At 60.0% G+C, this 56907-nt stretch carries 50 protein-coding genes, 2 rRNA genes and 1 riboswitch (1 of these 53 only partly in view); of the genes, 29 read left to right on the plus strand and 23 right to left on the minus strand.

All coding sequences use genetic code 11. From position 1 onward, the window contains the following. Positions 1-89 (plus strand): 23S ribosomal RNA (locus tag E1573_RS17630); the annotation flags it as partial. A 135-nt stretch (positions 90-224) separates the two neighbouring features. Beyond that, positions 225-340: ribosomal RNA gene (rrf, locus tag E1573_RS17635) — 5S ribosomal RNA — on the plus strand. A 231-nt stretch (positions 341-571) separates the two neighbouring features. Here the strand turns inward: rrf and E1573_RS17640 are convergent. Further along, a complete protein-coding gene (locus E1573_RS17640; protein ID WP_133215864.1) occupies positions 572-877 on the minus strand; it encodes a hypothetical protein in 306 nt (101 codons plus the stop codon). A gap of 72 nt (positions 878-949) precedes the next feature. Then, complete coding sequence (locus E1573_RS17645; protein WP_133215865.1) at positions 950-3817, minus strand: HD domain-containing phosphohydrolase; 2868 nt, start codon at positions 3815-3817, stop codon at positions 950-952. Between the two features lie 224 nt (positions 3818-4041). On the opposite strand from E1573_RS17645, the gene E1573_RS17650 reads away from it, so the two are divergent. Both E1573_RS17650 and E1573_RS17655 read left to right on the plus strand, forming a co-directional pair. After that, entirely contained in the window at positions 4042-4548 is a 507-nt protein-coding gene (locus E1573_RS17650) for a sigma-70 family RNA polymerase sigma factor (protein WP_218568386.1), read from the plus strand. Continuing rightward, entirely contained in the window at positions 4545-5492 is a 948-nt protein-coding gene (locus tag E1573_RS17655) for a FecR domain-containing protein (RefSeq protein WP_133215867.1), read from the plus strand. The genes E1573_RS17650 and E1573_RS17655 overlap by 4 nt, the downstream gene beginning before the upstream one ends. On the opposite strand, the gene E1573_RS17660 is transcribed toward E1573_RS17655, so the two are convergent. From E1573_RS17660 to E1573_RS17670, 3 genes are all read right to left on the minus strand, one after another. Beyond that, positions 5462-8305: a pitrilysin family protein gene (locus E1573_RS17660; protein ID WP_133215868.1), complete on the minus strand. Its 2844-nt coding sequence runs from the start codon at positions 8303-8305 to the stop codon at positions 5462-5464. The genes E1573_RS17655 and E1573_RS17660 overlap by 31 nt on opposite strands. Then, positions 8295-9998 (minus strand): ABC transporter ATP-binding protein/permease, encoded by a 1704-nt coding sequence (locus E1573_RS17665; protein ID WP_133215869.1) that lies wholly within the window; start codon positions 9996-9998, stop codon positions 8295-8297. Before E1573_RS17665 ends, E1573_RS17660 begins: the two co-directional genes overlap by 11 nt. A 67-nt stretch (positions 9999-10065) precedes the next feature. Next, on the minus strand, positions 10066-12819 hold the full coding sequence (locus E1573_RS17670; protein WP_165957352.1) for a TonB-dependent receptor: 2754 nt from the start codon (positions 12817-12819) through the stop codon (positions 10066-10068). 307 nt (positions 12820-13126) lie between these two features. Here E1573_RS17670 and E1573_RS17675 point away from each other — a divergent pair, with 307 nt between their 5' ends. Next, on the plus strand, positions 13127-14050 hold the full coding sequence (locus E1573_RS17675) for a hypothetical protein (RefSeq protein ID WP_133215871.1): 924 nt from the start codon (positions 13127-13129) through the stop codon (positions 14048-14050). Between the two features lie 120 nt (positions 14051-14170). On the opposite strand, the gene E1573_RS17680 is transcribed toward E1573_RS17675, so the two are convergent. The 4 genes from E1573_RS17680 to E1573_RS17695 all read right to left on the minus strand — a co-directional run bounded on the left by E1573_RS17680 (position 14171) and on the right by E1573_RS17695 (position 20065). Continuing rightward, positions 14171-14701 (minus strand): Bro-N domain-containing protein, encoded by a 531-nt coding sequence (locus E1573_RS17680; RefSeq protein ID WP_133215872.1) that lies wholly within the window; start codon positions 14699-14701, stop codon positions 14171-14173. Between the two features lie 283 nt (positions 14702-14984). After that, positions 14985-15608, minus strand: coding sequence for a trans-aconitate 2-methyltransferase (locus E1573_RS17685; RefSeq protein ID WP_133215873.1), 624 nt, complete (start codon positions 15606-15608; stop codon positions 14985-14987). A gap of 120 nt (positions 15609-15728) precedes the next feature. Continuing rightward, entirely contained in the window at positions 15729-16976 is a 1248-nt protein-coding gene (locus tag E1573_RS17690; protein WP_133215874.1) for a ribonucleotide-diphosphate reductase subunit beta, read from the minus strand. Positions 16977-17185: 209 nt separating this feature from the next. After that, positions 17186-20065 (minus strand): ribonucleoside-diphosphate reductase subunit alpha, encoded by a 2880-nt coding sequence (locus E1573_RS17695; protein WP_133215875.1) that lies wholly within the window; start codon positions 20063-20065, stop codon positions 17186-17188. A 780-nt stretch (positions 20066-20845) separates the two neighbouring features. On the opposite strand from E1573_RS17695, the gene E1573_RS17700 reads away from it, so the two are divergent. From E1573_RS17700 to fhuF, 3 genes are read left to right on the plus strand one after another with little or no spacing between them, the layout of a single operon-like run. Next, positions 20846-21568, plus strand: a complete 723-nt coding sequence (locus E1573_RS17700) for a response regulator transcription factor (RefSeq protein WP_133215876.1) — start codon at positions 20846-20848, stop codon at positions 21566-21568. Then, positions 21565-23181: an ATP-binding protein gene (locus E1573_RS17705; protein ID WP_133215877.1), complete on the plus strand. Its 1617-nt coding sequence runs from the start codon at positions 21565-21567 to the stop codon at positions 23179-23181. The genes E1573_RS17700 and E1573_RS17705 overlap by 4 nt, the downstream gene beginning before the upstream one ends. Next, positions 23178-23726, plus strand: coding sequence for a siderophore-iron reductase FhuF (fhuF, locus tag E1573_RS17710; protein ID WP_133215878.1), 549 nt, complete (start codon positions 23178-23180; stop codon positions 23724-23726). The genes E1573_RS17705 and fhuF overlap by 4 nt, the downstream gene beginning before the upstream one ends. A 3-nt stretch (positions 23727-23729) precedes the next feature. Here the strand turns inward: fhuF and E1573_RS17715 are convergent, their stop codons facing one another. After that, on the minus strand, positions 23730-24431 hold the full coding sequence (locus E1573_RS17715; protein WP_133215879.1) for a 4'-phosphopantetheinyl transferase: 702 nt from the start codon (positions 24429-24431) through the stop codon (positions 23730-23732). Positions 24432-24666: 235 nt separating this feature from the next. Between E1573_RS17715 and E1573_RS17720 the strand changes: the two genes are divergently transcribed. The 4 genes from E1573_RS17720 to E1573_RS17735 all read left to right on the plus strand — a co-directional run bounded on the left by E1573_RS17720 (position 24667) and on the right by E1573_RS17735 (position 29007). Continuing rightward, entirely contained in the window at positions 24667-25269 is a 603-nt protein-coding gene (locus tag E1573_RS17720) for an outer membrane beta-barrel protein (RefSeq protein ID WP_133215880.1), read from the plus strand. A gap of 105 nt (positions 25270-25374) precedes the next feature. Further along, positions 25375-26052, plus strand: coding sequence for a response regulator (locus tag E1573_RS17725; RefSeq protein WP_133215881.1), 678 nt, complete (start codon positions 25375-25377; stop codon positions 26050-26052). Next, positions 26049-27395, plus strand: coding sequence for an ATP-binding protein (locus tag E1573_RS17730; RefSeq protein WP_133215882.1), 1347 nt, complete (start codon positions 26049-26051; stop codon positions 27393-27395). The genes E1573_RS17725 and E1573_RS17730 overlap by 4 nt, the downstream gene beginning before the upstream one ends. Before the next feature lie 289 nt (positions 27396-27684). Continuing rightward, a complete protein-coding gene (locus tag E1573_RS17735; protein ID WP_133215883.1) occupies positions 27685-29007 on the plus strand; it encodes a dicarboxylate/amino acid:cation symporter in 1323 nt (440 codons plus the stop codon). A 90-nt stretch (positions 29008-29097) separates the two neighbouring features. Here the strand turns inward: E1573_RS17735 and E1573_RS17740 are convergent, their stop codons facing one another. Continuing rightward, positions 29098-29592 carry a SprT family zinc-dependent metalloprotease gene (locus tag E1573_RS17740; protein WP_133215884.1) on the minus strand — a complete coding sequence of 165 codons (495 nt, stop codon included), beginning with the start codon at positions 29590-29592 and terminating at the stop codon, positions 29098-29100. Positions 29593-29811: 219 nt separating this feature from the next. Continuing rightward, positions 29812-30411 (minus strand): Yip1 family protein, encoded by a 600-nt coding sequence (locus tag E1573_RS17745; protein WP_133215885.1) that lies wholly within the window; start codon positions 30409-30411, stop codon positions 29812-29814. A gap of 271 nt (positions 30412-30682) precedes the next feature. Here E1573_RS17745 and ttcA point away from each other — a divergent pair, with 271 nt between their 5' ends. Then, positions 30683-31507 (plus strand): tRNA 2-thiocytidine(32) synthetase TtcA, encoded by an 825-nt coding sequence (gene ttcA, locus E1573_RS17750; RefSeq protein WP_133215886.1) that lies wholly within the window; start codon positions 30683-30685, stop codon positions 31505-31507. A gap of 5 nt (positions 31508-31512) precedes the next feature. Beyond that, positions 31513-32184 carry a DNA-3-methyladenine glycosylase I gene (locus tag E1573_RS17755; protein ID WP_133215887.1) on the plus strand — a complete coding sequence of 224 codons (672 nt, stop codon included), beginning with the start codon at positions 31513-31515 and terminating at the stop codon, positions 32182-32184. A 59-nt stretch (positions 32185-32243) separates the two neighbouring features. Here E1573_RS17755 and E1573_RS17760 read toward each other — a convergent pair whose 3' ends face one another. From E1573_RS17760 to arsC, 3 genes are read right to left on the minus strand one after another with little or no spacing between them, the layout of a single operon-like run. Beyond that, positions 32244-32654 carry a DUF2069 domain-containing protein gene (locus tag E1573_RS17760; protein WP_133215888.1) on the minus strand — a complete coding sequence of 137 codons (411 nt, stop codon included), beginning with the start codon at positions 32652-32654 and terminating at the stop codon, positions 32244-32246. After that, positions 32647-33252, minus strand: coding sequence for an NAD(P)H:quinone oxidoreductase (wrbA, locus tag E1573_RS17765; protein WP_133215889.1), 606 nt, complete (start codon positions 33250-33252; stop codon positions 32647-32649). The genes E1573_RS17760 and wrbA overlap by 8 nt, the downstream gene beginning before the upstream one ends. Continuing rightward, on the minus strand, positions 33249-33602 hold the full coding sequence (arsC, locus tag E1573_RS17770; RefSeq protein WP_133215890.1) for an arsenate reductase (glutaredoxin): 354 nt from the start codon (positions 33600-33602) through the stop codon (positions 33249-33251). The genes wrbA and arsC overlap by 4 nt, the downstream gene beginning before the upstream one ends. Before the next feature lie 86 nt (positions 33603-33688). Here arsC and E1573_RS17775 point away from each other — a divergent pair, with 86 nt between their 5' ends. After that, the gene (locus E1573_RS17775; protein ID WP_133215891.1) at positions 33689-34153 is read left to right on the plus strand and encodes a TlpA disulfide reductase family protein; all 465 of its coding nucleotides are present in this window, start codon (positions 33689-33691) and stop codon (positions 34151-34153) included. Positions 34154-34209: 56 nt separating this feature from the next. Here the strand turns inward: E1573_RS17775 and E1573_RS17780 are convergent, their stop codons facing one another. From E1573_RS17780 to E1573_RS17795, 4 genes are all read right to left on the minus strand, one after another. After that, positions 34210-34614, minus strand: coding sequence for an META domain-containing protein (locus E1573_RS17780; RefSeq protein WP_371925188.1), 405 nt, complete (start codon positions 34612-34614; stop codon positions 34210-34212). Further along, positions 34611-35048: a hypothetical protein gene (locus tag E1573_RS17785; RefSeq protein WP_133215893.1), complete on the minus strand. Its 438-nt coding sequence runs from the start codon at positions 35046-35048 to the stop codon at positions 34611-34613. Before E1573_RS17785 ends, E1573_RS17780 begins: the two co-directional genes overlap by 4 nt. A 31-nt stretch (positions 35049-35079) precedes the next feature. Further along, positions 35080-36069, minus strand: coding sequence for a 2-hydroxyacid dehydrogenase (locus E1573_RS17790; RefSeq protein WP_133215894.1), 990 nt, complete (start codon positions 36067-36069; stop codon positions 35080-35082). Positions 36070-36135: 66 nt separating this feature from the next. Continuing rightward, complete coding sequence (locus tag E1573_RS17795; RefSeq protein WP_133215895.1) at positions 36136-38889, minus strand: response regulator; 2754 nt, start codon at positions 38887-38889, stop codon at positions 36136-36138. Between the two features lie 216 nt (positions 38890-39105). Between E1573_RS17795 and E1573_RS17800 the strand changes: the two genes are divergently transcribed. From E1573_RS17800 to E1573_RS17830, 7 genes are all read left to right on the plus strand, one after another. Next, the gene (locus tag E1573_RS17800) at positions 39106-39822 is read left to right on the plus strand and encodes a response regulator transcription factor (protein WP_133215896.1); all 717 of its coding nucleotides are present in this window, start codon (positions 39106-39108) and stop codon (positions 39820-39822) included. A 1-nt stretch (position 39823) separates the two neighbouring features. Beyond that, positions 39824-41170 carry a sensor histidine kinase gene (locus E1573_RS17805; protein ID WP_256659571.1) on the plus strand — a complete coding sequence of 449 codons (1347 nt, stop codon included), beginning with the start codon at positions 39824-39826 and terminating at the stop codon, positions 41168-41170. A 178-nt stretch (positions 41171-41348) separates the two neighbouring features. Next, entirely contained in the window at positions 41349-42251 is a 903-nt protein-coding gene (gene cysM, locus E1573_RS17810) for a cysteine synthase CysM (protein ID WP_165957353.1), read from the plus strand. Further along, a complete protein-coding gene (rlmD, locus tag E1573_RS17815) occupies positions 42251-43609 on the plus strand; it encodes a 23S rRNA (uracil(1939)-C(5))-methyltransferase RlmD (protein ID WP_133215898.1) in 1359 nt (452 codons plus the stop codon). Before cysM ends, rlmD begins: the two co-directional genes overlap by 1 nt. A 99-nt stretch (positions 43610-43708) precedes the next feature. Beyond that, positions 43709-45949, plus strand: coding sequence for a GTP diphosphokinase (gene relA / locus E1573_RS17820; protein WP_133215899.1), 2241 nt, complete (start codon positions 43709-43711; stop codon positions 45947-45949). Between the two features lie 78 nt (positions 45950-46027). Further along, complete coding sequence (mazG, locus tag E1573_RS17825) at positions 46028-46858, plus strand: nucleoside triphosphate pyrophosphohydrolase (RefSeq protein ID WP_133215900.1); 831 nt, start codon at positions 46028-46030, stop codon at positions 46856-46858. Positions 46859-46882: 24 nt separating this feature from the next. After that, entirely contained in the window at positions 46883-47422 is a 540-nt protein-coding gene (locus E1573_RS17830; protein WP_133215901.1) for a DUF2058 domain-containing protein, read from the plus strand. 45 nt (positions 47423-47467) lie between these two features. Here the strand turns inward: E1573_RS17830 and E1573_RS17835 are convergent, their stop codons facing one another. The 4 genes from E1573_RS17835 to purM all read right to left on the minus strand — a co-directional run bounded on the left by E1573_RS17835 (position 47468) and on the right by purM (position 50354). Then, positions 47468-47650 carry a hypothetical protein gene (locus tag E1573_RS17835; RefSeq protein WP_133215902.1) on the minus strand — a complete coding sequence of 61 codons (183 nt, stop codon included), beginning with the start codon at positions 47648-47650 and terminating at the stop codon, positions 47468-47470. A gap of 273 nt (positions 47651-47923) precedes the next feature. Continuing rightward, positions 47924-48634, minus strand: a complete 711-nt coding sequence (locus tag E1573_RS17840) for a DUF3108 domain-containing protein (RefSeq protein WP_133215903.1) — start codon at positions 48632-48634, stop codon at positions 47924-47926. A gap of 8 nt (positions 48635-48642) precedes the next feature. Further along, entirely contained in the window at positions 48643-49296 is a 654-nt protein-coding gene (gene purN, locus E1573_RS17845; protein ID WP_133215904.1) for a phosphoribosylglycinamide formyltransferase, read from the minus strand. Then, positions 49296-50354 carry a phosphoribosylformylglycinamidine cyclo-ligase gene (gene purM / locus E1573_RS17850; RefSeq protein ID WP_133215905.1) on the minus strand — a complete coding sequence of 353 codons (1059 nt, stop codon included), beginning with the start codon at positions 50352-50354 and terminating at the stop codon, positions 49296-49298. Before purM ends, purN begins: the two co-directional genes overlap by 1 nt. 343 nt (positions 50355-50697) lie before the next feature. Here purM and E1573_RS17855 point away from each other — a divergent pair, with 343 nt between their 5' ends. From E1573_RS17855 to E1573_RS17885, 7 genes are all read left to right on the plus strand, one after another. After that, positions 50698-51756, plus strand: a complete 1059-nt coding sequence (locus E1573_RS17855; RefSeq protein WP_133215906.1) for a DUF2066 domain-containing protein — start codon at positions 50698-50700, stop codon at positions 51754-51756. Positions 51757-51781: 25 nt separating this feature from the next. Continuing rightward, positions 51782-52855: an AI-2E family transporter gene (locus tag E1573_RS17860; RefSeq protein WP_133215907.1), complete on the plus strand. Its 1074-nt coding sequence runs from the start codon at positions 51782-51784 to the stop codon at positions 52853-52855. A gap of 157 nt (positions 52856-53012) precedes the next feature. Continuing rightward, positions 53013-53717 carry a DnaA regulatory inactivator Hda gene (hda, locus tag E1573_RS17865; RefSeq protein ID WP_010220358.1) on the plus strand — a complete coding sequence of 235 codons (705 nt, stop codon included), beginning with the start codon at positions 53013-53015 and terminating at the stop codon, positions 53715-53717. Between the two features lie 115 nt (positions 53718-53832). Further along, positions 53833-54465, plus strand: a complete 633-nt coding sequence (locus E1573_RS17870) for a C40 family peptidase (RefSeq protein WP_133215908.1) — start codon at positions 53833-53835, stop codon at positions 54463-54465. Positions 54466-54600: 135 nt separating this feature from the next. Further along, positions 54601-55134 (plus strand): C40 family peptidase, encoded by a 534-nt coding sequence (locus E1573_RS17875; protein ID WP_133215909.1) that lies wholly within the window; start codon positions 54601-54603, stop codon positions 55132-55134. 103 nt (positions 55135-55237) lie between these two features. After that, positions 55238-55463: riboswitch (cobalamin riboswitch) on the plus strand. Positions 55464-55627: 164 nt separating this feature from the next. Continuing rightward, complete coding sequence (gene cobO / locus E1573_RS17880; protein WP_133215910.1) at positions 55628-56239, plus strand: cob(I)yrinic acid a,c-diamide adenosyltransferase; 612 nt, start codon at positions 55628-55630, stop codon at positions 56237-56239. After that, positions 56236-56907, plus strand: partial view of a cobyrinate a,c-diamide synthase gene (locus E1573_RS17885; protein ID WP_133215911.1) — the 5' portion only. 624 nt of this gene lie beyond the right edge of the window; the window shows 672 of its 1296 coding nt (coding positions 1-672); the start codon lies at positions 56236-56238; its stop codon lies off the right edge, out of view. The genes cobO and E1573_RS17885 overlap by 4 nt, the downstream gene beginning before the upstream one ends.

Consider the following 56907-nt stretch of genomic DNA (forward strand, 5'->3'; position numbering starts at 1 on the left):
GTCGAAGACTACGACGTTGATAGGTTGGGTGTGTAAGCGCTGTGAGGCGTTGAGCTAACCAATACTAATTGCCCGTGAGGCTTGACCATATAACACCCAAGCAATTTGAGCGAAAGCCAGATTGCGGTGTTGTGAAGACGAAACGAACCGAAAGTTTGCAATTCACAAATATCACATACCCGATTCGCTGGAGTGTCTAACAAGACCTTCTGGCAACAGAATTTCTTGACGACCATAGAGCATTGGAACCACCTGATCCCATCCCGAACTCAGCAGTGAAACGATGCATCGCCGATGGTAGTGTGGGGTTTCCCCATGTGAGAGTAGGTCATCGTCAAGATTAAATTCCGAAACCCCTATCTGCACATGCAGGTAGGGGTTTTGTCTTTTCCGCCCACTGGAAAAGACCAGGCTGTGGGAGTGCCGGTGTGGGAGCGGGCTTGCCCCGCGATAGCGGTGTGCCAGTGAAATAGCTTCGCGGGGCAAGCCCGCTCCCGCACCGCCGCTCCCACAAAAAGCCTGCGCATAAAAAAACCACCCCGTGGGGTGGTCTTGTACTTGCGTAGGCGTATTAAACAAAAGCCTGCGGCGCTACACCTCGAGGCAAGCGGCAGCGATCAGGCTGAGCCGCCAGGCGCTCACGCCAGCTGGCTCTGAAACAGAACGCGGAAGCTTTCGCCTGGCTTGCCTGGCTTTCCAGGCGTTGCTTGCGCAGCTCTGCCAGCGAAGGGGTGGCTTTTTTGGCTGGGGCCACGTCGACTTTGCTCAGCGAACGTTGGCACGACTTGCAATCAACCTTATCGGTTTCGGAAGTGCTGCTGAGGTTATTGCCATTGCGGCCGCAAGCGACTGAGTCGCCGCTGGTTGAGTAGTGCATTACCAAAACTGTACATCTCCACACATTGAACAAAAGCGCCGGTATTTTCGCATAGGTTGAAGGCGGATGCGGCTAAACCTCGTCCAGTGCCGCCAAGTACCGTTGGATATCGACTTCGTCGAGCTGTTCGGGGTGGAGGAATTTCTCGCCGTACTCGCGGTATACGCCACTGGTAAGAAACAAACGGAACAGCTCGGCATCAATGTGTTGGTCACGGGCCATGTGGCTCAGAATCGTCAAAGACTCCGACAGCGTCTTGGAGGGCTTATAGGGGCGATCTGCTGCGCTCAGCGCCTCAAAGATGTCAGCAATCGCAATTACCCGCTCGGCAATGCTCATATCGCTTTTGCGCAGGCGACGTGGGTAGCCCGTGCCGTCCATTTTTTCGTGATGGTTGCCGGCAATGTTCGGTACACGTTTGAGGTGGCGTGGTAAGGGCAGGGTGTTGAGCATGATGATCGTTTGAACGATGTGTTCGTTGATCTTGAAGCGTTCCTCCTCCGTTAACGTGCCGCGACGGATGCTGAGGTTGTACAGCTCGCCGTAGTTGTACGCCTGCGCCGGTAAGCGCATATCGAAGCCCCAGACGTTACGTGGGTCGTCTTTGACCACAGGAGGTTTACGTTCACCCCAAGGCACCAGATGATCATCACGGTCAGCCAGCAAACGTTCTTCCGCCGGCAGGGCTGGGATGGGCACTGCGGCCAGGCGCTGCGCTTCGTCGCGAGACAGTCCAAGGCGGTTATCGAAATGCCGCAACCAGCGGCGCGTACCGATCTGCTGGAGGCGCTCGATATCCGCGTCAGACATAAACTCGCCACCAATATTGGCGTTCGCGATGAAGCTGAACTCATCCTGCAGTTCGGCGTGGCGGTTATGCAGGGCCTGTTGCAGCGCGGGTTGATCGCCAGCAGCAGCCACACCCTTCCAGTACTCCAACTCGGCATCGCGCCAGAGCACTTCGAAACGAGTACGGATCTCGTGAATGCGGTTATACAGCGTCTCTAACTTGGTGGCCTTGTCGACCACATACTCTGGGCTGGTCACCTTACCGCAGTCGTGCAACCACGCTGCGATCTTGAACTCATAACGTTCCATTGCGCTCATTTGGTACTGCGCGTAAGGGCCACTTGGGGCTGCAATCACTTTGTCGATGAGCATTTCGGCAAGCTGCGGGACCCGCTGGCAATGCCCGCCGGTGTACGGGCTCTTGGCATCCGTGGCGTCGGCCAGCAGTTTGATGATGGCGTCCAGCAGCCGTTGTTGGGCTTCGATCAGTTGCCGCGTCTCGATGGCCACCGCCGCAGCGCCAGACAGCTCCTGAACAAAGCGCCGGAACGGTTGCTGTGTTGTCCCCGTTTGCAACTGAGCCGGCCCTAGTTGCAATACCAGGATCCCCAGCAGTTGCTCGCTGCGGTCGTTCAACGCGACAGTCAGGTATTGCGCGTGATCCCCCAAAGCTTGGGTGACTGCGCTATCCAGATCGGTTTGGTTGTCGTGCGTTAGCTGCAGTTCGCCAGGGTACTCGGTGTCTCGGGAATGCGCTGCCAGTTGTAGTGTGTCGGCGTTGTTTGCGAGCAGGTAAACCGCTCCGGAGCGGGTAGTGCTGGCTTCCACTAATTGGTCGAGTACCTCGCCAAGCATATTGTCCAGCTGCGTTTCCCGGCTCAGGGTGAAAGTAATCGCCTGGAAGTTGTTAATGGTGCGCGCCATGCTGCCAAGCACCTGGCTTAGTTCGCGAACTTCGATGATCTGTGATTTCACCCCGACCTTGCGGCCGAAATCGAAGTTGCTCAGCGCCCCTACCTGCTGCGTCAGTATTTGCAGCGGCCTGGCGATGCGCTGGGCCAATACCCAGCCCACTACCAACAGCAGGAGTATCAACGCAGCGGCCCACAACACCTGTTCAGCCAATGCCTGGCGTGCCCCCATCAGCAACTCAGCGGCCGGCACGGCAATCAGCAAATGGATGTCATGTTGGGCAAAAGTCGACAGCGGCACGCGCATTCCATACCAGGCCTGGCCACCCGACTGGTAGCGCCGGGGTCCGGTATTTTGCTGGTTGTCGCTGAACAACTGGTTGAGGCTGTCTACACCCAGTTCATCAAGGCGCGACAGCCGCAGTGCTTCGCCCTCCTGCACCAGCACGCGCTGCAAATCAGGGTAGGTCAGTACCGTGCCCGAGCTGTCTACGACCGCAATTTCGGTGCCGGGGCTGATACTCAAGTCGTCAATCCCGCTGCCCAGGTCATTCACTGAAGCATCCATCCCCAGCACGGCAGCGCCGTCGATACTGCGCTGTGAAAGGGTCAGGCCGATTTCGCGTGTGGTAAAAAACACATACGGCTTGGTCAGTGCTGTGGAGGTTGAGTTCATACCGGCGATGAACCAGGGGCGGGTGCGTGGATCGAAGTGGTAGTCGGCCTTGGCCTCATGCTTGAGCAGCGACAATTGGCCATCGTAAAAGCGCCATTCGCCGAGGAGTTGTCCGTTGTTGTCCAGGCTGATGCTTTGCACCAGATACGTGGCCTCAGGAGGCGCGTGCAGGCGCTGTTTGACCGAGTCATCGCGTAGTACCCGTACCAACAGGAATTCCCCATTCGGATAACCGGCATACACCGCACTGAGCATCTTGTTGGCGTTAAGGCTGGCCACCAGCAAGGGTAAGCGGTCGAGTCGCTGCGGCAGATTGCTGGCTTTGGAAAGCGGGTCATAGGCCAGCAACTGAATCGAGCTCAGTGCCGGATCGAGCAAGCGTCGGGCTCGTTCGTTGATAGTACGGCTCAACTGCTGCGCCGTGTCTGCCGAGGCGCTTACCAACGCCTGCTGCATGCCGAGGTAACTTTTGTAAGCCAGCACCCCGCCCAGCACCAGGGTACTGAGCATGATTGCCAGCGCGATAAGCACCCGGAGAGAGAACCCGCGACTGGCGTTGTTCATAGCTGAGGTCCTTGCTGGTCACTGCTAGTGATGGTCGCTGCTGAACAAACCGCCGCACGCGTACGACTATGCTAGACCAGCCTCGAAGCAGGCGCACGGGGGCTGCTTGTGGCTTCTATAGGGAATGACGGAAACCTAACTGACATCAGTATGATGGCGTTTAACGTTTCAAATGCGCAGAATAATGATTATCATTAATGTTTATTTCGTGCGCCTTATCGATCATGCAAACCAAGGATGTAGTCGTCAGCCTCTATCAGAATCACAGTGGCTGGCTCAAGGGATGGTTGCAACAACGCTTGGGCTGTTCCAGTGATGCTGCTGATCTGGCCCACGACATCTTCGTGAAGGTGCTGCACAGGGACCTGAACGACCTACGCGAACCTCGCGCTTTTCTCCGAACCATCGCCCACGGCTTGATGGTTGATAAGGTGCGCCGCAAAGAACTTGAGCGCGCTTACCTGGCAACACTTCAGCACCTACCTGAAGCCCTGGCAGCTTCCCCTGAGTTGACTTGCTCCATTCTCGAGACGCTGTATGCCCTGGATCGTATGTTGAGCAGTTTGCCAACAAAGGTGCGCCAGGCATTTTTGCTTTGTCAGGTAGACGGCCTGAAGTACGCAGAGGCGGCCGAACGACTCGGTGTCACAGTCAGCTCTATCAAGAAGTACATGCATACCGCGTTGTTACGTTGTCTGGAGCTGGAATTGGAATTGGAGCTTGAGGCATGACGGCGCCAAGTGAGCAGCAACAGAGTCTGAATGAAGCCCTGAATTGGCTTATCGAGTTACGTGAAGCACAGGACGGTGATCTTCACTATCACAACTGGCAGACCTGGCTTGCGCTCAGTAGCCAGAACCGCCAAGCCTGGCAGCGCGTAGAAAGGCTGGGCCAACGGCTTTCAGGTGCTCAGGGCCAGTCAGTGCTTCACGCTGTGCGGACAGCTCCAGCCCCTACCTCGCGTCGAGCCTTCATTGGCAAAATGTGCGTGCTGCTCGGTGGTGCCGGCACCATTGCCTACAGTGGTCAGCAACTTGTCTGGCCGGAACTTGGTGCCGGTTACCACACCAGTACGGGTGAACTGCGCAATCTGGCGTTGGCCAACCATCTTCAGCTCACCCTGAACACCTCGACCGCTCTGGATGTTCAGGCGGACGTTCAGCGCACGCAGATTGATTTGTTGAAAGGCGAGATCATGGTCGACTCGCGCCACGTCGTGTCCGAATCGACTCAGATCCACTTGCCACAGATGAGTATCTGGGCGGGGCAGGCACGCTTCTCGGTTCGCGCGCTGGCGGGTGAACCACAGCGTATCAGTGTTTATCAGGGGCAAATTAGTCTCAACCGCGGTAGCGAAGAGCATCCGCTTGCCGCTGGCCAGCAACTGCTGGTGTCGGCCAGCGATGTTCACCGCCAGCCATTGCCGTTGGCTTCAGATGCCTGGACGCGCGGCCTGTTGATCACCGACGGCATGCCCTTGGCTTTGTTCGCCCGGGAGTTGGACCGCTACCGTAGCGGGCGTCTGCACTGCGACCCGCAAGTCGCAGCGCTGCGCGTGTCGGGTGCCTTCGATGTGAAGCACCCGGAGCAGGTGCTGGCAACGCTCAGCCAAGTGTTGCCAGTCAAGGTGCAGTACCGCACGCGCTACTGGGCGACGCTGGTGCCCGCGGTTTGAACATCAGCGCTGCCGGGCGCCAGGATGAACAGCTTGGGGTGGTGTCCCAGCAACGCTTTGCACAGGGCGTTAACGCTGGAAAGCTCCAGATCGCGTAAACGTTGCGCTGCGTTTTCGATGCTACTGAAGTCATCGTCCACCATCGCCACCTGAGCCAAGGCTTCCGCCCAGTAGATAGCGCTTCGGCGTTGCTGTGTCAGTTCGATGAGTTGAGCCTGGCGGGCCTGCTGCAGCTCGCCTTGGCTAATGCCGTGATCAGCCAGTTTAGCCACGACCTTCTGTGCATCAGCAGTCAACGCGTCGGCGCGTTCTGGCGAGGCGGAAAAGCTCAACCGTGCCAGATAATAAGCCGACGGCAATCGGGTCAGTAGCTGACTGAAGCCGATGGTATAAACCCCGGAGGCCTCCTCGCGAATTGCTTGACGCAATCGCTGATTTGCCACTTTGTCTATCAGGCTCAGGGCCAGGACATTGTCTTCACGCCAGGTAGCAGGGCTGCTGTACAGCAGGTTGATCATGGTTTTCGGGCTGCTGGACCACGGGTAACGGTGCTGCATGCTGTGTTGCAACGGCTGTACACCCATGTCACGCCATTGGGGGGCAGGCCCGGGAGCGGTTGGCAAGCCGCTCAGCCAAGTACGGGATAGTTGTTCTACTCGATCCAGGTCCATCGGGCCGCTCACCACCAAAGTCATACCCTGGCGTACGGCAAAGCGCTCGCGATAGGCTTGTTGCAGTTGTTCAGCCGCAAATGCGCGCCAAGGGCCCTGAGCATCGCTGACCAGACGCTGGCCGTTGCTGTAGGCCGTACGGTTGATCGCATCCATGAAGCGCCGCTCAGCCGGTTGGTTATCCAGGCTGGCACTGTAACGTTGACGCATCTCTTCAAGCCGCTCGGGTTCAAAGCGCGGTGCCGACAGTTTCAGGTGCAGCAGTTTGAACAGGGTTTCCAACTCATCAGCCGGCGCTGTGCCGCGCATGCCGTGGAACAGACTTTCGCTAAAAGGCTTCAATTGCACCTGGCTGGCCTGACCCAGGCGTGCCAGTTGCAGCGCTGAGTAGTCGCCGTAGCCACTGCGCTCAGCCAGGCTGATGGACCAATGGGACAGGCCCGCCTGATTGATGGGGTCAAGTGATGAGCCTCCGTACTGACGCAGTTCCAGGCGTACGTTGTCCTGAAGCGTGGGGTCGGCCTTGACGATGACCCGCATACCATTACTCAAGCGCCACTGCACCGCGCCGACTGCTTCGAGCGACGTTTTATCACTCAGGCTGCCGGGCGTTGGCGCTGTGAGTGTCAGTGCCTGTTGCCGTGCAGCATGGGGGAAAGCCCCCGGTTGGCTGGCCAGAGCCCGTTGCCAGAGTGCTGTCCATTGCCCATCGCTGAGCTTCGCGGTGTCGCCCTTTGGTCCCACCAGTGCCAAGCGCGGTGAGGCTTCGGCGAGCAGTTCGCCGACAGCAGCCTGCAGGTGCAGTACACCGATTTTGGGCAGCCAGGCTTGAGTGATTTGCCACTGTTGGCGCTTGTCGAACAGCGGCATCTGGAACTCGACCGCTTGAGCCAGCCCGTCGGCCAGTGCCTGGTTGGTGAAGCGCTGCTGAGCGCCAGCCTGGTTTTGCAATTTGTCCATCAGGCGCTGCTTGGCGGCGTCCAGTTCTTGCTCGCTCACCGGCTGGACGGCCATGCGCTGCAGCTCGGTGAACAGCTGCTCGCTGGCCTTGGCGTAGTTGCTGTCACGCGGGTGCAGTACCATCCGGTATTGAGCCCGGCGGGCATCCAGCAAGATAGCTCGCTCGGCAACGCCAGCCTGGCTGAATACGCCTTGCTCGACCAATAGGTCCAGACGTTCATCAAGCACGCTCAACCACAAGGCATCGATCAGATCGCGCCATTGCCCGTTCTGACTTTCCAGTGCGGCAGGCAAATTGCGTTGCAACGCCAGCTGTATCAGGCGCTGCCCCTGTTCGGCATCGAACACTGAAGCGACGCGCAATGCCTTGCCACCACGAAATTGCGCCGCACTGGATGGCAGCGTAGTACCGCGTGGCTGAGCACCAAACAATGCTTCGATACGACTGCGCAACTGAGCCTCGTCAAAGCGGCCAACCAGGAGCAAGGTCATGCGCTGTGGTTGGTACCAATCGCGGTAGTAGGCTTTTGCCTGCTCAACCGGCGCGTGACGAATGACTTCAAGGTCGCCGATGGGGTTGCGGTTCTGGTAATCGCTGTCTTGATAGAGCAAATCGTCGATGCGCTGATTGATACGTTGCCCGACACCTTGGCGCAGTCGCCATTCCTCGACAATTACCTCGCGCTCGGCTTCGAAGGCGGCAGGGTCAAAGCTCAAGTGAGAGGCCCAATCGGCCATCAGGCGTAAGGCGAGGTCAGTATGATTTTTGTCATCGTCGGCCAGCGATATTTTGTACAGGGTGCTGTTGAAGCTTGTTGCGGCGTTGATGTCTGGCCCCAGGCTGATGCCCAAGCGCTCCAGCGCCGTAAGCCCGGCTTTGCCTGGGAAATGCTCGCTGCCCTTGAATGCCATATGTTCGACAAAATGCGACAGCCCGCGCTGCTCGGGGCTTTCCTGCAGTGAACCGCTGCCTACCAGTAGGCGCAGCTCCAGGCCATCAGTTGCGCGAGGCACCAGCATGACGCGCAAGCCGTTGGCCAAGTGATAGTCCTGTAGCTCGGGTCTTGCCGGTAACTCTGCGCGGGGCTCGTTGGCTGCCGGCGCTGCGGCGTGTGGTACGACGGCTGCGCTGCAGGCAGTCAGCAGCAGCGTACTGAGTATTAGCAGAGGTTTAACATTCATGAGCAAAGCGTTCCTCGCAAGGTTGAGGCAGGGTGTCCAGATCAATCAGATGGTCGGCTTGAGCGGCGAGATGAGGTTGATGGCTGACCAGCAAGATGGCGCTGTTGCGCAAGTGCTGGCGCAGCACACCCAGCAGGGCACTGGCGGCTGCTGGGTCTAGCGCCGACAGCGTCTCGTCGAGCAGCAGCAGGGCAGGGCGGTTGAGTAAAAGCCGGGCGATGATCAGGCGCTGGCGCTCACCACCGGAGACGCGCTGGCACCAGTCAGAGGCTTGATCCAAGTGGTCGTGCCAGTGGCCCATTCCCACCTCATCCAGTGCCCAGCACAATTGGCGTCGGCTGAAGGAGCCCGTCAGACGGGGATAGGTGAGCAAATCAGCCAACGAGCCATCCCCGAGATAAAGATCCTGCGGCACCCAGAATACGGCGGCATGTGGCGCCAGCTGGCCGTGAAAGTGCGGCCAGAAACCTGCCAAGGTGCGCAGCAGTGTTGATTTCCCCAACCCCGAGCGTCCACGTAGCAAGGTCAGGGTGCCCGGCTCCAGATGAAGTGTCAGAGGCGGCAACAAGGGCGCACCGTCGCAGCGATGAATCGAAAGCTGTGCGTCCAGCAGCGCCGTGTTTGCGGGGGGCGGCGATGTTGCGGGCACTCGTAATGGCTCATTCAACAGCGTTACAAAGCCATGCAAACGCTCGACGCAAGCGGCCCAAGTGGCAATGTCGCGGTAGGCGTAGATAAACCAGCTCAATGCGCCCGCTACCTGGCCGAAAGCCGACTGGATACGCATCAGGCCACCCAGCTGCAGCTCACCGGAGAGGAACTTGGGTAATGCGAAGAAGAACGGGGCAAGCAGGGTCACCTGCTGATAACCCACAGTGAAAAATGCCAGGTTGCGTTCCGCACGCATCAGGCCATACCAGTTGCCGACCACTTCACTGAAACGCCTATGCAGTGCTTCACGGTCTTGAGCCTGACCACGGTGGCCCGCAATTGCATCCGCATGTCGGCGTCGAAAAATCAGGGCGCTGCGGTAATCGGCCTCGCGGTGTTGCTGGCGAACATTCAGGCCCGGTAGCGCCCCACCGATCCAGTGGGCCAGGGCGATGCCGCCAAGGGTGTAAGCCAGGCACGTCCAGACCATATAACCCGGCAGTCGGTACGACTCGCCTGCGAGAGTGAACGTGAACGCACCGGACAACATCCACAGGATGCTGACAAACGAGATCAAGGTAACCACCGAACGGGTGAACGACAGCAGCAACTTGAGTGAGTGCTCAACCATTAACCGCACGTCATCGGCTATTCGCTGGTCAGGGTTGTCGGGCTCGCGACCCTGTAACTGCAGGCGATAGTGCCGGGCATCGGGCGACAGCCAGCGTGTGCACAGGTGGTCGGTCAGCCAGGCACGCCAGCGGATCTGCAGTTGCTTGCGTAAGTAATCGGCATACACCACCACCAGTATCATGGCGGCAACCAAGCCGACGAAACTGTACAGCAGCGGGTACAGCGCCTTGCCATCCAGTGCTTGCAAGGCGTTGTAGAAATCGCCGTTCCACTGGTTCAGGCGTACGTTGATTGCAACGCCCAGCAAGGTCAGGGCAATGACCGTGGCCAGCAGCAACCAGGCCGGCAACGCCTCACGCGAGCGCCAGAAGGGGCCGGTGATGGCCCAGAATTGTCGAAGTCGTATCATCAGGATCCACGGCCCTTGCCGAGCCGCTCCACAATCAAAGGAGGCGACCCCGAAGGGCCGCGTGGGCTCAGAAGTCGTAGGTCATTCCCAGCCAAACCTGCCGGCCCGGCTGGTAGATCTTGTAGGTGCCGCCGTTCCACGACATCGTGTCGCTCTGGTTCTTGTTGTTGAACAGGTTATTGACCTGCGCATTGAAGCCCAGGCCATGCGCGAAGGCCGGTTTCCATTGCACGTTGGTGTCCCAGCGCCACAGTGAGCCGATACGTGCCGAACTGTACTTACGCACCCGCAGGTCACTGTCGGGCAGTGGGTAATAGCCGTCTACGCCAGTGTCGTGCTTGTACACCTGGTCGCGGCTGCTCTCCCAGGTCAGGCGGTTGAACAGCGACAGGCCGTAATCCTGCCAGTCGGTCTGCCAATCGAGGTTGAGCTTCCACGGTGCGTTGAAGTCGCTGGCGGGCAGGTCTTTGGCATCAATCACTTTGCCTTCGAACCAGGCTTTGCTCGGGTCTAGCTTCATGCTCAGGTCGATGTCGCTGTAACCCAACTCCAGCGCTGTGTCGCTGTGGGTTTTTTGCCAGGCCAGGGCGGCGCTGAAGCGGTGCTCGGCATACAGGGCGCGCAACGGTTCAATCATGCTGACGCTCAGGTAGACGTTATCGCTGTCAGTTTTGCTGTCGTTGACGAACTCCTTGATGCCACGCTCGTGGCGGGCGCGGCTGTCCGGGTACTTGGGTCGGCTGCGCACTTCATTACGGTGCTTACGATTCACGTACTGCAGCGCCCACAGGCTGTTGCCCCAACGCTGGTCTATGCCGAGCATCAACTCATCGCTGTAGGGCGTCTTCAGCTTGTCCAGCCCTTCGTAATCCGGTGTCGAGTCCCAGGTACCGTCACCGTTGTCGATGATCGGAAAGCAGTCAAAGGAGCAGTGCTTGAGGCCGCCGTTCTGTGCACCATACAGCGCGTAAGTGAGCATGGAGCTGCCGTAGTAGCGGTTGGCACCGGCTTTGAGCACCGTGGCGCCGTTACCAAAGGCATCCAGCGACACCGACAGACGCGGGGCTACGTTGTTCTGGTCGATGAAGTCGTCACGATCCAGGCGCAGACCCGGGCGCACGGTCAGGCGCCCCCAGTCCATCTCGTTCTCGGCGAACAGGTGGTAGCTGGTGTAGCGGGTGCTGGCGGAGCCGGCGAAAAAGGCATCCACCTGGCGCAACCAGATGTCCTCTTCGTACAAGTTGTAGTTGGCGGCGTAGTAGGTTTCTTCGCGTTCGAATTTTGCATCGACTTGACTGACTCCACCGCCAACGGTTACGCGGTGCCCCAGCCCACCAGCGAAAACGCGGTCAAAGGCGAACTGGCCGGACAACTCCGCAGTGTCCTGATAACTGTTGAGGCTACCGGGGCCTCCATAGTTATAGGTTGTGGGGTTGCGCCAGTCAGTGGCGTCGAGCAACGACACACGATAGTCGGTATCGCTGTCACGGATGTCGGCCATGTGCCGGTAACTGGCATTGAGTTCCAACTGTCCCAGTGAAGTCAGGTGCTCCAGCCTGAGGATACTGGCCAGGCCATCATGGCTGTTCTGATAGCCCGAGTTGGCCACGGTGTTCTGGAACATCTGCTCCTCATAACCGGAGTACAGTACCGTCCAGTGCAGGGTGGTTTCCGGGGTGGCGTACCAGCTGAACTTGGTCGACAGATTGTCTGACTGGCGGCGCTGCAGGCGATTGCTTGCCGGGTGATTGAAAGCAATCACTTCGTCTCCATCGAGCTCGATGCCCAGCCCGCCAAGATCGCGCATGGGGATTTTCGAGTCCCGCCGCGAAGCGCTGACCACCACGCCAAGGTTTTCTGCCAATTGCGTCTCGCCCCAAAAGCCGTAGTCACTCTTTTGGTAACTGGGCTGGAAGCGCGAAGGGTGCGACATGCTGTTGTTGGAACTGTCGAAGTCCAGGCGGTCGTCGGTAAACGTCGAGTTCCAGTCGGCATCGGTGTGGCGGTAATACAGCTGCCCGGCCTGGCCGCCGCGCCAACTGCGCGAAGTCGCCTCAACCACGCCACCAGTGAAGCCGCTGTAGCGGGCGGAAATGTTCGAGTCATGGACCTCAAGGCTGTCGATCAAGCGGCTGTCGAGGTAGAACCCCTGCTCGCTGGACGTACCTGAAGCCATGGTCACGCCGTTACCCGCATCGACCGGATCGAGGTCATTGTTCATGCGCATGCCGTCCAGGCTGAACAAGCCCTGGTAGGGGCGTGAGCCGTGGATAGAGATTGAGTCTGGTTTGATCTCGCCCTGACTCAGGCCGTTCTGGCTACTGTTGGAAAATTGCACCACCGGGTGGCTGCGCAACAGGTCGGTGAGGTTGTTGTTGGCCTGGGGGCGTTGCTCGATTTGCTCGGAGGTCAGCCTGAACGGGTGGGCGAAGCGGTTTTCTTCCTGCATCGCCGGTGTGGTGACGTTGGTGCTCGGCAGTCGCACGCTGTCGGGCTGCCAGCCTTTTTGTGCTTTGACCAAATATCCGCCATCGACCGCTTCATACGTTAGCCCGGTACCTTCCAATAACAGCTGCAGGCCAGAGGCGGGGCTGAAGTTGCCTTGCAGAGGTTGCGCTTCAAGCTTGTCGACCAACCGGGCATCAAAGGCCAGACGAATCCCGGCCTGTTCGGCCAGGCGCGCAAGGCTAAGGCCCAGAGGCCCGGCCGGCAGGGAAAAATAGCGCTTTTCAGCCGACTGCTCGGCTTGAACCGCAGGCGCAGCAGCTAATAACAATGAAGCACAAAGCAAAGACGGAAGTTGTGGGTGATGGCGGAACATCAATCGGGATCCTATGCAGTCTCGATGCAATTCCACCGAAGTGGAAATCATTATCGATTGCTATGCCGATCCAGATCGAAAAAGGGACAAAGCCAAACAGAAATTTTTTCCCCCCTGGTAGGAGCGGGCTTGCCCCGCGATAGCGATCTGTCAGTTGCATCGCATCGCGGGGCAAGCCCGCTCCTACCGTTGTCTTCGAGGCAATTGACCTTCCCCGCAGGGGAAGCTTTAGCATCACACCGCCTTGGACAGCCGTTTGCTGTCGCCCCACGAAAACGGGTCCGTATCTACTTTGAAAGGAGCTGCTATGCAGCATTCAGCACTGACTCCGCGCCAAACAGCACTGTCCTACTTCAGTGCATTCATGTTTGTTGTCGCGATGGTGGCAATCGCCGGTTTCTACAGCGATCGGGAAATAATCTTGCCCGAAATATCGGCCATGGCCGTTGCGTTATGGGTCTATCGCGACCAGAACTGGATGAGGCATCCAGAAAAGATATTCCTGTGGCCCAGTGCAACAGCTTTGCTTGGCTTCTGTATCAATTTGCTGGCAATTCCGTATGCGGCAAAACTGATGCTCGTGCTAGGCGCGATGCTGATGTTCTTCCTGGTCTTTCGCTACAGCCTTGCGCCCGCGCTCGCTACGGGTTTTCTCCCCGTGGTTACCAACGCTACAGAAATCTCCTTTTTGCTTGCCATCGTCACGACAACCTTAGCCCTGATGTTTGCAGTGAAGTTGGCCAAGTTGCGTACCGACCACAATCGCTCGGTCGTGGTCATGCCCAAGGTACTGGCCGTGTACGCTGCGATCATTCTTGCCGCTATTGGGATTGCCGCCTCGCTTGGCAACCCGCACCTGGCTGTTCTGCCGCCGGTCGCTGTTGTGGTGTACGAAACCTTGCACATGAAAATGTACAGCTGGCGAATGGTGCTGAAGCAGACCCTGGCCTTGACGCTGTCGGCAACCATCGGTGTGATGGTGTATCTGTACCTCAATAATTGGGTGGCCGTTGCGGCAGTGAGCCTTGTGCTGATGTGGCTGCTGTTGCGGTTGCTCAAGATGCGTATGCCTGCCGTGTATGCGTTTCCGTTTCTGGCCTACGTGTTTCCTCAGCAGGCGATTGAATGGCTGCCGGTAGCTACAGTGCTCGTGTCCTTTTTCTCGCTGAGTTTGGTGTTGGCCTACCACGTGACACAAAACGCCAAGGCGTCCTCCAGGATCCGTACATGACCGAACCCCAGTAGGAGCTGGCTTGCCCTGCGACCCGGCGCCTCGATGTGCCAGTTGCATCTACGGCTGCTGCGCAGCCGATCGCGGGGCAAGGCCCGCTCCCACCGGGCCTGGTGCTCATCATCCTCCGTGCATTCCCAGCGCCCGCTGCGCACATGCACGCCAACTCAGCTTGCGCTTCACCGGCCCTTCCGTTGCCATCACCACCGGCACATCTCGTAAGCGCACCCACGGTTCGCTCTGCCAATACAACAAGCTCGCCGTATGCCCACCCGGCCAGCACATCCGCCCCAGGCGCGGTAAATCCGCCATCGCCAATTCCTGCCCGTCACGCAGTACCGCCACCACCTCGTGGGTCAGCCAGTGCCGCAGGTGACGGTTCTCCGGAATGTGATGATGGGCGAGCAGGGTATAAGCGCCGGATTCGCTGACCATAGTGGTGGTTTGGTAGTGACCATAACGCAGCAGTAGCACGCGGCGATGCTGGTCCGGGTCGAGTTTGCGAATGCAGTTCTGGTTGTAGAAGTGCCCTGTCAGCCGCCCGAGTTCGTGGGCGCAGAACCAGGCTTGGGATTCCAGCCAGAGGGCGTGGAGCGGGCGATTGTGGCGGGTGAAGAGGGTGGGGGCGTGACCGCAACTCTCGATAGGCATTTCCTTTACCTCTGCGATTATCAGCCATTTCAAGGCTGGGTGTCGGGAGCTAAGAAACCCCACACAGAAGGCCGGACATATTCCCCTTACGGGTCTTGTATTAGCCCACTCCCGACATAACAGAGTGTTTCATGCGCGCAGTAGTAGACCACAGGCACAAAAATGCCGCATCTGTCGGGAGCGGGTGGACCGCTGTGTGGGGGCGTTTCTTAGGCGCCAGGTACGAAGGTAAAAGGGATGGCGGTAAAGGGCAACAGGCGAGGCTGTAGGCTCTTTCTGAAAATCAACCGCTCGACACCGGCTTCTGAGCAATGAAATCGAAGCGGTGCCAATGCTTGGTCCCCCGCAGACTGGCTCCGTCGTATTCATGGGCTTCAAAGGTCTTCACGTTAAGCTCATGAAACAGCGCGCGAGCCTCTGATTCTGAGTGAAACGTTCTGCTCGGGTCTGAAGCCCAGCCATCTCTGTCGCCGAAGAGTTGCCCCACGAAAACCCCGCCTGGCAAAAGTGCAGATACCACCACCGACCAGAACTTTTCGAAGTGCGCCGGATGGCAAAAGGGCAAGGCCATACCAGCATGGATCAACGATGATGGGGGCAAAGCTTCAAGAGACTCAAACCGTTGCAGCGCCGTTTCCAGGCGTGCATCAGGATATTCGTTGCCGATGGCCTGAACCCTTTCAATAGCGGCCGGTTCTTGGTCCAAAGCCAGCACACGCCAACCTGCCTGGAGCAACGCCCGAGTTTCGTTGCCAGAGCCACAGCCCAGATCCACAGCGTTTTTAGTAGAAGTGTGAGGGCTGGCCAAATCAATTGCTGCGCAAAGCAGCGAAGACGCTGGGCGATCCTGGTGATGCTCGTAGTAAGTGCTCCACTTGGATGCTTTGTTTGGGGCGTTGCTTTGCATTTTTTAACCTTCCTTGGAATCGCTCTTGTGAGCCAATGCTAATACAAAAAAAGGGCCGCCATTTGGCAGCCCTTTTCGGTGTTTCCGTTTCACATTCCGTGAGACGGTGTCAGCAAGGCATTAATCCCAGCTCAACGCACCACCAGTCTGATACTCAATAACCCGCGTCTCGAAGAAGTTCTTCTCTTTCTTCAAGTCCATGATTTCGCTCATCCATGGGAACGGGTTGGTGGTACCTGGGTACTCTTCCTTCAAACCGATCTGCGACAGGCGACGGTTGGCGATGAACTTGAGGTAGTCCTCCATCATCGCCGCGTTCATGCCCAGTACGCCGCGCGGCATGGTGTCGCGTGCGTATTCGATTTCCAGCTGGGTGCCCTGCAGGATCATCTGCGAGGCTTCTTCTTTCATTTCGGCATCCCACAGGTGCGGGTTTTCGATCTTGATCTGGTTGATCACGTCGATACCGAAGTTCAGGTGCATGGACTCGTCACGCAGGATGTACTGGAACTGTTCGGCAACGCCGGTCATCTTGTTGCGACGACCCATCGACAGGATCTGGGTGAAGCCGCAGTAGAAGAAGATGCCTTCCAGAACGCAGTAGTAGGCGATCAGGTTGCGCAGTAGTTCTTTGTCGGTTTCGACGGTGCCGGTGTTGAACTCAGGGTCGGAGATCGCGCGGGTGTAGCTCAGGCCCCAGGCGGCTTTTTTCGCGACCGATGGGATCTCGTGGTACATGTTGAAGATTTCGCCTTCATCCATGCCCAGCGATTCGATGCAGTACTGGTAGGCGTGGGTGTGGATCGCCTCTTCGAACGCCTGGCGCAGGATGTACTGGCGGCATTCAGGGTTGGTGATCAGGCGGTACACGGCCAGGGCCAGGTTGTTGGCAACCAGGGAGTCGGCGGTGGAGAAGAAGCCCAGGTTACGCATGACGATGCGACGCTCGTCGTCGGTCAGGCCTTCAGGGCTCTTCCACAGGGCGATGTCCGCGGTCATGTTGACCTCTTGCGGCATCCAGTGGTTGGCGCAACCGTCCAGGTACTTCTGCCAGGCCCAGTCGTATTTGAAAGGTACCAGCTGGTTGAGGTCGGCGCGGCAGTTGATCATGCGCTTTTCATCGACCGCGACGCGGGCGGAGGAGCCTTCCAGCTCAGCCAGGCCTTCGGCGATGTCGAGTTGGTCCAGGGCAGCCTTGGCACGCTTGACTGCTTCGGAGTCATCGGCCGTTACAGCGCGGGCTTCGAGGGCGGCAACACCGCCAGCGTTGTCCAGCTTGTCGATGCCGGCGGCAGCGGCTTGAGTGGCGGTGGCGCCTTTGGCTGCTTCTTCGCCGTCTTCTTTATCGAATTCGTCCCAGCTCAGCATGGTGGGTCTCCTGCTTGAGGGCCATCTTCAGTATGGCCGGTGGATCTTGGTTGCGGTGCTTGCGGTTAGGTACTGCGGTGCACGCAAAAACTTGGAATGCTTCCGGGAGCAGGGCTCCGCGGAGGAGGTCAGGGTGGGCCCTGACCTTTTTTCTGTACTGGGGGAGGGGCTTTATCGCGGGGCAAGCCCGCTCCCACAGGGGTACTGCCTTATTGGCAGGCTTCGCAATCCGGCTCGTCGATCGCGCAGGCCTTAGGCACTGGCGCTGGGCCAGCAGCCTGGACCGGGGCGCTGTCGCCACCGCTGGAAACGGCGTTGAGCTTGCCGGTGTTGATGGTCGACTTCTCGGTGCTGGTCGCGGCCAGGGCACGGAGGTAGTAGGTGGTTTTCAGACCACGGTACCAGGCCATGCGGTAGGTGACGTCCAGTTTCTTGCCCGAAGCGCCAGCGATGTACAGGTTCAGCGACTGTGCCTGGTCGATCCACTTCTGACGACGGCTGGCGGCGTCAACGATCCACTTGGTTTCAACTTCGAATGCAGTGGCGTACAGGTCTTTGAGTTCCTGTGGAATACGCTCGATCTGCTGAACCGAACCGTCGTAGTACTTCAGGTCGTTGATCATGACCGAGTCCCACAGGCCGCGGGCCTTGAGGTCGCGAACCAGGTACGGGTTGATCACGGTGAATTCGCCCGACAGGTTCGATTTCACGTACAGGTTCTGGTAGGTCGGCTCGATGGACTGCGACACGCCGGTGATGTTGGCGATGGTCGCGGTCGGCGCGATGGCCATGATGTTCGAGTTACGAATACCTTTCTGTACGCGAGCACGTACCGGTGCCCAGTCCAGGGTTTCGTTCAGGTCGACGTCGATGTACTTCTGGCCACGGGCTTCGATCAGGATCTGTTGCGAATCCAGCGGCAGGATGCCTTTGGACCACAGCGAGCCCTGGAAGGTCTCGTAGGAACCGCGCTCATCAGCCAGGTCACACGAAGCCTGGATGGCGAAGTAGCTGACCGCTTCCATCGACTTGTCGGCGAACTCGACGGCAGCGTCGGAACCGTAAGGGATGTGCTGCAGGTACAGCGCGTCCTGGAAGCCCATGATGCCCAGGCCGACAGGGCGGTGCTTGAAGTTCGAGTTGCGCGCTTGCGGCACCGAGTAGTAGTTGATGTCGATCACGTTGTCGAGCATGCGCACAGCGGTGTTCACGGTGCGTTGCAGCTTGGCGGTGTCCAGCTTGCCGTCGACGATGTGGTTCGGCAGGTTGATCGAGCCCAGGTTGCAGACGGCGATCTCATCCTTGTTGGTGTTCAGGGTGATCTCGGTGCACAGGTTCGAGCTGTGGACCACGCCCACGTGCTGCTGCGGGCTACGCAGGTTGCACGGATCTTTGAAGGTCAGCCATGGGTGGCCGGTCTCGAACAGCATCGAGAGCATTTTACGCCACAGGTCTTTGGCCTGGATGGTCTTGAACACCTTGATCTTGTTGTACTCGGTCAGGGCTTCGTAGTACTCGTAACGCTCTTCGAAGGCCTTGCCGGTCAGGTCGTGCAGATCCGGTACTTCGTTTGGCGAGAACAGGGTCCACTTGCCGTCATCGAAGACACGCTTCATGAACAGGTCAGGGATCCAGTTGGCGGTGTTCATGTCGTGGGTACGACGACGGTCATCACCGGTGTTCTTGCGCAGTTCGATGAATTCTTCGATGTCCAGGTGCCAGGTTTCCAGGTACGCACACACAGCGCCTTTACGCTTGCCGCCCTGGTTAACCGCAACAGCGGTGTCGTTGACCACTTTCAGGAACGGGACAACGCCCTGGGATTTACCGTTGGTGCCCTTGATGTAGGAGCCCAGTGCACGTACTGGGGTCCAGTCGTTGCCCAGGCCACCGGCGAATTTCGACAGCATGGCGTTGTCGTGGATCGCGTGGTAGATGCCCGACAGGTCGTCTGGCACGGTGGTCAGGTAGCAGCTCGACAGCTGTGGACGCAGGGTGCCGGCGTTGAACAGAGTCGGGGTCGAAGCCATGTAGTCGAAGGACGACAGCAGGTTGTAGAACTCGATCGCACGGGCTTCTTTGTCTTTTTCTTCCAGCGCCAGGCCCATGGCCACACGCATGAAGAACACCTGAGGCAGTTCGAAGCGCACGCCATCCTTGTGGATGAAGTAACGGTCGTACAGGGTTTGCAGGCCCAGGTAGGTGAACTGCTGGTCGCGCTCGTGGTTGATCGCCTTGCCCAGTTTTTCCAGGTCGAAGTCGGCCAGGGCAGGGTTCAGTAGTTCGAACTCGACGCCTTTGGCAACGTAGGCCGGCAGGGCCTTGGCGTACAGGTCGGCCATTTCGTGGTGAGTGGCGCTGTCGGCCACGCCCAGGAAGCCCAGGCCTTCGGCACGCAGGGTGTCCATCAGCAGGCGGGCGGTAACGAACGAGTAGTTCGGCTCGCGCTCAACCAGAGTACGGGCGGTCATCACCAGTGCGGTGTTGACGTCTTTGAGGGCTACGCCGTCGTACAGGTTCTTCAGAGTTTCGCGCTGGATCAGGTCGCCATCGACTTCGGCCAGGCCTTCGCAGGCCTCGGAGATGATGGTGTTCAGGCGGTTCATATCCAGTGGCGCGAGGCTGCCGTCAGCCAGGGCGATACGGATGCTTGGGTGCGGCTGCACGGCGGCTTCGGTGGTGCTGCGGGTAGCACGCTCTTTGGCGCGCTGGTCGCGGTAGATCACGTAGTCGCGGGCGACTTTCTGCTCGCCGGCACGCATCAGGGCCAGTTCAACCTGGTCCTGGATTTCTTCGATGTGGATGGTGCCGCCCGAAGGCATGCGACGCTTGAAGGTCGCGGTGACTTGTTCGGTCAGGCGGGCAACGGTGTCGTGGATACGCGACGAGGCAGCAGCAGTGCCGCCTTCAACTGCAAGGAACGCCTTGGTGATGGCTACGGTGATCTTGTCGTCGGTATAGGCGACGACAGTGCCATTGCGCTTGATCACACGCAGTTGGCCAGGGGCGGTAGCAGCCAGATCCTGATTCGAATCGGCGGCCTGCGGCACCTTGGCCTGCGGGTTCTCGCGAGTTGTGTCGGTTTGCATGGGTGTCTCCACGTTCTCTAAGTTTGTTTAGGCGCCTTGTGGGCGCCAACCGTTCCGTCCGAAAGCCCAACAACCGACCCGGTGGCACACGGAAGCACGACGCTCCGGCATGCCGACCAGGTCGGGCATACTCACTTCGGGACAGATCAGGAAAAAAGGGGCAATCGTTTGCCGCTCCCTGGCCGAAGTCAAAGGTTCTGAATCCACGACTCAAAACTGTTGCTGTCAGGTGTGCCGATGGCTTGCAACACCCGTACCCGAAACAACACCCTCCAAGGGTTTGCAACGGTCGCCTCCGCAGGAGCGGTTTGGCTGCGTATTACGTTTAAAGTTCAAGCAAAAAAAGCACTGTTACAGGGCTTGAGTTCTTTACTTGACTTGTGCTTGGGATTTGCTTCAAACCCCAAGATGTAGTGTTTTGTTTCGATAGGGATACAAGATAATGCGGTCTCAGGGGTATTGCAAGTTGGTGCTCTGTGGATAACTTGTGTGTAGTTTGTGAGTGATTTTGGTCAACGCCTTGTAGGCCGCGTCTTAGCGCGAGATGACCGTCTGTCACCCTTTTTTCACCGGCAGCGGTTATCCAGGTGGAATTTTTCGGGCGCGCACCCTACCACAATTCCGAAGGTCTTCCGAGCATTCTACGCGGTACTTTATGACCACTGATGGCGATGGTTGGCAGGCGTCGGTGCCCGACGTAGTATCCGGGGCCGGTGTTGCCTTTTGGTGCAGCAGCACCGTGGGCACTTTTTCAATAACAACAAGCCGTCGAGGTGAGCCGTGGAGCAGCAGCGCAGTCAGGTATTGATCGTTGAGGATGACCAGCGTCTGGCTGATCTGACCCGAGAGTACCTGCAGGCCAACGGCTTTGACGTCAGTGTCGAAGGCGATGGTGGCAAGGCCGCAGCGCGGATCATTGCCGAGCAGCCGGATCTGGTGATCCTCGATCTGATGCTGCCCAATGAAGACGGCTTGAGTATCTGTCGCAAGGTGCGCCAGCAGTTCGCCGGGCCGATCCTCATGCTCACCGCTCGTAGCGACGAATTGGATCAGGTCCAGGGCCTGGACCAGGGCGCCGATGACTATGTGTGCAAGCCGGTACGCCCGCGCCTGCTGCTGGCGCGAGTCAATGCACTGTTGCGTCGCACCGAGCCTGCGCCAGGCGAGCCCTCGCAAAGCCTGCAGTTCGGCCCTCTGCGGGTGGACAACACGTTGCGTGAAGCCTGGCTGCGTGAGGAACGGATCGATCTGACCAGCGCCGAGTTCGACTTGCTCTGGCTGTTGGTCAGCAATGCCGGGCGCATCCTCTCCCGTGAAGAGATCTTCACCTCGTTGCGCGGCGTCGCCTACGACGGCCAGGACCGCTCCATCGATGTACGTATTTCCAGAATTCGCCCGAGAATCGGCGATGATCTTGAGCACCCGCGGATGATCAAGACCATCCGCAGTAAAGGCTATCTGTTCGTGCGTGAGGCAGCCGAGGCCATGGGCCAAGCGCGATGAACTCGATTTTCCTGCGCATCTATGGCGGCATGCTGGCTGCTCTGGTGCTGGTGGCGGTGCTCGGCGCGCTCAGCGTGCACCTGCTTAACGAAGTGCGTGCCGACCAGTACCGCGAACGCCTGGCCCACGGCACCTTTACCTTGATGGCCGACAACCTGGTGTCATTGGGCGAGCTTGAGCGCAAGCGCACGTTGTTGATCTGGGGGCGTTTGCTCGGTATCCCACTGGAACTGCAGTCCACGGCAGACGCGGGGCTCGACGGCGGGCAACGCAGTCAATTGCAACGCGGCCTGGTGCTGGTAGAGAAGACAGGGCCTCACGCAGCGCGGGTCATGCGCCAGGTTGGCACAGAAGACCTGCTGCTCACCGGTGAGGTGGAGCAGATCAGCGAGCAATTGGCGCGGGCGACTATTTATCTGCTCGTCGATGAACTGGTGCGCTACCCGATTGGCGAACAGCCGCGCCGGCTCGCCGAGATCAAGCGAAACAAAGGCTTTGGATTCGACCTGAGCCTGCGTCGCCTGGAGCAGATCGACATGGACGACGACCAGCGTCGGCGTGTCGATGAAGGCGACACGGTGATGGCGCTGGGCAAAGATGGAGACTCGATCCGCGTGGTGTCCGGTCTGGTGGGCACACCGTGGGTACTGGAGATCGGCCCGCTCTACCAGATGAACCCCTATCCACCACAGTTGCTGGCGCTGATTGCCCTGCTGGGGCTGTGCCTGATCGGCCTGATCGTCTATCTGCTGGTGCGCCAGCTGGAGCGTCGCCTCTCTGACCTGGAAAGCGCAGCCACGCGCATCGCCCAAGGCAGCCTGGATACCCGTGTGGCCGCTGACGATGCCGACTCAGTCGGGCGCCTGGCCGCCGCCTTCAATGGCATGGCCGAGCATCTGCAGCGTTCCCTGGCGATTCAGCGTGAGCTGGTGCGCGCGGTGTCCCACGAACTGCGTACCCCGGTGGCACGTTTGCGTTTTGGTCTGGAAATGATTGCCAGTGCCCGGGATGATCAGGCCCGTGAAAAGTACCTGGCCGGCATGGACGGTGATATCCATGACCTGGACAAACTGGTGGATGAGATGCTCACCTACGCCCGCCTTGAACAAGGGGCGCCGGCTTTGCATTTTCAGCGTGTTGACCTCGACGCCTTGCTCGATCAAGTGATTGCCGAACTGGCGCCACTGCGTCGTGAGGTCAGGGTTGTGCGCGGGCCGTGCCAGGTGGAAGTGTCAGAAATGGAAGGCCAGGAACATTGGGTCGAGGCCGAGCCGCGTTATCTGCACCGTGCCCTGCAGAACCTGGTGAGCAACGCCATGCGCCACGCGGAGTCACAGGTCAGCCTCAGTTACCAGTTGGGTGTACAGCGTTGTCGGATCGACGTCGACGATGACGGCCCGGGCGTGCCGGAAAATGTCTGGGACCGTATTTTCACTCCCTTTACCCGTCTCGACGACAGCCGTACCCGAGCTTCAGGTGGGCATGGCCTGGGCTTGTCGATTGTACGGCGCATCATCTATTGGCATAACGGTCGGGCCTCGGTCGCGCGCAGCGAGCAGTTGGGGGGCGCCCGATTCAGCTTGAGCTGGCCGCGCACGCAGGATGCGCAATGAGTGCCACGGTGTCTGTGCAGCAGTTGCTGCAACCGGCGCGCTTCGAGGCCCTGCTGCTTGAATTGTATGGCCCGGAATTGATGCCTGCGCAGCGATCGGTGCTGGTGTCGCAGTGGTCCAAGTACTACTTCGCCAGCGTATGGCAGCGGCTGCTGGAGGGAGCAGCGCTGCCGGTGTTCGACGCAACCGACGTGACCCTCGATGACCGCGGTTTGCCGCTGGCCTTGAGCGGGCGGGGTGCCAGTTGCCTGGGGCTGGAGGCCGTGGTGACGGCGCACCTGCAACCGCTGGTGGCTCGCCTGGCGAAGCTGGGGCCGTTGATGCCCGGAGTGCTGTGGGGCAATGCCGGTGATTGTCTGGACCAGGCGCTGCAACACGCCGAAGGCGATAACAGCGGCATGGCCCGGCTACTGACGTCAGCCGATAGTCCGCTATATGCCGCTGTCAGCCTGGAGGCCTCAGGTCGGCGCCGACGCCGCACCTGCTGCCTGAGCTACAAGGTCGATTGGGTAGGGCACTGCGAGCACTGCCCGTTGCTCACGTGAGGCTCAGGCACTTACCAGGCTGAGCAACTGGTCATCTTGCAGACAGAACTGCCCTTCCAATTCCCGCCCGGTGTGCCACTGCGCCGACAGGTCGGTGAGCAAGCGCAGGCGTGCGTACCCCTCGGCTGACCACTCCAGTACCTCGGCATGCTCGAAGTAGAAACGCTGCTGCACGATTGGGTAGAGGGCCTTGAACAGGCTTTCTTTAAGGGAGAAGGTCAGGGTGACGGTCAAGCCCACCTGGCTTGCGTTCATCCTGGCCAGCTCTGCTTCAGTGAGGATTTCCCGCGCCAGGCGTTCGGCTCGCTCATCGCTGAGCAGGCTTTCCTGATCCAGCCCCAACCCCTGGCAGTCACTGCTGTGTGCCACAACGGCGGCAGCCCAGCCTTTGCCATGGGTGATCGAGCCGCTGATGCCGGTTGGCCAGATTGGCGAGCGGTCTTCGTGGGTGCCGGGGACATACTCGCGGCCATCCAGGTGCTGCAATGCGGCCCGGGCACACACACGGCCTGCCAGATACTCGGCCTGGCGCTTGGCTACCGAGCGTTGCAGGCTGGCTGTTTGCACGATGCCAGCACGGGCGAAATCGTCGCTGGCCAGCAAGGCGGGATCGAAGGGGCAACTGACCAATACCGCACCTGGCACCGGACGGGGCAGGGGCCAATGGTGCAGCAGCGGGGCACAGCAGGCGGGGAGTGCATTCATGGCCGCTATTGTGCCATAGGAAATAACCGGTAGGAGCGGGCTTGCTGTAGGAGCGGGCTTGCCCCGCGATGCGATTCATCAGACAAACCGCTATCGCGGGGCAAGCCCGCTCCCACAGCAAGCCCGCTCCTACAGGTTGTTCAGCTTAGGTTCAGGCGGGGTTCAGCGGTCGTTCAGGCGGTTTTCCTTACTCTGGCTTCAACACCCAAACGGCACATTGCCAGGAGTAAACCTTATGAAAGCGCTCAACACCTTGTTCCTCGCCGTAGCCTTTTTCGGCGCCAGTGCTGCAGTCCAGGCCGCCGACACCACCTTCGCCGGTGTCACCTATGGCCAGACCAGCGACAAGATCAAAAAGTCCGGTTTGCTGAGCAGCAACACCGATCACCTCAATACCGACGGCATCATCAGTAAAGATGGCACCTGGGGTGTACGCGTTGGCCAGATGAACAATGATCGCCGCTACTACCTTACTTATGACAACGTTTCCAACGACCATAGCGGCCTGAAGATGCGTCAGGAAAACCTGCTCGGTAGCTACGATGTGTTCTACCCGCTGGGCAACACCACCAAACTGTTCGGCGGCGCCAGCGCCGGTGTCACCAAGCTCAGCCAGGAGTCGTCCGGTTACAGCCGCGACACCGATACCGGGTATGCCGTAGGCCTGCAGGCTGGCTTGTTGCAACAGGTCACCGACAATGCCTCGGTCGAACTGGGCTACCGTTACCTGCGCAGCAATGCCAGCACTGAGCTGGTCGAGCATGGCGGTTCGAAGATCGGCACCCTGCGCCTGGACAGCAGTGCGCAAACTTACCTGTCGGCCAACTACGCCTTCTGACCGACGCATGAGATTGCCCGAACCGGCTTGCAGGTGCACAGCCGGTTCGCTGTTATTCTGCAGGCGCAAGGTACTGCGCCGGAATTCTTTGCTAGGGAGGAACCTATGAAACTGCTGGTGGTTGAGGATGAGGCGCTGTTGCGTCATCACTTGTACAGCCGCTTGAGTGAAAGCGGGCACGTGGTTGAGGCCGTTCCGGATGCCGAAGAGGCGTTGTACCAGGCTGAGCAATACAACCACGACCTGGCGGTGATCGACCTGGGCCTGCCGGGCATGAGCGGGCTGGACCTGATCCGCCAATTGCGATCCCAAGGCAAGAGTTTCCCCATTCTGATCCTCACCGCGCGGGGCAACTGGCAAGACAAGGTTGAAGGCCTGGCGGCCGGTGCCGACGACTATGTGGTCAAGCCATTCCAGTTTGAAGAGCTGGAGGCGCGTCTCAATGCCCTGTTGCGTCGCTCCAGTGGCTTTGTCCAGTCGACTATTGCCGCCGGCCCGTTGCTGCTGGACCTGAACCGCAAGCAAGCGACCCTCGACGATGAGCCGCTGGCGCTGACAGCCTATGAGTACCGCATTCTTGAGTACCTGATGCGTCATCATCAGCAGGTGGTGGCCAAGGACCGTCTGATGGAGCAGTTGTACCCCGATGACGACGAGCGTGACCCGAATGTGATCGAAGTGCTGGTGGGCCGCCTGCGGCGTAAGCTGGAAGGCAGCAACGGTTTCAAACCGATCGATACGGTGCGCGGCCTGGGTTACCTGTTTACTGAGCGCTGCCGATGATTCGATCACTACGCCTGCGCTTGATGGTGGCTGCGGCGCTGTTGGCGGTATTGTTCATGCTGGCGCTGCTGCCGGCCTTGCAGAAGGCCTTCAGCCTGGCGTTGCAGGAAGCGATTGAAAAGCGCCTGGCTTCGGATGTCACCACCCTGATTTCCGCGGCGCGTATCGAGCACAACCAGTTGCAGATGCCGATGTTGCTGCCCGATGAACAGTTCAACCTGCCCGACAGTCGTTTGCTGGGTTACATCTACGATCGCCAGGGCAATTTGGTCTGGCGATCGCGGGCCACCGCCGATGAAAACATCAACTACACCCCGCGCTACGACGGGCGTGGCAACGAGTTTGCGCGGATCCGCCAGGACAATGGTGAGGAGTTTTTCGTCTACGACGTAGAGGTCAAACTGCTTGGCGGCAAAACTGCGGCTTTCAGCATTATTGCCCTGCAACCGGTGCGGGAGTACCAGCAAACCCTCAATGGCCTGCGCGAGCGCTTGTACCTGGGCTTTGGTGCGGCGCTATTGGCCTTGCTGATACTGCTCTGGGCCGGCCTGACCTGGGGGCTGCGTTCATTACGCCAGTTGAGCCGTGAACTGGACGATGTCGAATCCGGCGCCCGTGAAGGGCTGAGTGGTGAGCACCCTCGTGAGCTACTGCGCCTGACCGGCTCGCTGAACCGCTTGCTGCGCAGTGAGCGTGAGCAGCGCCAACGCTACCGCGATTCGTTGGGCGATCTGGCCCATAGCCTGAAAACCCCGTTGGCAGTGCTGCAAGGGGTGAGTGAAAGCATGGGCCAGCGCCGTGAAGACCGTGAACAGTCGCGGATTCTGCAAAGCCAGATCGAACGTATGAGCCAGCAGATCGACTACCAACTGCAGCGTGCCAGCCTGCGCAAGAGCGGCCTGGTGCGTCACCAGGTGGTGCTGAAGCCGCTGCTTGAAAGCTTGTGCAGCACCTTGGCCAAGGTGTATCGCGACAAACGAGTCGAGGTCATCCTCGATATTCCCGAGCACGCAGTGGTGCCGATGGAGCAGGGCGCTTTGCTGGAACTGCTCGGTAACTTGCTGGAGAACGCCTACCGTCTGTGCTTGAGCCAAGTGCGCATTAGTCTGCATACCCAGCCGTCACAGGTCGAGCTGTGTGTCGAGGACGATGGCCCCGGCGTTCCACCAGAGCAGCGCGAACGTATCCTGCAACGCGGCGAACGCCTGGATCGGCAGAACCCCGGGCAGGGTATCGGTCTGGCGGTGGTCAAGGACATCATCGACAGCTATGACGCCAGCCTTACCCTTGAAGACTCACCCTTGGGCGGCGCCGCCTTTCGCGTTCGCTTGAACCTCGACTGACCCTCTCCTGCGGTGGGCGGATAACCGCCATCCTTATCCTTGTGGAAAAGATGTCGGGCGGAAATCCGCCAAGTCGCTCGACATTTCTGCTTCCTCATTGTGCGTAAAACCCCCGTAAATACGGGGCTTGCACCGCTAAAGCGCATTTTGGCACCGGGCTTGCTATTGCCCAGACAGAGTTCTGCCAGGCAGCTCGACACAACAAATCCCTCCAGTGCAGGAGGGTTCGCGCTTTAGGTACCCCTCGCGTCCTGGGAAGGATCGGGCCGGTACACTTGAGGAAATAGCCATGACGACGCGTCAGCCACTGTACAAATCGCTGTATATCCAGGTGTTAGTAGCGATCACCATCGGTATCCTGCTGGGCCACTACTACCCCGAAACCGGCGTTGCCCTGAAACCGCTGGGTGACGGGTTCGTCAAACTGATCAAGATGGTCATCGCCCCGATCATCTTCTGCACCGTGGTCAGCGGCATCGCTGGCATGCAAAGCATGAAGTCGGTCGGCAAAACCGGTGGCTATGCGCTGCTCTACTTCGAAATCGTCTCGACCATTGCCCTGATCATTGGCCTGGTCGTGGTCAACGTGGTCCAGCCTGGCGCCGGCATGCACATCGACGTCAGCACCCTGAACGCCAGCAGCGTGGCCGCCTATGCCGCCGCCGGCGCGCAGCAGACCACCGTCGGCTTCCTGCTCAACATCATCCCTAACACCGTCGTCGGCGCCTTCGCCAACGGTGACATCCTGCAAGTGCTGATGTTCTCGGTGATCTTCGGCTTTGCCCTGCATCGCCTGGGTGCCTATGGCAAACCGCTGCTGGACCTGATCGACCGCTTCGCGCATGTCATGTTCAACATCATCAACATGATCATGAAGCTGGCGCCAGTCGGTGCCTTTGGTGCCATGGCCTTCACCATCGGCCAGTACGGCGTGGGGTCGCTGGTGCAACTGGGCTACCTGATGGCCTGCTTCTACGTCACCTGTGTGTTCTTCATTCTGGTGGTACTGGGCGGTATCGCCCGTGCTCACGGCTTCAGCATCCTCAAGCTGATCCGCTACATCCGTGAAGAGCTGATGATCGTACTCGGCACCTCGTCGTCCGAGTCGGCGCTGCCACGCATGCTGACCAAAATGGAGCGCCTGGGTGCGAAGAAGTCGGTGGTTGGCCTGGTCATCCCGACGGGCTACTCGTTCAACCTCGACGGTACCTCGATCTACCTGACCATGGCTGCGGTGTTCATCGCTCAGGCTACTGACACCACCATGGACATCACCCACCAGATCACCTTGCTGCTGGTGCTGCTGGTAGCGTCCAAAGGTGCTGCCGGTGTCACCGGTTCGGGCTTTATCGTGCTGGCGGCGACCCTGTCGGCTGTTGGTCACCTGCCGGTGGCCGGCCTGGCGCTGATCCTGGGTATCGACCGCTTCATGTCCGAGGCCCGTGCCCTGACCAACCTGATTGGTAACGCGGTTGCGACCGTGGTAGTGGCCAAGTGGGTCAAGGAACTGGACGAAGACAAACTGCACACGGAACTGGCTTCCGGTGGTTCGCCGCTGGTTGATACCCGCCCGATGGATGACCTGGGTGTGGCTGAAGGTCCGGCTCGCTAATAAGCAGTAGTAAGCTATTTTCGCGGGGCAAGCCCGCTCCCACAGAGGTGCATGATCTTCTGTGGGAGCGGGCTTGCCCCGCGATGCTTTCTACTCCACCCGCGTCTCGCCGCTATACACCAAGGTATGCCGGCAGCGCCGACACAGGTAGCGCCGCCCCTGGCGCACCAGGCTGTGACGTTGGGCCGAGAAGGGGAAGTCGCTGTCGGCACACGGGCAGCGATAGATGTAGCGGGTCACCGTGCGCCGCTTCACCGCATAGTTGTGGCAACGATTGGGCGGCAGCTCATACACGCCACGCATGATCAACTGCCATTCCTCACCGTGCGGCTGGATGCGGTCACCAAACAGCTGGTGAGCCACCAGGTGGGCCACTTCGTGGGCAACGGTTTGTTTGAGGAAGTCTTCGCTGTTTTCACGGTACAGCTGTAGGTTGAAGCGCAGCAGGTTCTCGTGCAAATGGGCGACACCGGCCTTTTGCCCTCGCAGCTTGAAGCTGACTTCGGGGCGCGGGAAGGGGCGTTTGAAAAAGGTTTCGGCTTGCTGGTAACAGGTTTCGACGCGGGATTTGAGCAGTTCGGGCATATCGGGGAACACTCCTGACCAGCAATTATGCCGCAACCGCTACGGCGCTGCCGAGCCACCTGTCAGCGCACAGCATCAGGCCACCTTGCGGTGGCCTGATGGTTATTGCGCCTATGTTGCTGCTTTTCTAATAGTTGTAGGAGCGGGCTTGCCCCGCGATGGCGGTGTATCAGTCACATCGTATCGCGGGGCAAGCCCGCTCCTACTCAAGCAATGACACTAGTTTGTATACACAGGTCCCACGCCAAGTCCCCAGACGATCACGGTGAAGGCCATGATGGCTACCAGCACCACCAGGCCGACCGCCAGTACCGAACTCGAGAACAAAAAGCCTTCATCCGAAGGTATGTTCATGAAGGTCGGCAGGCCGACATAGAGCAGGTAAACCGTGTAGCACACGGCTGCCGTGCCGATGATCATTCCCAGCCACAGGTGGGGGTAGAGCGCCGCCAGGCCGCCAATGAATAGCGGCGTTGCGGTGTACGTCGCGAACGCTATGCAGCGGGTCAAGCTCGGGTTGGCGTCGTAGGTGCGCGCCATCCAGTGAATGAACGCGCCCATAACGGCCACGCCAGCCAGCATTGCCAGGTACGACATGATGGTCATCCATAGCGCGCTTTCCTGGGTCAACATGACCGGGGCGCGATCGCCGATGACCCAGCCTACCTGGGTGGTGCCGATAAAAGCTGATACGGCGGGGATGGCCGCCAGAATCAGGGTATGGGTCAGGTACATGTGGCTGATGCTTTCTTCCTCGCCACGGATTTCTTTCCATTCTTGGTCAGGATGGGTAAACAGCCCCAATACGTGATGGATCATGCCAGTCACTCCTTCCGTTGTTGCCATCGCCCCCCAGCGGAGCGCTTGCGACCCCAAGTGATGGGGGCCAGAGGATCGAGGTCACCTTTGATGTGGCCTTATGTCGCAGTATAGGAAGGAGTTAGCTGCTCAAAGCCCGCTTTTTAGAGCAAATTGCGCTGTCAGCGTGGCGGCTAATCACCTTGCAGTCTTTATCGGATTGGCCTACGCCTGGCGGCGGTTTGTGCGTAAAATAGGCCGCTTTTGTCACACCTCGCGGATTCCAAGCGCTATGGGCACCCTTTCGGTCAACCAGAACAAACTGCAAAAACGCCTGCGTCGTCTCGCTGGCGAAGCCATCACTGACTTCAACATGATCGAAGACGGTGACAAGGTCATGGTCTGCCTGTCGGGCGGCAAAGACAGCTACACCATGCTCGATGTTCTGCTGTACCTGCAGAAAGTGGCGCCGATCAAGTTCGAAATCGTCGCGGTGAACATGGACCAGAAGCAACCTGGTTTCCCCGAGCATGTGCTGCCGGCCTACCTCAAGGGCCTGGGCGTTGAGTACCACATCGTCGAGAAAGACACCTACTCGGTGGTCAAGGAGCTGGTCCCGGAAGGCAAGACCACTTGCTCGCTGTGCTCGCGCCTGCGCCGCGGCACCCTGTACACCTTCGCCGACGAAATCGGCGCGACCAAGATGGCGCTGGGTCACCACCGTGACGACATCGTCGAGACCTTCTTCCTCAATATGTTCTTCAACGGCACGCTCAAGGCCATGCCGCCGAAGCTGCGTGCTGACGACGGTCGCAACGTGGTGATTCGCCCGCTGGCCTACTGCAGCGAGAAAGACATCCAGGCCTATTCGGACCTGAAAGAATTCCCGATCATTCCGTGCAACCTGTGCGGCTCGCAGGAAAACCTGCAACGTCAGGTGGTCAAGGACATGCTGGTGGAGTGGGAACGCAAAACCCCAGGCCGTACCGAGAGCATCTTCCGTGGCTTGCAGAACGTAGTGCCATCGCAGCTGGCCGACCGTAACCTGTTCGACTTCGTCAACCTGAAGATCGACGACACCGCACCGCCACGCTTCCTCGACGTGCTGAATATCTGACCGGCATGCGTGACTATCAATGGCTGTACGAGTACTGCCTGAATCGCTTCGGCTCCGCTGAGGCGCTGGAGGCGTACCTGCCTCAGGCGAAAACGCCGGAGCAGCTGCGGGCCATCAGCGCTGACCGTTACCTCTCGATGTTGGCCCTGCGGGTGTTTCGCGCGGGGCTCAAGCACAGCCTGGTCGACGCCAAATGGCCGGCCTTTGAGCAGGTGTTCTTTGGCTTCGACCCGCACAAGGTTGTGCTGATGGGGGCTGAGCATCTGGAGCGGTTGATGCAGGACACCCGGATCATCCGCCACCTGGGCAAGCTCAAGAGCGTACCGCGTAATGCGCAGATGATCCTTGATGTTGAACAGCAGCAGGGCAGCTTCGGCAACCTGATTGCCGACTGGCCGGTGACTGATATCGTCGGTTTGTGGAAATACCTGGCCAAGCATGGCAATCAGCTGGGCGGGCTATCGGCACCGCGGTTCTTGCGCATGATTGGCAAGGACACGTTCATTCCCACCGATGACATGAGTGCCGCATTGATTGCGCAGGACATCATCGACAAGCCGCCGACCAGTCAGCGTGATCTGGCGTTGGTGCAGGCAGCGTTCAATCAGTGGCATGCCGACAGTGGCCGGCCGCTGTGCCAGTTGTCGGTGATGCTGGCGCATACCGTCAATCATTGAGACTTATCGCGGGGCAAGCCCGCTCCCACGGTGGGAGCGGGCTTGCCCCGCGATGCTTTTCAGCTTTCGCCAGCCAAGCGCCGGTCATACTGAAAACGCCAGCGCACATACAGCAAAGCGCTAACGAACAGCGCCAGGCTGATCGCCACTTCCAGCCAGCCGAACAACGCCCGCGCCGGGTCAAACGCGGCCAGTACCCCTTTGATGAAGTACAGGTTGACCACGAAGCAGGTCCAGGCATGGGCGCGCGCATTACCCAGCAAAATGCCCGGCAATAGCAGCGCCAGCGGCACCAGCTCGACCGCGAGGATCACGCTGATGCGTGCACCGTGCAGGTCGGCGAACAGCAGATTGTTGACTGTCAGCAGGGCGATCAGGCCGAAAAAACTCGCCAGGCTCAGCGCCCGCGCCAAGCGCAGGCGGGGTGCCAGCCAGTCGATCGAAGGCAGCACCTTGGGCTTTTTAGCCACGGCCGTTCTCCAGCAGTTTGGCGGTGGTTGCCAGGCGTTGCCCCAAAGCGCGGCACAGGGCGATTTCGTCGGCGTCCAGGTCGCGTTTACCGTCGGCCCCGGCGTGGTGGCTGGCGCCATAAGGCGTACCGCCGCCACGGGTTTCCAGCAGCGCCGACTCGCTGTAGGGCAGGCCCATGATCAGCATGCCGTGGTGCATCAATGGCAGCAGCATCGACAACAAGGTTGATTCCTGGCCACCGTGCAGGCTGGCGGTCGAGGTGAACGCTGCTGCCGGTTTGCCCACCAGGCCACCGCTGAGCCACAGGCTGCTGGTGCCATCGATGAAGTACTTGAGCGGCGCGGCCATGTTGCCGAAGCGCGTTGGGCTGCCCAGGGCCAGGCCCGAGCAGTGGCGCAGGTCGTCCAGGGTGGCATACAGCGCACCTGACTCTGGGATGTCTGGGGCGACTGCCTCGCACTCGGTGGAAATCGCCGGAACGGTGCGGATGCGCGCTTCCAGGCCGGCCATCTCGACGCCACGGGCGATCTGCCGGGCCATCTCGCTGGTCGAGCCGTGGCGGCTGTAGAACAGAATCAGGATGTACGGTGCGCTCACGGCAGGATCTCCAGCACCTTCTCCGGTGGACGACCGATCACCGCTTTGTTTCCAGCGACCAGAATCGGCCGCTCAATCAGTTTCGGATGCTTGGCCATGGCGTCGATCAGTTGCGCATCGCTCAGCGCCAGATCGGCCAGGTTCAGTTCCTTGTATTCGTCTTCACCGCTGCGCAGTAGCTGGCGTGCACCGATGCCGAGCTTTTCCAGCAGAGCCTTGAGGGTTGCTGCGTCGGGCGGGGTTTCCAGGTAGCGAACCACCGTCGGAGCCAGGCCGCGCGCTTCGAGCAGTTCAAGCGCGCCGCGGGATTTGGAGCAGCGTGGATTGTGATAGAGGGTCAGATCAGTCATGTTCGGGTCGCATCCAGCAGGGTGTGGCGGCTATTCTAACCGCAGCGACTTCGCATTTTGCTTGAATCTTAGAGAAGGATTGACCCATGACAAGGCGTTTGGCAGCAGCACTGGCCATCACCGCGAGCTTGTTGCTCGGCGGTTGCGGTGCAGACTACGGCCTGGACCAGAACGGCCAGACCGTAAAAGCCGAGCAGATTGACGGGCACTGGCTGGTGCTCAATTACTGGGCTGAATGGTGTGGCCCATGCCGGACTGAAATTCCGGAACTCAATGCCGCCGCCAAACAGTGGCAGACCCAAGGCATCAAGGTGGTCGGAGTGAACTTCGACGGCCTGCAGGGGGAAGAGCTGAAAAAAGCCAGTGAAGCCCTCGGTATCGGCTTCACCGTGCTGGCCACCGACCCGGCCGAGCGTTATGAGCTGCCGCGCAGCGAAGCCTTGCCGGTGACCTACATCATCGATGACAAGGGCAAGGTGCGTGAGCAGTTGATGGGCGAGCAGACCCTGGAAGGGCTGAACGCGAAGATCAAGGCGCATAAGGGCGCCTGACCTTCGCGGGGCAAGCCCGCTCCCACGGTAGGAGCGGGCTTGCCCCGCGATGCGTTTCAGCCTTCTTCAGGCCAGAAACGCAGAGGTTTGCCCTCGGCCGGCCAGAAACGCACCTGCTCGATCGGCGAGATATCCCAGCGCTGCACGGTTTCCAGCGCCTGGAGGAAGCGTTTTTCCTGTTCCATCAAGGCCGGTGCACACAGCTTGCGGGTGCTTCCGACCTTGCCGAACGTCAGTTTGTGGCCGTCAAGCTGGTAAGGCGCGAACCAGTGGTTGCAGCCGGCGTTACCGTACGCCCGGCCATCTTCGGCCAAGGTCAGGGTCAGGTGGCTGTAATCCATCAGCGGGCGTTCACCAATCCACTCCAGCAGATAGCTACGCTCTTGTTCCAGCTTCATCGGCTCTGCGGCGCAACCCAAGAGGGCGGTACCGGCCAGGGCTGAGAGCAACAGGGTTTTCACTGGGCCGTCTCCTTGCATTTCGGGCACAGGTGTTTGTCGCCACGGCTGCTCCAGCCCAGCTCGGCGATGCGTGCAGTCGCGGCGGGTTGCAGGGCTTTCTTGCCCAGTTTGGCATCAACGGCGAATTCGAAGCTCAGGTTAGCCTGACAGCTGTCGCAATTGACCTCCCAGGTGTGGATGGCCAGTTCGCCGAACACCGGGCCGCTGGCAACCGCAACCCACTGGCCGCTCGGGTTGATCAGGTGGCGTACGGTTTCCACGGTCAGGCGCATGGACAGATCCTTGCTGCCCTTGAGGGTGACCAGCAAGATGTCATGCTTTTGAATCGAACCACCGTTGCCGGTCACCTGGTAGCGGCCTGGCACCAAGGCGCGGCATTCGATCAGTGTGTGTTGCGGGTTAAACAGGTTGTAGCGGAAATCGTGTTCGACCATGGGTCCTCCAAATCTGCCGCGTATCCTAGCATCAACCCTCGACCAAGTTTTGCGGATTGCCTGCCGCCCAGCGGGTAATGTTATCGAGTGTCGTTTCGGCGATGGCCGCCAGGGCTTCGCGGGTCAGGAAGGCCTGGTGGGCGGTGACGATGACATTGGGGAAGGTCAACAAGCGTGCCAGCACGTCGTCTTGCAGCGGCAGGTCGGAGCGGTCTTCGAAGAACAGCTGGGCTTCTTCTTCGTAGACATCCAGGCCGAGGTAGCCCAACTGGCCGTCTTTCAGGGCTTCAATCAGCGCCGGGGTATCGATCAACGCGCCGCGCCCGGTGTTGATCAGCATGGCGCCTGGCTGCAGTTGTGCCAGGCTTTGCGCGTTGATCAAGTGACGGGTCTGTTCGGTCAAGGGGCAATGCAGGCTGATGATTTGTGCCTGGCGTAGCAGCTCGGGCAGTTCCAGGTAGCGGGCCCCCAGCGCCAGCAGCTCAGGGTTGGGGTAGGGGTCGTAGGCCAGTAGCTGGCAACCGAAACCGGCCATGATGCGGGCGAATGTGGCGCCGATCTGACCGGTACCGACCACGCCGACGGTCTTGCCGTGAAGGTCGAAGCCGGTCAGGCCGTGCAGGCTGAAATTGCCTTCGCGGGTACGGTTGTAGGCTCGGTGCAGGCGGCGGTTGAGGGCCAGGATCAGGGCGACGGCATGCTCCGCCACGGCATGAGGTGAGTACGCTGGTACACGAACCACCGCCAACCCCAGGTGTTTTGCCGCCGCAAGGTCGACATGGTTATAGCCGGCCGAACGCAGGGCGATCAGGCGCGTACCGCCCTGCGCCAGGCGTTTGAGCACCGGTGCGCTGAGGTCGTCGTTAATAAAGGCACAGACCACCTCATGGCCGCTGGCCAGCGCCGCGGTGTCTTCGGTCAGCCGCGCTGGCTGGAAGTGCAGCTCCAGGCCGTGGGCTGCCGGGGTGTTGTTGAAGCTGTCCTGGTCGTAGGTCTGGCTGCTGAAAAACAGTACGCGCATGGGATCTTCCTGAGTCAATTGCGGGGGCAGTCTAGCCGTCTTGGCTGCTCGTCACCTTGCTGCAGATCAGGCGCTCAGGCGCGCCTGGGCAGTGAGTCGGATAATCGCCCGGTCCAGTTCGTCCAGAGCACGGGGGGCTTCGGGGTCATTCTGTTTGAGCAAGGTTTCGCTGCGCTGGCAGGCTGCGCGTAACTGCGGTACCCCACAGTAGCGAGAGGCGCCGTTAAGGCGATGCACCCGCTCGATCATGCCGTTGCGGTCGGCGGCATCACGGGCGATACGAATCGCCTCGCGGTCAGCCTCCAGCGAAGCCAGCAACATGGCCAGCATATCGGCCGCAAGGTCGGGTTTGCCGGCAGCCAGGCGCAAACCTTCTTCCGGGTCGAGGACCTTGAGTTCACTGCTGTCGGCAATACGCGCTGGCAAGCGTTCGCTGTGCGAAGCGGCGAGGTTCAGGCCGGTCCATTTCAGCACGACTTGCGCCAGTTGGCGCTCACTGATCGGTTTGGTCAGGTAGTCGTCCATGCCGCTGTGCAGCAAGGCGCGCTTTTCGTTGGCCATGGCGTGGGCGGTGAGGGCAACAATAGGCAGTGGTGCGCCGCTCTGGCTGCTTTCCCAGCGGCGAATCTGCTCGGTGCATTCGCGACCGTCCATGCCCGGCATTTGCACATCCATCAACACCAGGTCGAAACGCTCGTCCTGAACAGCCTGAACGGCAGCATAGCCACTGTCGACCGCCAGCACCGACGCACCCATGTCTTCGAGCAGGGTTTGCACCAGCAGCAGGTTGGCCGGGTTGTCATCGACACACAATATTTTCGGCAGCGGTTGTTCAATGCCGGCCTTGGCCTCGCTGTTCATGCGCCGTGGCTGCACCAGCTCAAGCAGGGCGCGGCGCAATTTGCGGGTGCAGGGCGGTTTGGCCTGAAGCTGGCTGTGCGCGTTGGGCAGGTAAGGGTGGTACAGCGCCTGCTCGGTAGTTGGGCACAGTACCAACGCCTGGCAATCCAGGCGCTCCAGTTGCTGAATGTATTGGCCCAGGCGTTCCGGTGTAACGCTGTCGAGGTTGACTCCCAACACCGCAAGAGTGAACGGTTCTCCGGCCATCCGCGCAGCTGCCGTGGCATGCAGCAATGGGTCGATGGAGTTGAAGGCGGTTACACGCAGGCCGCAGTCTTCCAGTTGGTGCTCCAGGGCCTGACGCGCCAGTTCGTGGGCATCGACAATCGCTACCCGGCGGTCCACCAGCGATTGCAGCGGCAGGTCTTCGGCGTCGTCACGGGCTTTGGGCAAACGCACGCTGACCCAGAACTGCGAGCCTTCACCCGGTGTGCTGTCGACGCCGATCTCACCGCCCATTTGCTCGATCAGGCGTTTGGAAATCACCAGACCCAGGCCGGTACCGCCGGGTTGGCGAGACAATGAGTTGTCAGCCTGACTGAACGCCTGGAACAGTGCCCGCACATCCTGACTGGACAGGCCGATACCGGTGTCTTGCACGCTGATACGCAGTTGTACGCTGTCTTCGTGCTCTTCTTCGAGCATGGCGCGGGTGACGATGGTGCCTTCGCGGGTGAACTTGATGGCGTTGCTGATCAGGTTGGTGAGGATCTGCTTGAGGCGTAGCGGGTCGCCCACCAGCGACAACGGTGTATCGCGGTAGATCAGGCTGACCAGCTCCAGCTGCTTGGCATGTGCAGCGGGGGCAAGGATGGTCTGGGTGTCCTGGATCAGGTCGCGCAGGTTGAACGGAATGCTGTCCAGCACCAGTTTGCCGGCCTCGATCTTGGAGAAATCGAGAATCTCGTTGATGATCCCCAGCAAGCTGCTGGCCGACTTTTCGATGGTGCCGAGGTAATCGAGCTGACGCGGGGTCACTTCGCTTTTTTGCAACAGGTGGGTGAAGCCGAGGATGCCATTGAGCGGGGTGCGAATCTCGTGGCTCATGTTGGCGAGAAACTCGGACTTGATCCGGCTGGCCTCCAGGGCTTCCTTGCGTGCCATGTCCAGTTCGATGTTCTGGATCTCGATGGTTTCCAGGTTCTGGCGTACATCTTCGGTCGCCTGGTCGATGCTGTGCTGCAACTCTTCATGGGCGTTGTGCAGGGATTCGGCCATGCGGTTGATACCGGCTGCCAGCTCATCCATCTCGTAACTGCCCATTGCTGGCAAGCGCTCATCCAGGTTGCCGTCCCTGAGTTGAGTGACCGCGTGCTTGATCTGGCCGATCGGGTCATTGATCGTGCGGCTCATACGCAGCGCCAGCAAGGCTGTGCCGAGCAGGCCGAAGAAAATCAGCAGCAGGCTGGTAAACAGGCTGCGGTAACCGCGTAGCAGGGTACCGTCGTGGGACAGCTCGATTTCCACCCAGCCCAGCAGCCGGTCGGTTTGGCTCGGGATATGTTCGCCGGCCAGGTCACGATGATGGCCGAAAACCGGTAGCAAGTAGCGGGTGGCGTCTCTGCCGGTACGCTGCAGCATTTCGGTTCCGCCACCGGTGGGGGCCTGATTGAGCATGCTGGGCCCGGCGTGGGCCAGGCTGCTGCGCTCCGGGTTGAGCAGGGCGACGGCGCGCACATCGGCTTGTTCCAGGGTTTGGGCAGCGACGCGCTCCAGTTGGGCCAGGTCGCGGCGGGCCAGGGCCGGGGCCACCAGCGGCGCCAGGTGCTCGGCAATCATCTTGCCGCGCTGCAGCAATTGGGTTTGCAGTTCGTTCTGCTGCAGCCAGGTGAAATAGCTGCCCAGTACCAACGCCATCAAGCCAGCAGGCAACAAGGCCAGCAGCAATACTCGGCTGCGGATTCCCAAACTATTGAGCACGCAACTCTCCTGTGCCTGGCATGTGCTGTAAACGTCGTCGATTCAAGGCGACGGACCCAGTCGGAAAAGTACCGCGCCTGCTCGAGCAATGCACTCATTTGTAGCGACTTTCGATGTAGGCAAAATCCTTGTGGCGGTGCCGACTAGCAGTTGCGGGTTGAATGAGCAGGGTAATTACTCAATAATCGCGTAACTGAGAATTGCTAGCACCCGCCAATGAATCCCGAAGCCATTAGTGAATCCAGTGTACTTGCCATCGAGGATGACCCTGTCCTGGGCGCCCACCTGCACGAAACCTTGCAGCGTGGTGGCTTCAAGGTCACCTGGTGCAGAAGTGGGCGCGACGGTCTTGATGTGGCACGTCAGTCACGTTTCGACGTGGTCTTGATGGATATTCTGCTGCCTGGGCTTAACGGCCTGGACGTGCTGTCGAAGTTTCGTGAAAGCAGCTCGACGCCAGTGATCATGATGTCGGCCCTGGGTGCTGAGGCTGACCGTATCTGTGGCTTCCAACGAGGCGCTGATGACTACTTGCCCAAGCCGTTCAGCATGGCCGAATTGCAGGTGCGTATTGAAGCGATCCTGCGCCGTGTGGCGCTGGAACGCCGCCGCCAGGCGCCTGCTGCTGAGCCGGCTGGCGCCTTGCACTTCGACGAGCAGGCGTGTGATGTGCGCTGCGGCGAACAGTGGGCAGGGCTGACGTTGAGCGAGTATCGGCTGCTCGACACCTTGCACCGCAGCCATGAAGAAGTGCTGAGCAAGGCCTTCCTTTATCAGCAGGTGTTGCAGCGTGGCTATGCGCGCCATGACCGTAGTCTGGACATGCATGTCAGTCAGATCCGCCGCAAGCTCAAAGCCATCGGCTACCAGGAAAGGGAAGTGCGCACCGTGTGGGGCAAGGGGTACGTGCTCAGTGCCGCTGATCTCAACTGAATTGCCCAACCGCCACTCATTGTTCTGGAAACTGGCGATTTTGCTGGTGGGCTTCTGCCTGTTGATGATTGGCCTGAGCTGGAGCTGGGGCCGACACATGGAGACCCAGAACGCGTTCCTCTCTGAGCAGGCGCGGGCCACCCTGACTACCTATGCCGCCGAAGCCGAGCAGGCCTGGGAGCAGGGCGGGCAGTCAGGCGTCGATGCCTGGTTGGTCGATATGGCCGGCAGGGAGAACATCTGGGTGAATGTGCTCGGGCCTGACCTGCAGTCGCTGAGCAGTACACCGCTGACGCCTGAGCAAGCCCGCCGGGCCACCTTTCTGCGAGGGATCGACTGGCCAGTCAGCCGGCGCGTGATCGGTTTGCCCTGGATGCGTGTGCCCTTTGTCGAGCACCCCGAGCGTGGTTTGCTGGTGATCGAATTGCCGAAGCGCCTGATGCCGGGGCAATACCGCCTGTTCTGGCGGATCATGACCAACGGCATCATTCCCGGGTTGTTCACGTTATTACTGTGTATTGGCCTGTATCGCATGTTGATCATGCCGTTGATCCAACTGCGCGAGCAGGCCAATGCCTGGCGTGCGGATCAACTCTCGGCACGGGTCGCCAGTAGCACCACCAGTCGCCAGGATGAACTGGGTGAGCTGGGGCGTGCCTTCGATGACATGGCCGAACGCTTGCAGGGCACGGTTGCCTTGCAGCAGCAGATGTTGCGCGACCTGTCCCATGAGTTGCGTACCCCCTTGAGCCGACTGCGCGTCGCTTGTGAAGGCGAGGCCGACGCCGGGCAGTTGCGCGACCGCCTGAGCCGGGAAATCGACTGCATGCAACACTTGGTGGAGGATGCCTTGCAACTGGCATGGCTCGACACCGAGCGGGCGCCGCTGAGCAAAGAACCCATTCAAGTGCAGGCACTGTGGGAAATGCTCGCCGAAGACGCCTGCTTTGAAAGCACCTGGCCAACGGAGCAACTGCATTGCGCGCTGGACGCTTCGTGTTGGGTGCAGGGCAACCTCAACACCCTGGCCCAGGCGCTGGAGAACATCCTGCGCAATGCCATTCGTCATTCCCCTGCGACGGGGGTGATTCGCCTGGACGGCCGCCAGCAGGGCGATCACTGGCTGCTGTGGCTGGAGGATCAGGGAGGAGGCGTGGCCGAAACTGAACTGGAGCGTATCTTCGCACCGTTTACCCGACTGGACGGCTCGCGCCCCGGGGATGGTGGCTTCGGCCTGGGCCTGAGCATCGCCCGCAACGCCATCGCCCGCCAAGGCGGCCGCCTGTGGGCGCAAAATACCGGCGAAGGCTTGCGCTTGAACATCCAACTACCGATAGCCTCAGCTTGACCGTGTAGGAGCGGGCTTGCCCCGCGATTGCGGTGTGTCTGGTAAACAGCAATCGCGGGGCAAGCCCGCTCCTACAGCTTATAGCTTCCAGCTATAAACCAAACACATTGCGTGATATGGGCTGCGCGCGTTTGCCGGTATGATAGGCGCCCCCGCAGTCTGGATTGCGAACTACGCCATGACCTTGCAGTACCCAACCATCGCCGATTGCGTCGGCAACACGCCTCTGGTCCGCCTGCAGCGCATTGCCGGTGAGACCAGCAACACCCTCCTGCTCAAGCTTGAAGGTAATAACCCGGCAGGTTCGGTCAAAGACCGCCCGGCGCTGTCGATGATCACCCGCGCCGAGCTGCGTGGGCAGATCAAGCCCGGTGATACCCTGATCGAAGCGACCTCCGGCAACACCGGGATCGCCTTGGCCATGGCGGCGGCGATCAAGGGTTACAAGATGATCCTGATCATGCCGGACAACTCCAGTGCCGAACGCAAAGCGGCAATGACCGCTTATGGCGCCGAGCTGATTCTGGTCAGCAAGGAAGAAGGCATGGAAGGCGCTCGTGATCTGGCCGACCGTCTGCAGGCCGATGGCCGTGGTCTGGTGCTCGACCAGTTTGGCAACGGTGACAATCCCGAAGCCCACTACGTCAGCACCGGTCCGGAAATCTGGCAGCAGACCAACGGCACCATCACCCATTTCGTCAGCTCCATGGGTACCACCGGCACCATCATGGGCTGCTCGCGTTACCTCAAAGAGCAGAACCCGGCTGTACAGATCGTTGGTTTGCAGCCGATGGAAGGCTCGGCGATCCCGGGCATTCGTCGCTGGCCCGAAGAGTACCTGCCGAAAATCTACCAGGCTGACCGCGTTGATCGCGTGGTCGACATGGCCCAGAGCGAAGCCGAAGAGACCACCCGCCGATTGGCCCGGGAAGAGGGCATTTTCTGTGGTGTGTCCTCCGGTGGTGCAGTGGCGGCGATGTTGCGCCTGTCGCGCGAGCTGGAAAACGCCGTGATCGTGGCAATTATTTGTGACCGTGGCGACCGTTACCTGTCGACCGGTATTTTCGACGCGGCGAACTGATGTCCAAAAGTAAACGTAACAGCGGCCTGCGCTTCCAGCCGGCCGGCGGTAGCCGTACGCCGCAGATTCCTGCCGGTAAAAAGCAGCGCCTGCGTATCGAGCGCCTGGCCGGTGATGGGCGCGGTATTGCCTTTCTCGAAGGGCGCACCTGGTTTGTCAGTGGTGCGCTGGCCGAGGAAGACGTCGAAGCACGCGTGCTCAATGCCCACGGCAAAGTGGTCGAGGCGCGCCTGGAGCGGGTCTTTACCGCCAGCCCGGCGCGTCGTGAAGCACCGTGCAAGCATTTTGATCGCTGCGGCGGCTGCAACCTGCAGCACTTGCCGCATGCCGATCAACTGGCCCTCAAGCAGCGCTTGCTGGCTGAGCAGTTGCAAAGGGTCGCTGGGGTCACTCCCGAGCGCTGGGCCAGCCCCCTGACCGGCCCCGAGTTTGGTTACCGGCGTCGGGCGCGGGTTGCGGTACGTTGGGACAACAAAGCCAAGAAGCTTGAAGTCGGGTTCCGCGCCGAGGCCAGCCAGGACATCGTCGCTATCGATGACTGCCCGGTGCTGGTACAGCCCTTGCAGGCAATCATGCGTCACTTGCCGCTGTTACTGCAGAGCTTGAGCAAGCCGCAGGTGATCGGCCATGTCGAGTTGTTCAGTGGCACGGCCGTGGCTTTGCTGCTGCGCCATACCGCGCCGTTGGCGGAAGGCGACCTGGCGCGCGTGCAGGCATTTTGCGCAGAGGCCCAGGTGCAGCTGTGGTTGCAGGGAGAGGGTGAACCTTATCCGCATGATGCTGGTCAGACCCTCGGTTTTACCCTGGCACCCTGGAACCTGGAGCTGGCGTACCGGCCCGGGGATTTTGTGCAGGTCAATGCCGAGGTCAATACAGCAATGATCGAGCAGGCGTTGGCCTGGCTGGCGCCACAAGCCGACGAGCGTGTGCTTGATCTGTTCTGCGGCCTGGGCAATTTCGCCCTGCCTCTGGCCCGGCAAGTGCGGGAAGTCGTGGCGGTGGAAGGGGTGCAGGCGATGGTCGAGCGGGCAGCGGCCAATGCCCGCAACAACAATTTGCATAACACGCAGTTTTTTCAGGCCGATTTATCGCAGCCTTTGTCTGCCTCCAGCTGGGCCGCTGGAGGCTTTTCTGCGGTACTCTTGGACCCACCGCGAGACGGTGCCTACGAGGTAGTGCGAAATATTGCAGACCTTGGAGCGAAACGTCTTGTATATGTATCGTGCAACCCGGCAACCCTGGCCCGCGACACGCTCGAGCTGGTCAGGCAGGGTTACCGGCTAAAATGTGCCGGGATTCTCGACATGTTTCCTCAAACGGCGCATGTCGAAGCCATGGCGTTATTCGAAGCGGGCTAGCGGGACTGGCGCGTCAGGCGCTGCACCTTGGGTCCGGCAGGGGCAGCACCAGTGATTTCAAGCGCATCGCGAATGCGCTGTAGGGAAAGGTAAACAAAGATGGTACAGGTGAGAGTGCACCAGCCGGTCAACACAGACGGCAGTATCAATCTCGAAGCATGGCTGGATCATGTGGTGAGCGTCGACCTGGCGCTGGACCGTGAAGCCCTCAAGGCGGCTTGCGAGTTCGCACAGGAAATCGAGAAAAAGGGTAACCCGGCCAAGCATTCCTGGGCCGATGGCACCTCAAGTTTTCAGGCCGGTCTGGAAATTGCCGAAATTCTCGCCGACCTCAAGCTCGACCAGGACTCCCTGGTTGCTGCGGTGATCTACCGTGCCGTGCGCGAAGGCAAGGTGACCCTGGCCGAAGTCGGTCAACGTTTCGGTCCGGTGGTCTCCAAACTGATCGACGGCGTACTGCGCATGGCGGCTATCAGCGCCAGCCTCAGCCCGCGCCAGTCGCTGGTGCTGGGTTCCCAGGCACAGGTCGAAAACCTGCGCAAAATGCTCGTGGCCATGGTCGATGACGTCCGAGTGGCGTTGATCAAACTGGCTGAACGTACCTGCGCCATCCGGGCGGTCAAAGGTGCCGATGACGAGAAGCGTCATCGTGTCGCCCGCGAAGTGTTCGATATCTATGCCCCGCTGGCGCACCGGCTGGGCATCGGGCATATCAAGTGGGAGCTGGAAGACTTGTCTTTCCGCTACCTGGAACCGGAGCAATACAAGCAGATCGCCAAGCTGCTGCATGAGCGGCGCCTGGACCGTGAACGTTTCATCAGCGATGTGATGAACCAGTTGCAGAACGAGTTGCTGGCAACCGGGGTCAAGGCTGACATCAGCGGTCGGGCCAAGCACATCTATTCGATCTGGCGCAAAATGCAGCGCAAAGGCCTGGAGTTCAGCCAGATCTATGACGTGCGTGCGGTACGCGTACTGGTTCCGGAAATGCGCGACTGCTACACCGCGCTGGGGATCGTGCATACCCTCTGGCGGCACATTCCGAAAGAGTTCGACGATTACATCGCCAACCCCAAGGAAAACGGCTATCGCTCATTGCACACCGCAGTGATCGGCCCCGAGGGCAAGGTGTTGGAAGTGCAGATCCGCACCCACGCCATGCACGAAGAGGCCGAGCTCGGCGTCTGCGCGCACTGGCGCTACAAAGGAACCGACGTCAAATCCAGCTCCAACCATTACGAGGAGAAAATCTCCTGGTTGCGTCAGGTGCTGGAGTGGCACGAAGAGCTGGGTGATATCGGCGGCCTTGCCGAACAGTTGCGTGTCGATATCGAGCCCGACCGGGTGTATGTGTTTACCCCGGACGGCCATGCAATCGATCTGCCCAAGGGCGCTACGCCGCTGGACTTCGCCTATCGCGTGCACACTGAAATCGGTCACAACTGCCGTGGTGCGAAGATCAACGGGCGGATCGTGCCGCTCAACTACAGCCTGCAGACCGGCGAGCAGGTCGAGATCATCACCAGCAAGCACGGCAACCCCAGCCGCGACTGGCTGAACTCGAACCTGGGCTACGTCACCACCTCGCGGGCGCGGGCCAAGATTGTTCACTGGTTCAAACTGCAGGCGCGTGACCAGAACGTTGCCGCCGGCAAGACCTTGCTTGAGCGCGAGCTCAACCGCCTGGGCCTGCCTCAAGTCGACTTCGAGCGTTTGGCGGAAAAGGTCAACCTCAAGGCTGCTGAAGACATGTTCGCTTCTCTGGGGGCCGGCGACTTGCGTCTGGCGCACCTGGTCAACGCCGCTCAGCAACTGGTCGAGCCTGAGCGCAGCGAGCACGTTGAGCTGGTACCGCGTAAGGCGACCGGCTACAAACCCGGCAAGCGCGGCGATATCCAGATCCAGGGCGTGGGCAACCTGCTGACACAAATGGCCGGCTGCTGCCAGCCGCTGCCAGGCGACGCGATTGTCGGTTACATCACCGTTGGCCGTGGAGTGACGATTCACCGTCAGGACTGCGCTTCGGTGCTGCAACTGGCGGGGCGTGAGCCTGAGCGGATTATTCAGGTCAGTTGGGGGCCGGTGCCGGTGCAGACCTACCCGGTCGACATCATCATTCGCGCCTACGATCGCCCAGGCTTGCTGCGTGATGTCTCCCAGGTGCTGCTCAATGAGCGGATCAACGTTCTGGCGGTCAACACCCGCTCGAACAAGGAAGACAACACTGCACTGATGTCGCTGACCATCGAGATTCCGGGGCTGGATGCGCTTGGGCGCTTGCTCGGGCGGATTTCGCAGTTGCCGAACATCATCGAGACGCGGCGTAATCGTACCCCTTGAAATTATGATCGCGGGGCAAGCCCGCTCCCACAGGGGATCAACTGTGGGAGCGGGCTTGTCCCGCGATAAGGATCCGAGATGTACACCCTAGACGACCTGCTCCACCTCATGGCCCGTCTGCGTGACCCGCAGTACGGTTGCCCGTGGGACCTCAAGCAGACCTACGCCACGATCATTCCCTACACCCTCGAAGAAGCTTACGAAGTGGCGGATGCCATCGAACGTAGCGATTTTGAGCATTTGCAGGGCGAGTTGGGCGACCTGCTGTTCCAGGTGGTGTATTACAGCCAGCTGGCCCGTGAAGAAGGCCGTTTCGAGTTTGCCGGGGTGATCGACAGCATTACCCGCAAACTGATCCGTCGCCATCCGCACGTATTTCCAACGGGTGAGCTGTACGCTCCGCTGGATACCCCGAAGCTCGATGAAGCTCAGGTCAAGCAGCGTTGGGAAGAAATCAAAGCCCAGGAGCGTGCCGAGAAGGGCGTTCCCGAGCAGCTGTCGCTGCTGGACGATGTGCCGGCGGCCTTGCCAGCATTGTCTCGTGCCGCCAAGCTGCAAAAGCGCACGGCCAAAGTCGGGTTCGACTGGCCGGATGCCTTGCCTGTGCTCGACAAAGTGCGTGAGGAACTCGACGAAGTGCTGCAGGCCATGGCCGATAATGACAGCGCGGCGCTGGCCGAGGAGGTAGGCGATCTGCTGTTTGCCACGGTCAACCTGGCCCGGCACCTGAAGGTCGATCCGGAAAACGCCTTGCGCGGCGCTAACCAAAAATTTGAACGACGTTTCCGATTTATCGAGCAGGCATTGCGCGAAAGCGGGCGTCCGATTGAAGATTGCACCCTGGAAGACATGGATGCGCTGTGGGGCGAAGCCAAACGTCAGGAAAAAAACCTGTCCAGCTGCGGCTGACTGAAGTTTATAAGTGAGTGAACGATGAGCCTTTCCCTTCGTGACCAATTGCTCAAAGCCGGTCTGGTCAACCAGAAACAGGTCAAGCAGGTCAACAAAGATCAGAAGAAACAGAAACGCCTGGAACACAAGGGCCAGGTTGAAGTCGACGACAGCCAGCAGCGGATGGCCAAGGAAGCCATGGCGGAAAAAGCCCTGCGCGACCAGGAACTCAACCGCCAGCAGCAGGAGAAGGCTGAGCAGAAGGCCCGTGCCGCCCAGGTCAAGCAATTGATCGAGGTGTCGCGCCTGCCCAAGCTGACCACTGAGGATTACTACAACTTCGTCGACGACAAGAAGGTCAAGCGTCTGTCGGTCAACGCTCTGATGCGCAGCAAGCTGAGCAGCGGCTCGCTGGCCATTGTTGCCCACGGCGGTGGCTACGAGGTGATCCCTCGCGAAGCGGCACTGAAGATCCAGGAGCGCGATCCCAAGCGTATCGTCCTGCTCAATACCCAGGTTGAAGAGCCGGATGCCGATGATCCGTACGCGGCCTACGTGATTCCTGATGACCTGATGTGGTAACAACGACAAACCCCGCCTCGGCGGGGTTTGTGCTTTCTGAAGGGCCTATTCCTGCTGCTGCCTGCTTTCCAGGAACTCCAGTTCAACACGGTAATTGTGGGCTTCATGCTCATTGTGGAACATACCCACCAGCTCATCCTGCTGGTGCACATCCCAGATGCGCAGACCTGCTGCCAGGCTTTCGTAAGACATTTTGGTTTCATCGCGCTCAGTTACTTTGACAGTCATCTGCAAACTCCAGGTTCAGTTAACTGCGGCATTCTGTCGCAGGACTCTTTTATAGAGTTTGTTAGCTGCCTAAGTAAATGTTTGCCCCATGAAACATCTTTCATGCAAGCACGAAAACTCCGTAGGAGCGGGCTTGCCCCGCGATGCGATGTGGCTGACAACTCGCAATCGCGGGGCAAGCCCGCTCCCACCGGGATGAGTTGGGGAGGTGTTTTTGCTGCCCATAAAAAACCCCGCACAAGGCGGGGTTCGGGTGTAGCTGGCAGTCAGCGATCAGTTGCCCTTGACCGACTTGCCATCGACCGTACCGTCTTGCAGCACGATCACATACTCTTTGCCGTCGGTTTCGACCTGGCGCAGTTGCACCAGCAGGTAGTCCCAATCCTTGGCGAACCACAGCTCGGTGATGCGCTTGCTTTGGCTAGGATCGCGTACGCGCTCAACCTTGATGGCATCGACCTGGCCAGTCTTGGTGGTGACCTTTTCAGTGCCGAGAACGCGGAAGTCATAGGTATCGATCTCGTCGCCATCGACCACCTGGTAACTCACGCTTTTTTTGCCGGCAGCGATGTCGTGTTGCAAGGCCAACTGATAGGTGGACTTGTCGAGCACGCCACGGTTCAGCGGCAGCTTGATCGCGTCACCACGGTCGGTGCCGGTGATTTCCTTTTTGTTCCAGTCAAAATTCAGATCGACCTTCTTGGCTTTGCCCAGGCCACCACGTTCAAAGTGGTAGGTCTGTGGCAACAGGGCATCCTTGTCCAGGCGCAGGGTGCTTTCTTCTGTCAGGCTGGCGATCATCATCGATGCCTTGAAGTTGAGGCTCCAGGTACCGTTGGCGTTCTTTTCCAGGCTGCGCTCGGCGGTGCCGCTCATGGGCAGCTGTTTCCAGTCTGCGGTGTAGCTGGCCGAGAATGGCTTGAGGTCTGCTGCCTGAAGCGGCAGTGCGAGCACGGCAAGAGCGAAGAGCAGGGCGCGACGCATAGTATCTCCTAGGGTCGAATCAAGTGGCCGCTGGCCGCCAGGGGCTGGCCATCCAGTAGAGCACCGTGTTCACCAAGGCGCAAACGGCCTTCAGCGAACCAGCGCACCGCCAGCGGGTAAATCTGATGTTCCTGGCTGTGAACCCTTTGTGCCAGGCGTTCCGGCGTGTCATCCAACTCTACCGGTATTACTGCCTGTACGACCAGCGGGCCGCCATCGAGTTCCTCAGTGACGAAGTGCACGCTGCAGCCATGCTCGCGGTCACCGGCTTCAAGGGCGCGTTGATGGGTGTGCAGGCCTTTGTACTTGGGCAGCAGTGACGGGTGGATATTCAGCAGGCGGCCTTGATAGTGCCGGACAAAGCCGGCACTCAAGATACGCATGAAGCCCGCCAGCACCACCAGTTGAGGCTGGTAACCGTCGATCAGTTCGACCAGGGCTGCATCGAATGCCTCGCGGCCGTCGAAAGCCTTGTGGTCGAGCACGGCAGTGTCGATGCCGGCATCACGGGCACGCTGCAAACCGTAGGCATCGGCGCGGTTGGAGATGACCGCGCGGATCCGCACCGGGCTATCGCCGGTGCGGGTGCTGTCGATCAAGGCTTGCAGGTTACTGCCGGTGCCAGACAGCAGCACCACGACATCACACGACGTATTCGGCATCAGTGCGCCTTGACGTTCTTCAGCTCGACCTGGGCAGCGCCTTCGGCAGCAACGCCGATCTGGCCGATGACCCAAGGCTGCTCACCGGAGTCACGCAGGTTCTGCAGAGCGGCTTCGACCTGGTCCTGAGCAACGCAGATGACCATGCCAACGCCACAGTTCAGCACGCGGTGCATTTCGTGCTCGTCGACGTTGCCTTGCTCTTGCAGCCAGTCGAAGACCGCCGGGCGCGTCCAGCTGGCGACGTCAACCACAGCCTGGGCGCCTTTGGGCAGCACGCGTGGGATGTTGTCGAGCAAGCCGCCACCGGTGATGTGGGCCATGGCTTTGACTGCGCCGGTGTCTTTGATCAGCTTGAGCAGTGGCTTGACGTAGATGCGGGTCGGGGCCATCAGCAGTTCGGTCAGCGGCTTGCCGTCGAGCTGGATGTTTTCGATGTCGGCACCGGCTACTTCGATGATCTTGCGGATCAGCGAGTAACCATTGGAGTGCGGACCGGAAGACGGCAGGGCGATCAGCGCGTCGCCAGTGGCTACTTTGGAGCCGTCGATGATTTCGGCTTTTTCCACTACGCCGACGCAGAAGCCGGCCAGGTCGTAGTCTTCGCCTTCGTACATGCCAGGCATTTCAGCGGTTTCGCCACCAACCAGGGAGCAGCCTGCCAGTTCGCAGCCAGCGCCGATGCCGGTCACCACGGTAGCGGCAACGTCAACGTTGAGCTTGCCGGTGGCGTAGTAGTCGAGGAAGAACAGCGGCTCGGCACCGCACACTACCAAGTCGTTGACGCACATGGCGACCAGGTCCTGGCCGATGCTGTCGTGCTTGTTCAAGTTCAGCGCCAGGCGCAGTTTGGTGCCCACACCGTCGGTGCCGGAAACCAGGACCGGTTGCTTGTAGCCGGCCGGGATTTCACAGAGGGCGCCAAAACCGCCCAGGCCGCCCATGACTTCCGGGCGCGCCGTGCGCTTGGCAACGCCTTTGATGCGTTCGACCAATGCTTCACCGGCGTCGATGTCTACACCGGCGTCCTTGTAGCTCAGGGAGGGTTGCTTGCTCATGATCCAGGCCTTTAAGAGGGAGGGATTCAGGGGAATCGACCGCGATCTGCCAGGCAAGGCGGAGCATTTCCGGCTGCCTGACCGTCACCGGTCTGCGAAGGCGCGCGATTTTATCAGGGTTGCCCGGTAGCGGCCATCCTCAGGCCGACGGGCAGGGGCCTGTTCGGCTAAAAAAATAACCTTTAATGGTGTCTGACTGGTTGCCGGGGCATAGGCTGTATAAGGTATAGCAAAGGCGATGAGGTGAAATTGGCCGGGCAGGCTGAATGTTTTGCACGGTGCTGCGGTCATACCAACCACTGTTGAAAGCATCGCTTCTTTATTATCAGGACAGGAATCCTACATGCGTTTGCGTCATTACCTGGCCGTTGGCTGTCTTGCCTTGTTTGGCCTGTCGGCTCAGGCCGAAACCGTTTCCGGTCTCTATCAAGTTCGCGAACCGGTCGATGGCCAAGGCACCGAAGCCCGTGCTCAGGCCACCGGCAAAGCCCTTGAAACCCTCGTGCTGCGCCTGACCGGTGACCCCAAGGCGGCGCAGAGCCCGGCCCTGGCAAGCTTGCGCAAGGACCCACAACAAATCATCAGCCAGTTCGGTTTCGAGGCCGGCCCCCCGGAAACCGTGCTGGTGGACTTTGACCCGGGCAGCACTGAGCGCGCGCTTCGTCAGGCCGGCCTGGCACTGTGGGGCAACAACCGGCCTTCGATCCTCGGCTGGTGGTTGAACGACAGCACCGAGGGCTCAAGTCTGGTGGGGGACGGCCAAAACAGTGCCACGCCCTTGCGTCGTGCCGCGCAGCACCGAGGCCTGCCGTTGCGTCTGCCATTGGCCGATCTCAACGAACAACTGGTTGCCACTGCAAAAAATCTGGAAGGGGCAGACCCTGCGCCGTTGCGTGATGCCTCGGAACGTTATGGTGCAGATGCCTTGTTGGCGGTGCACGCCAGCGAGGCTGATGGCAAATGGCAGGGCACCTGGCGCTTGTGGTTGGGTGAGCAGCGTGAGCAGGGCAAGGTCGAAGCGGCCGATCAGGCTGCATTGGCCGATGCGGTGATGCTGGCGGTCAGTGCTCGCCTGGCGCCTCGCTTCGTGGCGCGCCCCGGTGCCAGCAGTGTCATGCAGGTCCAGGTGCAGGGTATGACCTTGGCGCGTTATGCCGAGTTGGGCCGGGTGCTGGAGCCGTATGGTGGGCGCCTCAACCAAGTGACTGGCGATACCTTGATCTATCAGGTGACGGGTAACAGCGATCAGCTACGCGCCCAATTAGGCCTGGCTAAGCTGCAAGAGCTACCCGCCGAGGCGCCGGTATCGCAACCGGCGCAACCGGCGGCTGATCCGGCTAGCCCGGTCGCGACCCAGGCAGCTGTAGCCCAACCGTTCAATGGCCTGCGTTTTCGTTGGTAATGTCTGACCAGGCCTGGAGCCGTTCATGATTGATATGCGTCGCTGGGTATGGCCCGGCGTAATCGTGCTGTGCGCTGTATTGCTGTACTGGCTGCACCCGATCCTCTCGCCGTTCCTGGTGGGGATTCTCTTGGCTTACCTCGCCGACCCGCTGGTGGATCGCCTGGAACGTACCGGCATGTCCCGTACCTGGGGTGTGGTGGTGGTATTCACCCTGTTTACCTTACTGCTGACTTTGCTGTTGCTGGTGTTGGTGCCGATGCTCGCCAAGCAGCTGGTACGCCTCTACGAGCTGGCACCGCAAATGCTCGACTGGCTCCAGCACGATGCCTTGCCATGGCTGCAGACCCGCTTCGGGCTGGCTGAGGGCTTCTGGAAGTTCGACAAGATCAAGGCGGCCATCAGTGGTCATATGGGCCAGACTACCGACATTGTCGGGGTGATCCTGTCTCAGGCGACGGCGTCGGGGTTGGCCCTGTTGGGTTGGTTGGCCAATCTGGTGCTGATCCCGGTGGTGAGTTTTTACCTGCTGCGCGATTGGGATTTGATGATGGCCAAGCTCCGTAGCCTGCTGCCGCGCCAGCGCGAGGAGCGGGTAGTGGCATTGGCAGGCGAGTGCCATGAAGTGCTCGGTGCCTTCGTCCGTGGCCAGTTGATGGTGATGCTGGCGCTGGGTGTGATCTATGCCTCCGGCTTGATGCTGGTCGGCCTTGAACTTGGCTTGCTGATCGGCCTGCTGGCCGGGCTGGCGGCCATCGTGCCGTATATGGGCTTCATTATTGGTATTGGCGCGGCGATGATTGCCGGGTTGTTCCAGTTCGGCGGCGACCTGTACCCACTGCTGGGCATCATGGCAGTGTTCATGGTCGGGCAGGCGCTGGAGGGGATGGTGCTGACGCCGTTACTGGTAGGTGATCGCATTGGCTTGCATCCGGTAGCGGTGATTTTTGCCATTCTTGCCGGTGGTGAATTGTTCGGATTTACCGGCGTTTTGCTGGCGCTGCCAGTGGCGGCGGTGATCATGGTGCTGCTGCGTCACGTCCATGACCTCTATAAAGAGTCGGACATGTACGGTGGTGAGATTGACCCGGACCTGTAACTTAATAGCCAATGGCTTTCATCGATTGCCAGGCACCGATGCAAGCCTTTGATTTTACTTGTGGTCCACGCTGATTGTGCGCGTGGCGCCACGGGTATAAACTTTGCAGACTTTTCACAAAAGGCCCTTTGCGGTTCCCCGGGACTGCCCAGCCAGCATGAAACCGATCCAGTTGCCCTTGGGTGTGCGTCTGCGTGACGACGCCACCTTCATCAACTACTACCCGGGTGCCAACGCCGCCGCATTGGGCTACGTCGAGCGCCTCTGCGAAGCCGACGCCGGCTGGACCGAAAGCCTGATCTACCTCTGGGGCAAGCAGGGCGTCGGGCGTACCCACCTGTTGCAAGCCGCCTGCCTGCGCTTTGAGCAACTGGGCGAACCCGCCGTCTACCTACCGCTGGCGCAACTGCTTGATCGGGGTGTCGAACTGCTCGACAACCTGGAGCAGTACGAACTGGTGTGCCTCGATGATCTGCATGTCATTGCCGGCAAGCCCGAGTGGGAAGAGGCGATGTTCCACCTCTTCAACCGCCTGCGTGACAGTGGCCGTCGCCTGTTGCTGGCGGCGTCCAGCTCGCCACGTGAATTGCCGATCAAGCTCGCCGACCTCAAGTCGCGCCTGACCCTGGCGCTGATTTTCCAGATGCGTGCGCTGTCTGACGAAGACAAGCTGCGTGCCCTGCAACTGCGTGCTTCCCGCCGTGGCCTGCACCTGACAGACGAAGTCGGGCATTTCATTCTGACTCGCGGCACGCGCAGCATGAGCGCATTGTTCGACCTGCTCGAACGTCTCGATCAGGCCTCTTTGCAGGCTCAGCGCAAGCTGACAATCCCGTTTTTGAAAGAAACTTTAGGCTGGTAAGGCAGGGGCTAGAGCCTCGGCACATAAAAGTCACATTTTTTTCGATTGAATTTGCAAATCGATGCGATAGAAGGCATAGTCTCGACTTCTTTAAATCCAAGACACGGTCGTGCCCATGCTAAATCGCTTCGCACCCCTCGTGCCCCTCGCACTTGTGACCCTGCTTTTTGGCTGCGCGGCCCAAAGCCCTGTTTCGCAGCAGCAGGATCAACAATCGGTTATCTCTCAAGTTTCGGCCAAGCCCTCCACCTCGCTGGTGTTCGAGGAAGAAATGGCCACTGAAGAAGACCTGCAAGATTTCGCCAGCAGCAAGCCTTACCAACTGCCAGCCCTGGCTGACAACATTCTCGAGCGTGGCATGTCGCTGATCGGTACCCGTTACCGTTTTGGCGGTACCTCCGAGAACACCGGCTTTGATTGCAGCGGCTTCATCGGCTACCTGTTCCGCGAAGAGGCCGGCCTGAACCTGCCGCGCTCCACCCGCGAAATGATCAACGTGAAAGCCCCGCTGGTTGCTCGCAACAACCTCAAGCCGGGTGACCTGCTGTTCTTCAGCACCAATGGTCGCGGCCGTGTTAGCCACGCCGGGATCTACCTGGGTGACGATCAGTTCATTCATTCCAGCAGCCGCCGCAGCGGTGGTGTGCGCATCGACAAGCTCGGTGATCGCTACTGGAGCAAGACCTTTATCGAAGCCAAGCGTGCACTGGCCATGGCACCCACCGCGACGACTATTTCGCGCAACTGATCCCTGGCCCTGCAATATCACGGCGACGTCGCTTAAAAGCACGTCGCCGTGCGTGTTTACAGAAAGCGTCTAATCTAAATTCTCAACTATTTCCGGCCCTCACCGCCGGACGGCTTCAGACAGGATGTTCTGACCATGGCGATGAAGGCGCGCTTCGCTCTACTTTCCTTGCTGGCACTGCTCGGTGCCTGCTCCAGTCATGCTCCGACGCCACCCAAAGTGGTCGAGCCGGTGGTCATGGCGCCGCAAGTTTATTTCTCTCCCGTTGCTGAAGATGTGCTGTTCCAGGCCCTGGGCTTGGTGGGCACGCCGTATCGTTGGGGTGGTAACACGCCCGACGCAGGCTTCGATTGCAGTGGCTTGATCGGTTATGTCTACCGTGACTCTGCGGGTATTTCGCTGCCGCGTACGACCCGTGAAATGATTGGCATGCGTGCGCCGAATGTCGATCGCAATGCGTTGCAGTCGGGTGATCTGGTGTTCTTTGCCACCAATGGTGGTTCACAGGTGAGTCATGCCGGGATCTACGTTGGCGAAGGCCGCTTCGTGCATGCCCCGTCTGCCGGCGGTACCGTACGTCTGGATTATCTGTCCAATAGTTACTGGAACAAGGCCTACCTTAACGCCAAGCGCGTATTGGCTACGACTCAGCTGGCTCGCAATCCCTGATTTGAATTAATCGCGGGGCAAGCCCGCTCCCACCGGGCCTGCCTTGCCATTGATTCAGGCCGGTGCTGCGCCTTTCATTGACGCTCCGGGTGCAACCCTCTAACCTTCGCGACTTGTTTCAGGTGCTCTGTAGGCTGCGGTCTGGCAGGGTGAAACAGGGAAGCCGGTGGGTGCGCGATTGCGTACGAGTCCGGCGCTGCCCCCGCAACGGTAGGTGAGTCAAGGCCGCGCACGGCCACTGGGTGATCACACCCGGGAAGGCGCGCGACCCTGGGTGTTCATGGCCCCGCTCACAAGCCCGGAGACCGGCCTGTAACAGCCAACGGCATCACGGAGGGTGATGCGCGTATCCTTCGGCTCATGCCGCAGCCTTGCGCGTTTCTCCGTCTGCCATATCCATTCATCTATCACCTTCTGTTTGCTGCGAACGCTGTACAGCCCTGTGCTGCAAGGCCCGTTGCGAACCGATTGATAGTGCTATGCGGAGACTCCGATGACTGAATCCACCGAGCGCGACGAACGCCACCTGGCGCGTATGCAACGCAAGAAGGCGGTAATCGACGAGCGAATTGCCAACGCCCCCAACGAATGCGGTTTGCTGCTGGTGCTCAGCGGCAATGGCAAAGGCAAAAGCAGCTCGGCGTTCGGCATGCTGGCGCGGGCCATGGGCCACGGTATGCAGTGCGGCGTGGTGCAATTCATCAAGGGCCGTAACAGCACCGGCGAAGAGTTGTTCTTCCGGCGCTTCCCTGATCAGGTGCGTTACCACGTGATGGGCGAGGGCTTCACCTGGGAAACCCAGGACCGCCAGCGCGACATCGCCGCTGCCGAAGCCGCTTGGGCGGTATCGCGCCAATTGCTGCAGGATCCAGCCATCACTTTTGTGGTGCTCGATGAGCTGAACATTGCCCTCAAGCATGGCTATCTGGATCTGGAACAGGTGCTCAGCGACCTGCAGGCCCGCCCGCCGATGCAACACGTGATCGTCACCGGCCGCGGCGCCAAGGACGAGATGATCGAACTGGCCGACACCGTGACTGAGATGGGCATGATCAAGCATGCCTTCCAGGCGGGTATCCGCGCCCAGAAGGGCGTTGAGCTATGAGTGACACGCGTCACTGCCCGGCGGTGCTGATCGCAGCCCCGGCGTCGGGGCAGGGCAAGACCACCGTAACCGCCGCCCTTGCACGCCTGCACCGCAATCTTGGGCGCAAGGTACGGGTATTCAAATGCGGCCCGGACTTTCTTGACCCGATGATTCTTGAGCGAGCCAGCGGCGCCCCGGTGTACCAGCTCGATTTGTGGATGGTCGGTGAACAGGAAAGCCGACGGCTGCTCTGGGAAGCGGCGGGTGAAGCGGATCTGATTCTGATCGAAGGCGTCATGGGCCTGTTCGACGGTACGCCGTCGAGCGCAGACCTGGCCCGGCATTTTGCCGTACCGGTGCTGGCGGTGATTGATGGCACTGCCATGGCGCAGACCTTTGGTGCTTTGGCTTTGGGTCTAGCGCGTTATCAAGCGGACCTGCCGTTTGCCGGCGTGCTGGCCAACCGGGTCGGCACCCTGCGGCACGCCCAGTTGCTCGAAGGTAGCCTCACCGAAGGGCTGCGCTGGTACGGCGGCCTGTCCCGGGAAACCGGTATCGAGTTGCCAAGCCGCCACCTGGGCCTGGTTCAGGCTAGCGAGCTGAATGATCTGGATGTCCGTCTGGACGCCGCTGCCGCAGCGCTGGCTGCGAGCTGTGAGTCGTCATTGCCGCCGGCCGTGGCCTTT

This window comes from Pseudomonas sp. H9, from assembly GCF_004353925.1.
Classification (GTDB): Bacteria; Pseudomonadota; Gammaproteobacteria; order Pseudomonadales; family Pseudomonadaceae; genus Aquipseudomonas.

Excerpts from the sequence above, each read along its gene's own strand:
- E1573_RS17640 (WP_133215864.1), bottom strand. The coding sequence starts at position 877 with ATGCACTACTCAACCAGCGGCGACTCAGTCGCTTGCGGCCGCAATGGC.
- E1573_RS17645 (WP_133215865.1), bottom strand. The coding sequence starts at position 3,817 with ATGAACAACGCCAGTCGCGGGTTCTCTCTCCGGGTGCTTATCGCGCTG.
- E1573_RS17650 (WP_218568386.1), top strand. The coding sequence starts at position 4,042 with ATGCAAACCAAGGATGTAGTCGTCAGCCTCTATCAGAATCACAGTGGC.
- E1573_RS17655 (WP_133215867.1), top strand. The coding sequence starts at position 4,545 with ATGACGGCGCCAAGTGAGCAGCAACAGAGTCTGAATGAAGCCCTGAAT.
- E1573_RS17660 (WP_133215868.1), bottom strand. The coding sequence starts at position 8,305 with ATGAATGTTAAACCTCTGCTAATACTCAGTACGCTGCTGCTGACTGCC.
- E1573_RS17665 (WP_133215869.1), bottom strand. The coding sequence starts at position 9,998 with ATGATACGACTTCGACAATTCTGGGCCATCACCGGCCCCTTCTGGCGC.
- E1573_RS17670 (WP_165957352.1), bottom strand. The coding sequence starts at position 12,819 with ATGTTCCGCCATCACCCACAACTTCCGTCTTTGCTTTGTGCTTCATTG.
- E1573_RS17675 (WP_133215871.1), top strand. The coding sequence starts at position 13,127 with ATGCAGCATTCAGCACTGACTCCGCGCCAAACAGCACTGTCCTACTTC.
- E1573_RS17680 (WP_133215872.1), bottom strand. The coding sequence starts at position 14,701 with ATGCCTATCGAGAGTTGCGGTCACGCCCCCACCCTCTTCACCCGCCAC.
- E1573_RS17685 (WP_133215873.1), bottom strand. The coding sequence starts at position 15,608 with ATGCAAAGCAACGCCCCAAACAAAGCATCCAAGTGGAGCACTTACTAC.
- E1573_RS17690 (WP_133215874.1), bottom strand. The coding sequence starts at position 16,976 with ATGCTGAGCTGGGACGAATTCGATAAAGAAGACGGCGAAGAAGCAGCC.
- E1573_RS17695 (WP_133215875.1), bottom strand. The coding sequence starts at position 20,065 with ATGCAAACCGACACAACTCGCGAGAACCCGCAGGCCAAGGTGCCGCAG.
- E1573_RS17705 (WP_133215877.1), top strand. The coding sequence starts at position 21,565 with ATGAACTCGATTTTCCTGCGCATCTATGGCGGCATGCTGGCTGCTCTG.
- fhuF (WP_133215878.1), top strand. The coding sequence starts at position 23,178 with ATGAGTGCCACGGTGTCTGTGCAGCAGTTGCTGCAACCGGCGCGCTTC.
- E1573_RS17715 (WP_133215879.1), bottom strand. The coding sequence starts at position 24,431 with ATGAATGCACTCCCCGCCTGCTGTGCCCCGCTGCTGCACCATTGGCCC.
- E1573_RS17720 (WP_133215880.1), top strand. The coding sequence starts at position 24,667 with ATGAAAGCGCTCAACACCTTGTTCCTCGCCGTAGCCTTTTTCGGCGCC.
- E1573_RS17725 (WP_133215881.1), top strand. The coding sequence starts at position 25,375 with ATGAAACTGCTGGTGGTTGAGGATGAGGCGCTGTTGCGTCATCACTTG.
- E1573_RS17730 (WP_133215882.1), top strand. The coding sequence starts at position 26,049 with ATGATTCGATCACTACGCCTGCGCTTGATGGTGGCTGCGGCGCTGTTG.
- E1573_RS17735 (WP_133215883.1), top strand. The coding sequence starts at position 27,685 with ATGACGACGCGTCAGCCACTGTACAAATCGCTGTATATCCAGGTGTTA.
- E1573_RS17740 (WP_133215884.1), bottom strand. The coding sequence starts at position 29,592 with ATGCCCGAACTGCTCAAATCCCGCGTCGAAACCTGTTACCAGCAAGCC.
- E1573_RS17745 (WP_133215885.1), bottom strand. The coding sequence starts at position 30,411 with ATGATCCATCACGTATTGGGGCTGTTTACCCATCCTGACCAAGAATGG.
- ttcA (WP_133215886.1), top strand. The coding sequence starts at position 30,683 with ATGGGCACCCTTTCGGTCAACCAGAACAAACTGCAAAAACGCCTGCGT.
- E1573_RS17755 (WP_133215887.1), top strand. The coding sequence starts at position 31,513 with ATGCGTGACTATCAATGGCTGTACGAGTACTGCCTGAATCGCTTCGGC.
- arsC (WP_133215890.1), bottom strand. The coding sequence starts at position 33,602 with ATGACTGATCTGACCCTCTATCACAATCCACGCTGCTCCAAATCCCGC.
- E1573_RS17775 (WP_133215891.1), top strand. The coding sequence starts at position 33,689 with ATGACAAGGCGTTTGGCAGCAGCACTGGCCATCACCGCGAGCTTGTTG.
- E1573_RS17785 (WP_133215893.1), bottom strand. The coding sequence starts at position 35,048 with ATGGTCGAACACGATTTCCGCTACAACCTGTTTAACCCGCAACACACA.
- E1573_RS17790 (WP_133215894.1), bottom strand. The coding sequence starts at position 36,069 with ATGCGCGTACTGTTTTTCAGCAGCCAGACCTACGACCAGGACAGCTTC.
- E1573_RS17800 (WP_133215896.1), top strand. The coding sequence starts at position 39,106 with ATGAATCCCGAAGCCATTAGTGAATCCAGTGTACTTGCCATCGAGGAT.
- cysM (WP_165957353.1), top strand. The coding sequence starts at position 41,349 with ATGACCTTGCAGTACCCAACCATCGCCGATTGCGTCGGCAACACGCCT.
- rlmD (WP_133215898.1), top strand. The coding sequence starts at position 42,251 with ATGTCCAAAAGTAAACGTAACAGCGGCCTGCGCTTCCAGCCGGCCGGC.
- relA (WP_133215899.1), top strand. The coding sequence starts at position 43,709 with ATGGTACAGGTGAGAGTGCACCAGCCGGTCAACACAGACGGCAGTATC.
- mazG (WP_133215900.1), top strand. The coding sequence starts at position 46,028 with ATGTACACCCTAGACGACCTGCTCCACCTCATGGCCCGTCTGCGTGAC.
- E1573_RS17830 (WP_133215901.1), top strand. The coding sequence starts at position 46,883 with ATGAGCCTTTCCCTTCGTGACCAATTGCTCAAAGCCGGTCTGGTCAAC.
- E1573_RS17835 (WP_133215902.1), bottom strand. The coding sequence starts at position 47,650 with ATGACTGTCAAAGTAACTGAGCGCGATGAAACCAAAATGTCTTACGAA.
- E1573_RS17840 (WP_133215903.1), bottom strand. The coding sequence starts at position 48,634 with ATGCGTCGCGCCCTGCTCTTCGCTCTTGCCGTGCTCGCACTGCCGCTT.
- purN (WP_133215904.1), bottom strand. The coding sequence starts at position 49,296 with ATGCCGAATACGTCGTGTGATGTCGTGGTGCTGCTGTCTGGCACCGGC.
- purM (WP_133215905.1), bottom strand. The coding sequence starts at position 50,354 with ATGAGCAAGCAACCCTCCCTGAGCTACAAGGACGCCGGTGTAGACATC.
- E1573_RS17855 (WP_133215906.1), top strand. The coding sequence starts at position 50,698 with ATGCGTTTGCGTCATTACCTGGCCGTTGGCTGTCTTGCCTTGTTTGGC.
- E1573_RS17860 (WP_133215907.1), top strand. The coding sequence starts at position 51,782 with ATGATTGATATGCGTCGCTGGGTATGGCCCGGCGTAATCGTGCTGTGC.
- hda (WP_010220358.1), top strand. The coding sequence starts at position 53,013 with ATGAAACCGATCCAGTTGCCCTTGGGTGTGCGTCTGCGTGACGACGCC.
- E1573_RS17870 (WP_133215908.1), top strand. The coding sequence starts at position 53,833 with ATGCTAAATCGCTTCGCACCCCTCGTGCCCCTCGCACTTGTGACCCTG.
- E1573_RS17875 (WP_133215909.1), top strand. The coding sequence starts at position 54,601 with ATGGCGATGAAGGCGCGCTTCGCTCTACTTTCCTTGCTGGCACTGCTC.
- cobO (WP_133215910.1), top strand. The coding sequence starts at position 55,628 with ATGACTGAATCCACCGAGCGCGACGAACGCCACCTGGCGCGTATGCAA.